Annotated in this window: 52 protein-coding genes, 2 tRNA genes and 5 pseudogenes (1 of these 59 only partly in view); 33 read left to right on the top strand and 26 right to left on the bottom strand. The window is 59.6% G+C overall.

What is annotated here, in order from left to right; all coding sequences use genetic code 11:
• From NKI88_RS25655 to NKI88_RS25585, 15 genes are all read left to right on the top strand, one after another.
• Positions 1 to 793: the 3' portion of a GTP pyrophosphokinase gene (locus NKI88_RS25655; RefSeq protein WP_352561944.1), read on the top strand. Its footprint begins 194 nt before the window's first position; the window shows 793 of its 987 coding nt (coding positions 195–987); its start codon lies beyond the left edge, outside the window; its stop codon occupies positions 791 to 793.
• A gap of 457 nt (positions 794 to 1250) precedes the next feature.
• Positions 1251 to 3281 (top strand): conjugal transfer protein TraG, encoded by a 2031-nt coding sequence (locus NKI88_RS25650; protein ID WP_352460408.1) that lies wholly within the window; start codon positions 1251 to 1253, stop codon positions 3279 to 3281.
• Positions 3282 to 3400: 119 nt separating this feature from the next.
• Entirely contained in the window at positions 3401 to 3814 is a 414-nt protein-coding gene (locus NKI88_RS25645; RefSeq protein ID WP_352658180.1) for a CopG family transcriptional regulator, read from the top strand.
• Positions 3811 to 4779 carry a P-type conjugative transfer ATPase TrbB gene (gene trbB / locus NKI88_RS25640; protein WP_352658177.1) on the top strand — a complete coding sequence of 323 codons (969 nt, stop codon included), beginning with the start codon at positions 3811 to 3813 and terminating at the stop codon, positions 4777 to 4779. The genes NKI88_RS25645 and trbB overlap by 4 nt, the downstream gene beginning before the upstream one ends.
• A gap of 12 nt (positions 4780 to 4791) precedes the next feature.
• The gene (locus tag NKI88_RS25635; protein WP_352561947.1) at positions 4792 to 5103 is read left to right on the top strand and encodes a TrbC/VirB2 family type IV secretion system protein; all 312 of its coding nucleotides are present in this window, start codon (positions 4792 to 4794) and stop codon (positions 5101 to 5103) included.
• Positions 5100 to 5372 (top strand): VirB3 family type IV secretion system protein, encoded by a 273-nt coding sequence (locus NKI88_RS25630; protein ID WP_023727918.1) that lies wholly within the window; start codon positions 5100 to 5102, stop codon positions 5370 to 5372. Before NKI88_RS25635 ends, NKI88_RS25630 begins: the two co-directional genes overlap by 4 nt.
• Positions 5366 to 7816: a conjugal transfer protein TrbE gene (trbE, locus tag NKI88_RS25625; protein ID WP_352658174.1), complete on the top strand. Its 2451-nt coding sequence runs from the start codon at positions 5366 to 5368 to the stop codon at positions 7814 to 7816. Before NKI88_RS25630 ends, trbE begins: the two co-directional genes overlap by 7 nt.
• Positions 7813 to 8538 (top strand): P-type conjugative transfer protein TrbJ, encoded by a 726-nt coding sequence (gene trbJ, locus NKI88_RS25620; protein ID WP_352561949.1) that lies wholly within the window; start codon positions 7813 to 7815, stop codon positions 8536 to 8538. Before trbE ends, trbJ begins: the two co-directional genes overlap by 4 nt.
• 36 nt (positions 8539 to 8574) lie before the next feature.
• A complete protein-coding gene (trbL, locus tag NKI88_RS25615) occupies positions 8575 to 9897 on the top strand; it encodes a P-type conjugative transfer protein TrbL (RefSeq protein ID WP_352658170.1) in 1323 nt (440 codons plus the stop codon).
• Positions 9898 to 10629, top strand: a complete 732-nt coding sequence (trbF, locus tag NKI88_RS25610; protein ID WP_352658167.1) for a conjugal transfer protein TrbF — start codon at positions 9898 to 9900, stop codon at positions 10627 to 10629.
• Positions 10619 to 11647 carry a P-type conjugative transfer protein TrbG gene (gene trbG / locus NKI88_RS25605; protein ID WP_352658164.1) on the top strand — a complete coding sequence of 343 codons (1029 nt, stop codon included), beginning with the start codon at positions 10619 to 10621 and terminating at the stop codon, positions 11645 to 11647. Before trbF ends, trbG begins: the two co-directional genes overlap by 11 nt.
• Positions 11648 to 11657: 10 nt before the next feature.
• Entirely contained in the window at positions 11658 to 12875 is a 1218-nt protein-coding gene (locus NKI88_RS25600) for a TraB/TrbI/VirB10 family type IV secretion system protein (protein ID WP_352658161.1), read from the top strand.
• Positions 12876 to 12888: 13 nt separating this feature from the next.
• Positions 12889 to 13137: a DUF2274 domain-containing protein gene (locus NKI88_RS25595; protein ID WP_023807838.1), complete on the top strand. Its 249-nt coding sequence runs from the start codon at positions 12889 to 12891 to the stop codon at positions 13135 to 13137.
• Positions 13138 to 13446: 309 nt separating this feature from the next.
• Entirely contained in the window at positions 13447 to 13863 is a 417-nt protein-coding gene (locus tag NKI88_RS25590) for an ASCH domain-containing protein (protein WP_352658158.1), read from the top strand.
• The gene (locus NKI88_RS25585) at positions 13860 to 14381 is read left to right on the top strand and encodes an AAA family ATPase (RefSeq protein WP_352658155.1); all 522 of its coding nucleotides are present in this window, start codon (positions 13860 to 13862) and stop codon (positions 14379 to 14381) included. Before NKI88_RS25590 ends, NKI88_RS25585 begins: the two co-directional genes overlap by 4 nt.
• Here NKI88_RS25585 and NKI88_RS25580 read toward each other — a convergent pair.
• From NKI88_RS25580 to NKI88_RS25520, 13 genes are all read right to left on the bottom strand, one after another.
• The gene (locus NKI88_RS25580; RefSeq protein WP_352658152.1) at positions 14341 to 14880 is read right to left on the bottom strand and encodes a GNAT family N-acetyltransferase; all 540 of its coding nucleotides are present in this window, start codon (positions 14878 to 14880) and stop codon (positions 14341 to 14343) included. The two genes, NKI88_RS25585 and NKI88_RS25580, sit on opposite strands and share 41 nt — an antisense overlap.
• A 29-nt stretch (positions 14881 to 14909) precedes the next feature.
• Positions 14910 to 16094 carry a hypothetical protein gene (locus NKI88_RS25575; protein WP_352658149.1) on the bottom strand — a complete coding sequence of 395 codons (1185 nt, stop codon included), beginning with the start codon at positions 16092 to 16094 and terminating at the stop codon, positions 14910 to 14912.
• A 343-nt stretch (positions 16095 to 16437) separates the two neighbouring features.
• Positions 16438 to 17748: a tyrosine-type recombinase/integrase gene (locus tag NKI88_RS25570; RefSeq protein WP_352658147.1), complete on the bottom strand. Its 1311-nt coding sequence runs from the start codon at positions 17746 to 17748 to the stop codon at positions 16438 to 16440.
• Positions 17749 to 17960: 212 nt separating this feature from the next.
• Positions 17961 to 18036, bottom strand: a tRNA-Phe gene (locus tag NKI88_RS25565).
• 215 nt (positions 18037 to 18251) lie between these two features.
• Positions 18252 to 18443: a DNA gyrase inhibitor YacG gene (yacG, locus tag NKI88_RS25560; RefSeq protein ID WP_023669280.1), complete on the bottom strand. Its 192-nt coding sequence runs from the start codon at positions 18441 to 18443 to the stop codon at positions 18252 to 18254.
• Entirely contained in the window at positions 18440 to 19066 is a 627-nt protein-coding gene (locus NKI88_RS25555) for a Maf-like protein (protein ID WP_023681911.1), read from the bottom strand. Before NKI88_RS25555 ends, yacG begins: the two co-directional genes overlap by 4 nt.
• A gap of 19 nt (positions 19067 to 19085) precedes the next feature.
• Positions 19086 to 19304 carry a translation initiation factor IF-1 gene (gene infA / locus NKI88_RS25550; RefSeq protein ID WP_006200926.1) on the bottom strand — a complete coding sequence of 73 codons (219 nt, stop codon included), beginning with the start codon at positions 19302 to 19304 and terminating at the stop codon, positions 19086 to 19088.
• Between the two features lie 185 nt (positions 19305 to 19489).
• On the bottom strand, positions 19490 to 19954 hold the full coding sequence (locus NKI88_RS25545; protein WP_081731224.1) for an arsenate-mycothiol transferase ArsC: 465 nt from the start codon (positions 19952 to 19954) through the stop codon (positions 19490 to 19492).
• Positions 19942 to 20427 carry a UPF0262 family protein gene (locus tag NKI88_RS25540; RefSeq protein WP_023669283.1) on the bottom strand — a complete coding sequence of 162 codons (486 nt, stop codon included), beginning with the start codon at positions 20425 to 20427 and terminating at the stop codon, positions 19942 to 19944. Before NKI88_RS25540 ends, NKI88_RS25545 begins: the two co-directional genes overlap by 13 nt.
• A 6-nt stretch (positions 20428 to 20433) precedes the next feature.
• Positions 20434 to 21726, bottom strand: coding sequence for a histidinol dehydrogenase (gene hisD / locus NKI88_RS25535; protein ID WP_352658144.1), 1293 nt, complete (start codon positions 21724 to 21726; stop codon positions 20434 to 20436).
• Between the two features lie 95 nt (positions 21727 to 21821).
• Positions 21822 to 22256, bottom strand: coding sequence for a DUF2948 family protein (locus NKI88_RS25530; protein WP_023669285.1), 435 nt, complete (start codon positions 22254 to 22256; stop codon positions 21822 to 21824).
• 167 nt (positions 22257 to 22423) lie between these two features.
• On the bottom strand, positions 22424 to 23716 hold the full coding sequence (murA, locus tag NKI88_RS25525) for a UDP-N-acetylglucosamine 1-carboxyvinyltransferase (protein ID WP_023697319.1): 1293 nt from the start codon (positions 23714 to 23716) through the stop codon (positions 22424 to 22426).
• Positions 23717 to 23858: 142 nt separating this feature from the next.
• Positions 23859 to 24053 carry a hypothetical protein gene (locus NKI88_RS25520; protein ID WP_023681907.1) on the bottom strand — a complete coding sequence of 65 codons (195 nt, stop codon included), beginning with the start codon at positions 24051 to 24053 and terminating at the stop codon, positions 23859 to 23861.
• 150 nt (positions 24054 to 24203) lie between these two features.
• Between NKI88_RS25520 and NKI88_RS25515 the strand changes: the two genes are divergently transcribed.
• The 4 genes from NKI88_RS25515 to NKI88_RS25500 all read left to right on the top strand — a co-directional run bounded on the left by NKI88_RS25515 (position 24204) and on the right by NKI88_RS25500 (position 32480).
• A tRNA-Thr gene (locus NKI88_RS25515) sits at positions 24204 to 24278 on the top strand.
• Between the two features lie 1245 nt (positions 24279 to 25523).
• The gene (locus NKI88_RS25510) at positions 25524 to 28928 is read left to right on the top strand and encodes an adenylate/guanylate cyclase domain-containing protein (protein ID WP_352658140.1); all 3405 of its coding nucleotides are present in this window, start codon (positions 25524 to 25526) and stop codon (positions 28926 to 28928) included.
• Positions 28929 to 29039: 111 nt separating this feature from the next.
• Positions 29040 to 30305: an ABC transporter substrate-binding protein gene (locus NKI88_RS25505; protein ID WP_352658192.1), complete on the top strand. Its 1266-nt coding sequence runs from the start codon at positions 29040 to 29042 to the stop codon at positions 30303 to 30305.
• A 435-nt stretch (positions 30306 to 30740) separates the two neighbouring features.
• Positions 30741 to 32480, top strand: a complete 1740-nt coding sequence (locus tag NKI88_RS25500; RefSeq protein ID WP_352658137.1) for an adenylate/guanylate cyclase domain-containing protein — start codon at positions 30741 to 30743, stop codon at positions 32478 to 32480.
• Between the two features lie 296 nt (positions 32481 to 32776).
• Here the strand turns inward: NKI88_RS25500 and NKI88_RS25495 are convergent, their stop codons facing one another.
• From NKI88_RS25495 to NKI88_RS25480, 4 genes and pseudogenes are all read right to left on the bottom strand, one after another.
• Positions 32777 to 33592, bottom strand: coding sequence for an aldo/keto reductase (locus NKI88_RS25495; protein ID WP_352658134.1), 816 nt, complete (start codon positions 33590 to 33592; stop codon positions 32777 to 32779).
• Between the two features lie 53 nt (positions 33593 to 33645).
• Positions 33646 to 34077: a flavodoxin gene (locus NKI88_RS25490; protein ID WP_352658189.1), complete on the bottom strand. Its 432-nt coding sequence runs from the start codon at positions 34075 to 34077 to the stop codon at positions 33646 to 33648.
• Between the two features lie 250 nt (positions 34078 to 34327).
• A pseudogene (locus NKI88_RS25485) lies at positions 34328 to 35472 on the bottom strand (aldo/keto reductase).
• Positions 35473 to 35499: 27 nt separating this feature from the next.
• A complete protein-coding gene (locus NKI88_RS25480; RefSeq protein WP_352658131.1) occupies positions 35500 to 36477 on the bottom strand; it encodes an aldo/keto reductase in 978 nt (325 codons plus the stop codon).
• Between the two features lie 136 nt (positions 36478 to 36613).
• Here NKI88_RS25480 and NKI88_RS25475 point away from each other — a divergent pair, with 136 nt between their 5' ends.
• Positions 36614 to 37552 (top strand): LysR family transcriptional regulator, encoded by a 939-nt coding sequence (locus NKI88_RS25475; protein WP_352658128.1) that lies wholly within the window; start codon positions 36614 to 36616, stop codon positions 37550 to 37552.
• A gap of 372 nt (positions 37553 to 37924) precedes the next feature.
• A pseudogene (locus NKI88_RS25470) lies at positions 37925 to 39667 on the top strand (adenylate/guanylate cyclase domain-containing protein).
• 436 nt (positions 39668 to 40103) lie between these two features.
• On the opposite strand, the gene NKI88_RS25465 reads toward NKI88_RS25470, so the two are convergent.
• Positions 40104 to 41831 carry an adenylate/guanylate cyclase domain-containing protein gene (locus tag NKI88_RS25465; protein ID WP_352658125.1) on the bottom strand — a complete coding sequence of 576 codons (1728 nt, stop codon included), beginning with the start codon at positions 41829 to 41831 and terminating at the stop codon, positions 40104 to 40106.
• A gap of 442 nt (positions 41832 to 42273) precedes the next feature.
• Entirely contained in the window at positions 42274 to 43017 is a 744-nt protein-coding gene (locus NKI88_RS25460) for a tetratricopeptide repeat protein (protein ID WP_352658122.1), read from the bottom strand.
• A 21-nt stretch (positions 43018 to 43038) separates the two neighbouring features.
• On the opposite strand from NKI88_RS25460, the pseudogene NKI88_RS25455 reads away from it, so the two are divergent.
• Together NKI88_RS25455 and NKI88_RS25450 are read left to right on the top strand one after the other, a co-directional pair.
• A pseudogene (locus tag NKI88_RS25455) lies at positions 43039 to 43692 on the top strand (alpha/beta fold hydrolase); the annotation flags it as partial.
• Between the two features lie 481 nt (positions 43693 to 44173).
• On the top strand, positions 44174 to 44389 hold the full coding sequence (locus NKI88_RS25450; protein ID WP_352658119.1) for a hypothetical protein: 216 nt from the start codon (positions 44174 to 44176) through the stop codon (positions 44387 to 44389).
• A gap of 388 nt (positions 44390 to 44777) precedes the next feature.
• Here the strand turns inward: NKI88_RS25450 and NKI88_RS25445 are convergent, their stop codons facing one another.
• Positions 44778 to 45029 carry a response regulator gene (locus NKI88_RS25445; RefSeq protein ID WP_352658116.1) on the bottom strand — a complete coding sequence of 84 codons (252 nt, stop codon included), beginning with the start codon at positions 45027 to 45029 and terminating at the stop codon, positions 44778 to 44780.
• Between the two features lie 644 nt (positions 45030 to 45673).
• On the opposite strand from NKI88_RS25445, the gene NKI88_RS25440 reads away from it, so the two are divergent.
• On the top strand, positions 45674 to 45943 hold the full coding sequence (locus tag NKI88_RS25440; RefSeq protein ID WP_352658113.1) for a nucleoside/nucleotide kinase family protein: 270 nt from the start codon (positions 45674 to 45676) through the stop codon (positions 45941 to 45943).
• 145 nt (positions 45944 to 46088) lie between these two features.
• Here NKI88_RS25440 and NKI88_RS25435 read toward each other — a convergent pair whose 3' ends face one another.
• On the bottom strand, positions 46089 to 46379 hold the full coding sequence (locus NKI88_RS25435; protein WP_352658110.1) for a hypothetical protein: 291 nt from the start codon (positions 46377 to 46379) through the stop codon (positions 46089 to 46091).
• 182 nt (positions 46380 to 46561) lie between these two features.
• On the opposite strand from NKI88_RS25435, the gene NKI88_RS25430 reads away from it, so the two are divergent.
• Together NKI88_RS25430 and NKI88_RS25425 are read left to right on the top strand one after the other, a co-directional pair.
• On the top strand, positions 46562 to 47338 hold the full coding sequence (locus tag NKI88_RS25430) for a class I SAM-dependent DNA methyltransferase (protein ID WP_352658107.1): 777 nt from the start codon (positions 46562 to 46564) through the stop codon (positions 47336 to 47338).
• 237 nt (positions 47339 to 47575) lie between these two features.
• Complete coding sequence (locus NKI88_RS25425) at positions 47576 to 47935, top strand: ArsR/SmtB family transcription factor (protein WP_352658104.1); 360 nt, start codon at positions 47576 to 47578, stop codon at positions 47933 to 47935.
• A 247-nt stretch (positions 47936 to 48182) separates the two neighbouring features.
• Here NKI88_RS25425 and NKI88_RS25420 read toward each other — a convergent pair whose 3' ends face one another.
• Positions 48183 to 48494, bottom strand: a complete 312-nt coding sequence (locus NKI88_RS25420; protein ID WP_023826678.1) for a hypothetical protein — start codon at positions 48492 to 48494, stop codon at positions 48183 to 48185.
• 89 nt (positions 48495 to 48583) lie between these two features.
• Here NKI88_RS25420 and NKI88_RS25415 point away from each other — a divergent pair, with 89 nt between their 5' ends.
• Both NKI88_RS25415 and NKI88_RS25410 read left to right on the top strand, forming a co-directional pair.
• A complete protein-coding gene (locus NKI88_RS25415; RefSeq protein WP_352658100.1) occupies positions 48584 to 48865 on the top strand; it encodes a hypothetical protein in 282 nt (93 codons plus the stop codon).
• 112 nt (positions 48866 to 48977) lie between these two features.
• Positions 48978 to 49667 (top strand): outer membrane protein, encoded by a 690-nt coding sequence (locus tag NKI88_RS25410; RefSeq protein WP_352658097.1) that lies wholly within the window; start codon positions 48978 to 48980, stop codon positions 49665 to 49667.
• Between the two features lie 880 nt (positions 49668 to 50547).
• Here NKI88_RS25410 and NKI88_RS25405 read toward each other — a convergent pair.
• The gene (locus NKI88_RS25405; RefSeq protein WP_352658094.1) at positions 50548 to 50817 is read right to left on the bottom strand and encodes a DUF982 domain-containing protein; all 270 of its coding nucleotides are present in this window, start codon (positions 50815 to 50817) and stop codon (positions 50548 to 50550) included.
• 513 nt (positions 50818 to 51330) lie between these two features.
• Positions 51331 to 51519, bottom strand: coding sequence for a DUF3606 domain-containing protein (locus tag NKI88_RS25400; RefSeq protein ID WP_023823908.1), 189 nt, complete (start codon positions 51517 to 51519; stop codon positions 51331 to 51333).
• A 123-nt stretch (positions 51520 to 51642) separates the two neighbouring features.
• Here NKI88_RS25400 and NKI88_RS25395 point away from each other — a divergent pair, with 123 nt between their 5' ends.
• From NKI88_RS25395 to NKI88_RS25380, 4 genes are all read left to right on the top strand, one after another.
• Entirely contained in the window at positions 51643 to 51999 is a 357-nt protein-coding gene (locus tag NKI88_RS25395; RefSeq protein WP_352658091.1) for an ATP-dependent DNA ligase, read from the top strand.
• Between the two features lie 140 nt (positions 52000 to 52139).
• On the top strand, positions 52140 to 52361 hold the full coding sequence (locus NKI88_RS25390) for a DUF768 domain-containing protein (RefSeq protein ID WP_352519240.1): 222 nt from the start codon (positions 52140 to 52142) through the stop codon (positions 52359 to 52361).
• Positions 52358 to 52594 (top strand): DUF768 domain-containing protein, encoded by a 237-nt coding sequence (locus tag NKI88_RS25385; protein WP_352519239.1) that lies wholly within the window; start codon positions 52358 to 52360, stop codon positions 52592 to 52594. Before NKI88_RS25390 ends, NKI88_RS25385 begins: the two co-directional genes overlap by 4 nt.
• A gap of 204 nt (positions 52595 to 52798) precedes the next feature.
• On the top strand, positions 52799 to 53461 hold the full coding sequence (locus tag NKI88_RS25380; protein ID WP_352658088.1) for an outer membrane protein: 663 nt from the start codon (positions 52799 to 52801) through the stop codon (positions 53459 to 53461).
• Positions 53462 to 53671: 210 nt separating this feature from the next.
• Here the strand turns inward: NKI88_RS25380 and NKI88_RS25375 are convergent.
• Together NKI88_RS25375 and NKI88_RS25370 are read right to left on the bottom strand one after the other, a co-directional pair.
• A pseudogene (locus NKI88_RS25375) lies at positions 53672 to 54108 on the bottom strand (Ros/MucR family transcriptional regulator).
• A 382-nt stretch (positions 54109 to 54490) separates the two neighbouring features.
• Positions 54491 to 55005 (bottom strand): annotated as a pseudogene (locus tag NKI88_RS25370) (SOS response-associated peptidase).
• Between the two features lie 499 nt (positions 55006 to 55504).
• On the opposite strand from NKI88_RS25370, the gene NKI88_RS25365 reads away from it, so the two are divergent.
• A partial coding sequence (locus NKI88_RS25365; protein ID WP_352658085.1) for a PAS domain-containing protein occupies positions 55505 to 56466 on the top strand: 962 nt, incomplete at its 3' end.

Here is a 56466-nt window from a genome sequence, read left to right as displayed (position 1 = left end):
CGGCAAGGGCTATGCAAGCCCGTATGACGACATCGAGGACAAGGTGGGCATCCGCTTCGTCGTGCTCACGTCCGACGAAATAACCATCGTCGAGAAGGCGATCACCGAATTCGGCGACAGATACTGGTTCTGGGAAAAGGCCCGGGACTTCGCTGAAGAGCGAGCTCGCAAGCCTTGGGAGTTCGGGTACCAGTCGGTCCACTACGTGGTTCGGGCAAAAGCGGGGATCGTCTTCGAGAGCGCCCCTATGCCGCTGGACATTCCGTGCGAGATACAGGTCCGTACGCTGCTGCAGCATGCCTTTAGCGAAGTCACCCACGACACAATCTACAAACCGAGCGTCAAATCGACGCCTGAGATGATGCGAGCTGCGGCAAAGGCGATGGCGTTGATCGAAGCGACTGACGACTACTTCCGCCAAGTCGGTAGCCTCATCGCCGCATCGGTCAAGAGCGTCAAGGCTCTGATCGACGCCTTGTCCGTGTACTACCGAGACAAGATCGGCGTGGACGCGACTGTCACCACTCTCGACGGTGAGTTGATCGACGCGTACCTCCCACTGGCCGGGGAGAGCTCAATTGAAGACATCCTCCTTTGGCTGAACACCAAGGATTTCATCAGGGAGCGCATCAAGGGTCGGCTAGAGGAGCAAACCCTGTTCGCCTTGCCTTCGATCCTGTTGCTCTACTTCGTGGTGGGCAATTTCCCGAGCATCGCCACCTCGCCAGGTTTACTGACCGATGAGGAACTCGGGCCGATATACTCCGACCTTGGCTTGGCCCTTCCGCAGTAAGCCACAAAGCAGTCCAACGCCTCGACGCTCAAGTCAAAGAGAAGTTGGCCTCGCGAAAAAATCGTCACTCAGAACCTGCGCTGGAGCAGGGGCTGATCAGTCGCCCATTTTCCTCTGAGAGAAGCTCGGCGAAGGAGTTGTGTCGACAGAGGTTCGCCAAGCGTGACGTTGACGGGCGGCCACTATCTTTGTTCTCCAATTTGACGTCGAGTAACCGCAATGAGGTCGCCTCCAGAACGGCAGCTTATCGCAAATCCTAGCCGAAGCCCGCCAGGCCGGTAACGGCCCAATACAAGTCATTCGCTTGTCGCCCTTCGCGATGACACTTCTTGGCGCCCCAGTCTTCCAAGCCTGCAACGTTCACTGCATCGCACGGGCGCGTATATTGGGTATCTTCGATATTCTGAAACGTCACGCCATGCTGCTTCCGTTTAACAATACCTCGGAGGCTGCGCCCATGACACCGACGAAGCTCCTTGTCGGTCAGATCGTAGTTGTATTCGCCATCGTCATCCTCGGCGTATGGACAGCGACTCAATGGTGCGCCCACATGCTGGATAATCAGCTGCAGCTTGGCGCGCCATGGTTTGTCGCGGCGGCCTGGCCGATCTACAAGCCGTGGAAACTGTTCGAATGGTGGTTTCAATTCGACGCCTACGCCCCTGAGGTCTTCGACAAGGCCGGCATGCTTGCCGGAGCCAGCGGGTTCCTGGGCTGTGCGGCCGCAATAGCTGGCTCCCTCTGGCGCGCGCGGCAGAGGGGGTTGGTCACCACCTATGGTTCCTCACGATGGGCCGCGGCTCGGGAAATCGAGAAAGCAGGCCTGTTTGAGCCGGCCGGCGTTTTCCTTGGCAAACTGAAGGATCACTATCTGCGACATGACGGGCCGGAACATGTCATGGCCTTTGCGCCGACACGTTCGGGCAAGGGCGTCGGATTGGTCGTTCCAACTCTTCTTTCCTGGACCGGCTCGGCCGTCATTCACGACATCAAAGGCGAGAACTGGCAGCTGACCTCCGGCTGGCGGTCGAAGTTCTCGTACTCCCTTTTGTTCAACCCGACCGATCCAAGGTCGGCGCGGTACAACCCGCTGCTGGAAGTGCGCAGGGGCTCAGATGAGGTCCGCGACGTTCAGAACATCGCCGACATTCTCGTCGATCCGGAAGGCGCGCTGGAGCGGCGGAATCATTGGGAGAAGACTAGTCATTCACTCTTGGTCGGGGCCATCTTGCACGTGCTCTACGCCGAAGAAGAAAAGACGCTCGCCCGCGTCGCCACTTTCCTGTCGGATCCGCAACGCTCGTTTGCCACGACACTCCTGCGGATGATGACCACCAACCACCTCGGCACGGCGGACAAACCTCGGGTCCATCCCGTCGTGGCCTCGGCGGCTCGCGAGGTGCTTAACAAATCAGAGAACGAGCGCTCAGGCGTTCTCTCGACCGCCATGTCGTTTCTCGGTCTCTATCGTGACCCGACCGTGGCCGCGGCAACATCGGCCTGCGACTGGCGCATTGCCGACCTCATGGATGCGGAACGACCGATGTCGCTCTATCTAGTGGTGCCGCCATCGGATATCTCGCGCACCAAGCCACTGGTGCGACTGGTGCTCAATCAGATCGGCAGGCGACTGACGGAGCGGCTGGAAGGTGACCCGAAGAAGAGCCGCAAGTACCAACTGCTCATGATGCTGGACGAATTTCCGGCTCTTGGCCGCCTCGACTTCTTCGAGACCGCGCTCGCCTTCATGGCGGGTTACGGCATCCGCGCCTATCTGATCGCGCAATCCTTGAACCAGATCTCCAAAGCCTATGGCGAGAACAACGCCATTCTCGACAATTGCCATGTGCGCATTGCCTTTTCCTCCAACGACGAGCGCACGGCCAAACGCATCTCGGATGCGCTCGGTACGGCGACGGAACTCAGGTCCATGCGCAACTACGCCGGCCACCGGCTGGCGCCCTGGCTCTCGCACGTCATGGTCAGTCGCCAGGAGACCGCTCGCCCGCTGCTGACGCCTGGCGAGGTAATGCAGTTGCCGCAAGCTGACGAATTAATCCTTGTTTCGGGGTTGCCGCCGATCCGCGCCCAAAAGTTGCGCTACTACCAGGATCCCAATTTCACCGAACGGGTGCTGCCGGCGCCGGTGTTGCGGGAGGGTGTGTACGCGGACTGTCCTGCGTCGCGCCCCGACGATTGGAGCGGACAAGTCCGCAATGTTGACCGCCGTCTCGCTGCCGATGACGAAAACGCCGGCGCGGCAATCGAAGAAGAGGGCGGCGTGCAACAGCAGCGTCATCCCGGCCTGCCTGAAGAACACGTCGTCGTCTCTCAGGAGCCTGATCAAGACGACCTCTTCAATCTGGCGGACGATGACGCCGAGGCACTCGCAGACAAGCGTGTCATGGACCGGGTTTCTACCGCGGCGAGCGCCTACGGTATCAACGAGGGAAGGGGCGACGACAAGGACATCATCCCCGGCTTCTAAGTGCTTCCGCGGCTCAGGCGTATCTCGGCGTAGATAACGCCCATAAGCGATTTTGCCGATCTCGACGATGTTCGTTCCCGCCGCCGGCGCATCAGCGCCGGCCAGTCGGAACGAGACATATGAAGTCCCACCGCATCCGCCACCAGTTTCTGCTCGAACCCGCGTTAAGCGGGAAGCTGGAAACCCTCAGCCGCAACCCGTCGACCACAAAATCGGCGATCGTCGCAAAAGCGGTCGAGGCCTTCATCGAGCGGCGTGGCGAGAACGAGCTCGACAATCGTTATGGCAGGCGGCTCGACCGTCTTTCCCGCGACCTCGACCATATCCGAGCCGATATCGAGGTGATCCTAGAGAGCCTGGCGCTCTTCATACGCTTTTCGATCACGCTTCATGCCCACACGCCAGTCCCGGATCGGGCGACACAGGCGATTGCCCAAGAGCGCTTTGACAAATTCGTCGAGCAGGTCGGTCGCCAGATCGCCTCCGGGAAGCGCTCGCTTGGCAACGGCAATGGCAACGGAGGCGAAGGATGAGCTCTCATCCAGAGGCCGACCATCGCCGCCGCGCCATGCTGCGCACAGCCATGGGCTCCGCGATCACCGAGGCCCTTGCCGATCCGACCGTCATCGAGGTGATGGTTAATCCCGACGGCGCGCTGCGGCTCGACAGGTTGGGAGACGGCCGGGTCGACACAGGTGTGCATATGCACCCTTCCGAGGCGGAACGCATCATCCGCCTCGTTGCCTCCCACGTGCGCGCCGAGGCACATGCTGACAATCCGATTATCAGCGCCGAACTGCCATCGGGCGAGCGGTTTGAGGGGCTGCTACCGCCTGTCGTTCTGGCGCCGTGTTTCGCAATCCGCAAGCCGGCGGCAAAACTCTACACGCTGGCCAACTATGTCGCCGACGGCATCATGCTGCCGCTTCAGGCCGAGGCGCTGAAGAAGGCAGTCCGCGAGCGGAGCAACATCCTGGTCGTCGGCGGCACGTCGTCGGGCAAAACCACACTTGCCAATGCGCTGCTGGCGGAAGTCGCCGAAGGTGATGAGCGGGTGATCCTGATCGAGGACACGCGCGAACTGCAATGCGCAGCCAAAGACTGCGTTGCGTTGAGGACGAGGCGAGGCTCGGTCACGCTCGCCGATCTTGTGCGCTCGACCCTGCGGCTGAGGCCCGACCGCATCATCGTCGGCGAAGTCAGAGGCGCGGAAGCCCTCGACATGTTGAAGGCGTGGAACACAGGTCACCCCGGTGGCATCGCCACGGTACACGCCAATTCGGCGCGCTCGGGCCTCTACCGCATCGAGCAGCTCGCCCAGGAAGCTGTTGTCACCGTCCCCCGCCGACTCATCGCCGAGGCGATAGATCTGATTGTCTTCATCGCTGGCCGGGGATCCTCGCGCCGAATCGACGCGATTGCCGAGGTCACGGGCCTCGACGGCAGTGGCGATTACGCCGTTATCCAGCTCACCCTTCCGCAACTCCAGCAGCTTTGAAAGGTTCACCTCATGCGCAAAAAACTTCGATTTCTTTCGTCTGCCGCCTTGGCGTTTCTTCTCACCACCCCAGCTCACGCTGCCGGCTCCGGAATGCCGTGGGAACAGCCGCTACAGCAGATCCTGGAATCGGTGCAGGGGCCGGTCGCTAAGATCGTCGCGGTGATCATCATCATCACCACTGGCCTCACCCTTGCCTTCGGCGACACGGCGGGCGGTTTCCGCCGGCTGATCCAGATCGTCTTCGGTCTGTCGATCGCCTTCGCGGCGTCGAGTTTCTTCCTCTCCTTTTTCTCCTTTGGTGGCGGGGCACTCGTCGGATGACCACTGGAGAGCAGCATATCGAAGGGTTCGAGGTTCCCGTTCACCGGGCGTTGACCGAGCCCATTCTGCTGGGCGGTGCGCCACGGGCGGTAGCGATTCTCAACGGCACGGTGGCTGCGGCCATCGGGCTTGGCCTGCAGCAGTGGATCGCTGGTCTCGGGCTCTGGATCGCTGGACACACGCTCGCGGTTTTTGCCGCGAGGCGCGATCCGGACTTTGCCAGCGTGCTTGTCCGCCATCTTCGCCAGAAGGGCTGGCTCGCATGCTGAAGCTCTCGGAATATCGCGGCAAAGCCGACCGGCTTGCCGACCATCTGCCTTGGGCAGCACTCGTTGCGCCTGGCATCGTGCTCAACAAGGACGGCAGCTTCCAGCGGACGTTGCGGTTTCGTGGCCCCGACCTTGAAAGCGCGACCGAAGCTGAGCTCATCGGCGTTTGCGCGCGAGCGAACAATGCGCTGAGGAGGCTTGGCTCTGGCTGGGCATTGTTCTTCGAGGCCGAGCGCGTTGAGGCGTTGGGCTATCCGACCTCGCGTTTTCCCGATGCCGCGTCATGGTTGGTTGAGGAAGAACGCGGCGCTGCCTTCGAGGGCAAGGTCGCGCATTTCGAGAGTTCTCACCATCTGACCCTGCTGTTCATGCCGCCACCAGATGGTCAGGCGCGGGCTGAAAGCGCCCTCGTCGAGTCGCATCATTCAGGAGCCGCGAGAGACTGGCGCGAGGAACTGGCGTGGTTTGGCGATGAGACTGACCGGGTTCTGGATCTTCTGTCGGGCTTCATGCCTGAAGTACGTGCGCTGGATGACGCCGAGACGCTGACTTATCTGCACCGCACGATCTCGACCCGCCGTCATCCGGTCGCCGTGCCTGAAACGCCAATGTATCTCGACGGCGTCCTGGTTGACGCGCCCCTGACCGGCGGCCTAGAGCCGATGCTGGGCGACCAGCATCTGCGCACGCTCACCGTTCTCGGCTTTCCGAACGTCACCCGGCCAGGAATCCTTGATGCGCTCAATCACCAGGATTTCGCCTATCGGTGGGTGACGCGCTTCATTCCACTCGACAAGACGGAAGCCACGAAGACGCTGACGCGCTTGCGCCGGCAGTGGTTTGCTAAGCGCAAATCGATCGCGGCTATTCTGCGCGAGGTGGTGACCAACGAGCCGGTGCCTCTCGTCGACAGCGATGCCGACAACAAGGCGCTCGATGCCGACGCAGCACTGCAGTCGTTGGGCGGCGATCATGTCGGCTTCGGCTATCTCACCACAACGGTGACGGTGTGGGACCAGAACCGTGAAGCCGCCGCGGAAAAGCTTCGCGCCGTCGAGCGCATCGTCAACGGGCTCGGCTTCACCACCATTCGCGAAAGCATCAATGCCGTCGAAGCGTGGCTTGGTTCATTGCCGGGTCATGTCTACGCCAACGTTCGCCAGCCGCTCGTTCACACGCTTAACCTTGCCCATCTCATGCCGCTGTCGTCTGTGTGGGCAGGTCCAGCGGACAACGAGCATCTTGCCGAGGTCACCGGCGATCACGCTCCGCCGCTTCTTTTCGCTGAGACCAGCGGGTCGACGCCGTTTCGGCTTTCCACCCACATCGGCGATGTCGGCCACATGCTGATTGTCGGGCCGACCGGCGCGGGCAAGTCGGTTCTGCTTGCCCTGATCGCCTTGCAGTTCCGGCGCTACGCTGGCGCGCAAATCTATGTCTTCGACAAAGGCAATTCGGCCCGCGCCGCCACGCTTGCCATGGGCGGCGACCACCATCCGCTGGGTGCGGATGGTGCGCTTGCCTTTCAGCCGCTGCGCAACATCGACGACCAGGCAACCCGTGGCTGGGCAGCCGAATGGATCGCCGGCCTTATTGCTCACGAGAATGTCACCGTCACCCCGGAGGTGAAGGAGGCAATCTGGTCGGCGCTCACCAGCCTCGCCACCGCGCCAACGCAGGAACGCACGCTCACTGGCCTGTCGGTCCTGCTTCAGTCCAATGCGCTCAAATCGGCGTTGATGCCCTACACGCTCGACGGCCCCTTCGGCCGGCTGCTCGACGCCGATGATGATCGGCTCGCCATCTCGGATGTGCAGTGCTTCGAGACCGAGGAGCTGATGCACAGCCAAGGCGCTGTGCTGCCCGTGCTCACTTATCTGTTCCACCGCCTCGAGGAGAGGTTCGACGGGCGGCCGACGCTGCTGATGCTCGACGAGGCCTGGGTTTATCTCGACAATCCGCTGTTTGCCGCCCGCGTCCGGGAATGGCTGAAGGTGCTGCGAAAGAAGAATGTGTCGGTGATCTTCGCTACGCAGTCGCTTGCCGACATCGCCGGCTCTTCTATTGCAGCCGCAATCATCGAGAGCTGCCCGCAGCGCATCTTTCTTCCCAATGATCGTGCCGTCGAACCGCAGGCGAGGACGGCTTACGAGCGCTTCGGTTTGAACGAGCGACAGGTCGAATTGGTCGCCCGCGCCACGCCGAAGCGCCACTACTATCTTCAGTCGCGCCGCGGCAACCGGCTTTTCGAGCTCGGACTCGGCCCGATCGCTCTTGCGCTTTGCGGCGCCTCCGACCCGGCCGCGCAGACCCTGATCGACAATGTTCTTTCCGAAGAAGGGCAGGGCAGCTTTGCCGCCCGTTTCTTCAATGCGCGCGGCCTTCAGTGGGCTGCCGAGCTTCTCCAGCAATTTCCTCAACCTAACAAGGAGCAATCGTCATGATCGGACGCCGCCTTTTTACTAGCCTGGTCACCGTTTCCCTGATCGCCAAACCGATGGCTGACTACGTCCAGCCGGCCTATGCGCTCATCGTGTTTGACCCGTCCAACTATACGCAAAATGTGCTGTCGGCAGCACGCGCATTGGAGCAGATCAACAACCAAATCCAGTCGCTTCAGAATCAGGCGACCATGCTGCAGAACATGGCGCGCAACCTTCAGCGCCTGGATTTCTCTTCCGTGGGCCAGCTTACCGGCTCGCTCCAACGGATTGACGGTCTGATGACCCAGGCGAGCGGCCTGAGCTTCGATCTCGACAAGCTGCAGGACCAGTGGCGCCAGCAATATCCGGAAAGCTACGACGCCACCATCAAGGTCAGCGATGTGGCGAGCGCCGCGCGCGATCGCTGGCAGAGCGCCATGCAGGCGTTCCGCCAGACCATGAGCGCGCAGTCGCAGATCGTCGAGAACGTGCAGGCCGATGGCGACCTGCTTACCGATCTCGTCAATCGCAGTCAGGGCGCGGCAGGTGCCCTCGAGGCAAGCCAGGCTACCAATCAGCTGATCGCGCTTTCGACCAAGCAGCAGATGCAGATCCAGACGCTGCTTGCGACCCAGTTCCGGGCCGAGGCCGAGGATGCGGCGCGCAAGGCGCAGTCTGAGGAAGCCGCTCGCGAGACGACGAAGCGTTTCCTGGGCACCGGCACGGCTTATCCCGGCAACTGATCGGCAGTTCTTTAAGACAACGAGGAAGGCGGCTACATGAACGACCTCGGAGTCATCGATCGCTTCATGGAGACCTTTACCCGCTATATCGATAGCGGGTTCGGTCTGCTTTCGGGCGACGTCGCCTTTCTCACCACAATTCTGATCGGCATTGACATCACGCTCGCGGGCTTGGTCTGGGCTTTCGGCGGCGAACCCAACGTTTTTGGCCGGCTTGTCCGCAAAGTGCTCTATGTCGGCGCCTTCGCCTTCATGCTCAACAACTTCAAGAACCTCGCCGACATCATCTACCGTTCCTTTGCCGGGCTCGGCATCAATGCGTCCGCCGGCAATCTGTCCGCCGAAAGTCTCCTGCGGCCAGGCCGGATTGCCGCAGCCGGCTTCGAGGGCGCCTGGCCGCTCCTCAATCAAGCGAGCCAGCTAGTAGGCTTCCCCGAGATTTTCGGTAACGCGCTCACCATCTTCGTGCTGCTTCTGGCCTGGTTCTTGGTCCTCATCGCCTTCTTCATTCTTTCCATCCAGCTCTTCATCACCATCCTCGAGTTCAAGCTCACCACGCTGGCCGGCTTCGTCCTGGTGCCCTTCGCGCTCTGGAACCGCTCGGCGTTCCTGGCCGAGCGCGTGCTCGGCAATGTGATTTCGTCGGGCATCAAGGTGATGGTGCTTGCCGTCATCGTCGGCATCGGCTCCACGCTCTTTGGCGAGTTCGCTTCCGCCCTGCAGGGCCAGGAGCCGGACCTGGCCGCGGCGATGTCGCAGGTGTTGGGTGCACTTGCGCTGCTTGGGCTCGGCATTTTCGGCCCCGGGATTGCGTCGGGTCTTGTTTCCGGCGCGCCGCAGCTCGGTGCTGGCGCAGCACTTGGAACAACGGGGGCCGCAGCCGGATCAACGCTCGTTGCCGGAGGCGCCGCGTTTGCCGGCACGCGCATGGCGGCCGGCGGTAGTCTTGGTGCAATCCGTGCCGGCACAGCTATGGGATCGGCTGCTTCCACGGCCTGGCATATGGGCCGTGCAACAGCGCCTGACTCCGTCCTCTCCGGGGTAGCTGCTGGGCTGCAGGGTGTTGCGAATGCCGCTGGCGGCGCCGCGATGCAGGGAATGCGATCTGCTTCAGAGCCTTTCCGACGCAGCGCCGACGCCGGCCGCGATGCCGGCTGGACAGCGACCGGTGGCACGCCGATCAGGTCGATGAGCGGAAGTTCGCCCGCTGCGGATCCAACCGCGGCGCCTCCATGGGCAAGGCGTCTGCGCTCCGAACAGGCCGCGCGCGCCCATCGCCATGCTGCCACGCAGGTGGTGCGCGATGGCGATCGGGGCGGAAGCGGCGCCAACCCCTCTCTCAACGACAAGGAAGATTAGATGCTCTTCAAGCGACCCGTTCAGCGTTACGGAAAGACGTCCGAGCCTGAAACACCTTATCAAAAGGCCGGTCAGCTCTGGGACGAACGCATCGGCACAGCGCGCGTGCAGGCGAGGAACTGGCGCCTGATGGCCTTTGGCTGCCTGGCCTTGGCCGGGGGGCTTTCTGGCGGGCTTCTATGGCAGTCGGCGCAGGGCCGCTTTGTGCCTTACGTCGTTGAGGTCGACCGTTTTGGTGAGGCGCGCGCCGTCGCGCCGGCAATTCAGGACTACCAGCCTGACGATGCCCAGATCGCCTGGCATCTCGGCCGCTTCATCCAGAATGTCCGCTCCATCTCCACCGATCCGGTGCTGGTGCGGCAGAACTGGCTGTCGGCCTACGATTTCGCCACCGACCGCGCGGCGCTTTTCCTCAACGAGCATGCCAAGGCGAACGACCCGTTCAGTCAGATCGGCACGCGCAGCGTGTCGGTGCAGGTGACCAGCGTCGTCAGGGCTTCCGACAGTTCATTCCAGGTCAAATGGACCGAGCAGATTTTTGAGCGTGGTAGCCTTGCGAGCACGACGCGCTGGACAGGTATCCTCACCATAGTGATCCGCTCGCCGACGAACACTGACCAGCTGCGCAAGAACCCGCTCGGCGTATTCATCAACGCCATCGACTGGTCGCGCGAGCTCGACAGCGCCGCGCCAACCCCCGTTTCCCCTAAGGAGCCCGCCAATGACAAATAGAGCCCCATCGTTTCGTGCTGCCTTCATGCTGTCGGCGTCTGCTGCGGTTCTTTCGGCCTGTGCCTCGAAGCCAGTGCCGCCGCCTCAGATTTCCTATGACCACGAGGACTTCAAACCAGCCGCGATCGAGAAGGCGCCGGAGAAGCCGGTCAAGGTCGTGGAAGTGCCGAAGCGGTTGCCGTTGCCTGGTCAGTTGATGCCCGCACCCGGCAAGCCCGCTTCAGATAAGCGCTCGCCGGAAGAACAGGTCGCCGATGCCAACAAGGCGGCGACGCAACAACCCACCAAGTTTGGCTATGTCAATGCGGTGCAGGTTTACCCCTTTGCCGACGGCGCGCTCTACCAGCTCTACGCCGCGCCGGAGCGCGTCACCGATATCTCATTGCAGCGGGGCGAGAAGCTGACCTCGGTCTCAGCCGGGGACACGGTCCGTTGGGTGATCGGTGACACCGTTAGTGGCTCAGGCGATGACCAGCGCACTCATGTGCTGGTGAAGCCATTCGCGCCGGGGCTTGCCACCAATCTGGTCATCACGACGGACAGGCGATCCTATCACCTGCAGCTTCAAAGCACTGAGAAAACTGCCATGGCGGCGCTCTCCTGGATTTACAGCGAAGACCAACTCGTGGCGCTTCGGCGGCGCAACGCTCAGGCCGAGGCTGAAATGCCCGCGGCCTCGAACGTAGCACTCGAAAACATCCGCTTCCGCTATTCGATCGCCGGCGACACGCCACCGTGGAGACCGACGCGCGCCTTTGATGATGGCAGCAGGGTCTATATCGAATTCCCGCGCCGTATCGACCAAGGTGAGGCGCCGCCGCTCTTCATCGTCGGAGCCGACGGGGACAACCAGCTCGTCAACTATCGCATGCGCGGCAACTACTACATCGTCGATCGCCTCTTTGCTGCGGCCGAGCTAAGGCTGGGCACCAAACAGCAGCAGGTGGTGCGCATTACGAGAACCGACGGTCGGCAACCGCCGCGGCGGGTTTCGCTGTTTTCGCGTTTTGGCAGGTAAGGGGAGGCTCATGACCGATACTTCCCGTCCGAATGCTCTGCCGAAGCTCAATCCCGAACAGCTGCAGCTGCGAGCCTCGCCCCGCCGAGCGGTGCGGTTCAGGCGCGGCATAATCGTCGCGATCGCTGCTGTTGGTTCCGGCGCTGTTTTTGGCGTCACGATGATGGCGCTGCGGGGACCCGCATTGCGCCTGAAACAGCAGACCGAAGAGCTCTACAGCACGGACCGCAAGCCGACCGCCGAGGGACTTGAAACGCTGCCCAAGGACTATTCCGGGAGCAAGCCGAAGGCTCCGGTGCTTGGACCGCCGCTGCCTGGGGATCTCGGCCGTCCTATTGTCGAGCACCAGCGCCAGCTTGGCATCGCACCAGGGCAAGACGTTTCCGCCGAGGCCCAGCGGCTTGCACAACAAGCGATTGAGGCGCGCGAGTCGCAAGTCCTCTTCCGCATCGAAAACCGGCCCCAGCAGACGGAAGCTTTTAGCAATGGGCAGGGCGGACGTTCACCTTTCGAGACGGCGTCTCCGCAGCCAGACACCGAAGGCCAGCGAGCTTCCGTCGCGCCGGCCGAGGGCGACCAGAACAATCAACAGCGCAAGCTCGATTTCATCGGTCAACGGAACACCGACGGGATCTACAACCCGCATGCACTGCAGACGCCGGCTTCGCCCTATCAGATCATGGCCGGCAGCGTGATCGCTGCAAGCCTGATCACCGGCATCAATTCCGATCTGCCCGGCCTTGTCGTCGCCCAGATCACCGAGAATGTGCACGACAGCGTCACCGGCAGCATCCTGCTCATCCCGCAGGGCTCACGGCTGATCGGCACCTACGACAGCGTTGTAGCCTTTGGGCAAAGGCGCGCTCTGTTGGTGTGGCAACGCATCGTGATGCCGGATGGCTCATCTACCGAAATCGACAATCTGCCCGCGACCGACGCGTCCGGCTATGCCGGGCTCGAGGACAAGGTGGATTTCCATACTTGGCAGTTGATCAAGGGCGTCGCGGTGGCCACATTGCTGGGGGTTGGTACCGAGTTGAGGTTTGGGGAAAATGAAAGCGACTTGGTCAAGGCAATTCGTGAATCCACCCAGCAGAACGTCAGTCAAGCGGGCCAACGGATCACTGAAAAGAACCTGAACGTCCAACCCACGATCACCGTCCGCCCTGGTTGGCCGTTGCGCGTCATCGTGCACAAGGACCTCGTGTTGCGGCCATACACGGGGTGAACAGGAGGACTTCATGGCTAACCTGAAACTCGGAAAACTTCCGGACCGGACACCTTCGAAGATCACCATCACCGTTGGCGCCGACTTGAGCCAAGCACTCAACGACTATGCCGCACTTTACCGTCAGATCTATGGCGAGTCCGAAACCGTGGCTGAACTGATCCCCTTTATGCTGGTCGGGTTCCTGGAAGGCGACCGGGCGTTTGCCAAGGCCAGAAAGGAAGGTCTGCCGGCCGTCGACATGCCAGAGAAAAAGCGGTAGCACCCAGGTTCACAATCCAAGTAAAGCACACCGATTGTTCAAGTTCGGTTGCTCTGCCGACACGGCACTCAGGAGGCAATCTCAAGTTCTGCGTGAGTTGACATTTTAGCGCTGCCACAGACACGGCTTGCAAGCGGGATCCGCTCTGCAGGATCTCGGTGACGAGCAACCGTTGCCATGTCTGCCGTTGAGGAATGGTCAATCTGCACCCAACACATCATTCATTTTGCTTAGTAGCTGCCGAGCGCGTTGCGCACTAGCGACTACCACGCCTATGTGCAATTAAGGATTCGGTTCAGGAAAGCTCACATGCGAACGGTCGTTTTGAGCATTCAGCCCAAATGGGCTGCACTAATTCGCTCTGGCGAAAAAACGATCGAGCTAAGGCGGCGCTTCCCTCGCTACCTTGCCGGTTCTGCCGCGTACCTCTACGAATCCTCGCCGAATTGCAGGCTTACCGCAATCCTACAAATGGGCGCGATTCATGAACTTCCGGTCGAGGAACTTTGGCGCGTGCATGGCAAGGCATCATGCGTTGATGAGCGCCACTTCGCAACATACTTCCAAGACCGAGACGCCGGTTTTGGTATCGAAATTCTTCGACACCTGCCTCTAGTCAAAGATTGGCGCCTGGACCGTTTACGCCACGACTTCAGCTTCACGGCCCCCCAGTCTTGGGGCTATGCATCACCTCGATTGGTCAATGCGATTGGAACACGCCCATGAGAGTTTTCGTCGCGGGGCTTTCAAAATCGGGTAAGACGACCCGCTCTCTGCACGCTGCCGAGCATATCCCGGAGCTAGAGTATGCCAGCATCAGTCAGCTCTTGAGGGCGGTTAACGGCATCCTGCCAGTCGCTACACTCGCAGATGGGCTCACCAACCAACGCATGGCGGCAGAAGCTCTATCGGCGTATCCCCGATCAAAGAGGCATCAGATTGTTGATGGCCATGCATTGGTCGAGACGCTAGAGGGGCCACTGCTTGTTCCGGACTCGTTCTTCGACGAAATCGCGCCGGACCTTTTGATCCATATCCTGGATGGTCCAGAACAGATCTTAGCGCGGAGGGTGCCCGGCGCGAACTTTGCGACCACAGCCGAGATCGCTGCGCTTACCGCGTTAGAGCAAGCTGCCTGCGAACGGCTCGCAATTCGGCTTGGCACCCCACTGGTAGCACTGGAGGCTCCGACGCTCGATGAGTTTAGGTGGACGCTCGAAAGCCGGTTGTCGTTCGATCATTGACAGAAATCCCGACAGGTCCGTTGAAGACATACTCGACTCGATTTGATCGATACAGGCTCGGATAAGTTCTGGGTGCCGAAAAACTCCACACGCGGAGCAGCCCGGCAAACTCTGCGATCCGCTCTTCGGGCACGGTGAAAAGCGGGCGGTCGGAATCGAGCCAGTCAAATGCATAGCGAGCCAACGATTTCGCAACTCCACGCTCGCGCAAGGCAGGCTCGACCCAAAGCGTGCAGAGCTTGTGCTCCGCCTCTGAGCGCTTGCAAATGGCTATGCCAGCAAGCGCGCCTTCAACATATGTGGTTACGATATGGCGCTCCCCGCTGTGGAGCCCTGGAATGACCCTGCCGAAAAACCACGGCCGAAAATTCGGGTAAAACCCGTGAACGCCAGCCCGCACCAGCCAATCATAAATCGTGCATGGATCGCTGGGCATGTTCGGCTGAGCAACGGGCCCAGAAAGGATGTTTGCGAAGCCTGGCTCGTTTATCATAGGCATGCTCCCCTCCTGATTCGTGAACCCCCACCTTAACGGCGGGCGCTGAAAAATCCGATAACCCATTCGAGTGGATTTGACCACCGTCGGCCAAATCGGACGATAAAAAAGAGCAAAAAGACCAGGAAGAAAAAGATCGCAGCGTTGACGGCAGCAGCCTGCCACGGGTCCTTAATCTCCCACAGCATTCCAACCAGGGCCGCCAAGCCTGCTTGCGATGCACTTCCCATTGCACCCAGTGCAACAACAACCAGTCCGTAAATCCAGAGGCGGCCAGTGTAGTAAGCACGAAAAGTCGCGAGCGCGGTGAAGCTGTCGACCGTAGATTGAGGCGGGGCGAGCGAGCTCCAATGATAGATTATCATGTTCTGTGCGTTGAATTGCGGTTCATCTCGGAGATACCGTTCCCAGATTTCGGGTTCCAGCCGACGCATTTTTTTGAAGCCAGTATGGGATTGTGTCATTTCCACGGTCATATCCCTGATCAGAAAATAATGAACAGCAGACACATCGATCAGATCTGCCCCGCCGCTCAATCGTTCCAGGATTGCGGCCGAAAAATTGCGCCGCTCGTTTAGACGGAATTCGACGATTTCGCTGGTGGAGATCGTGCTCAGGAAAGCAGAGTCCTTGGCGTCGACTTCAGAAACGAATCCGTTCATGAGGTGGAAGGGGACTCTTATTCGGAGACGAATATACTGATCGCCGATTTTGGCCCGCATTCGGTCAAAAAATTGATCGCGGAGCATGATTACAGAGCCGGCGTCACCTCCTTTCCCGATTGTGGTCAGACTTCGGTCATCTCTTGAGCAGCGCGAAACATAGAATTGCACCTTCTTCGGTTCGTTGAGCGCCGCGAACGTTTTGCCGTTCTCTTGGACCTCCCCTGCCGACAGCGTTTCATTGAAGATTGCGGATAACGTCGATGAGTCGTGCATCACATCGAACAGGTCGAAAATATGGTCGGACTGAATCTCGAAAGGGAGGCTGATCGACAGCGTCCGGAGCGATCTCATTTCCTGGAAGCGAAAGCCGATATCCAAGAGATGAAAGCGCCTCTTGGCCGAGCGCCTCTCGCCCTTCCATATGTTAATGTGGACCTCGACGCGTGGCGCATAGCCGTTGGCGTCGTCTGCAAGCGTGTCATGCCAAATCGCGATACTGCCCCGCATTTCAGTCCCTATAGCCCGTTTTTGTTGTGTGACGCGCACCGCCAACTCTGCAAAACAAATCACAAGTTCACTAACTTTTCCGCCATGTACTTATCCATTTGCCTCGACCGCCAGCAAAAGGGACAAAGCGGCCATAAAACGTGACGCGGCGGTCTCCAATCAGCACGCGCGGACTGGCAACCACGGGTGGCCTACCGTTGGCGAACACGACGGCCCTGCCCGATGCCAAGGGCGTTTTGAAATCTATCATCATTACGTTTTAGGCCGTGCGGTTCGCGGCCCAAGTGAGAACGTCGAGAAACACGAACTGGCGAACCAACTGCCATCGTATAGCCTTCTAATAAGAAAAAATTGTCCCTCCCGTACAGTTCTGGCTTTTTTTCGAGCGTCAGAATGATTTTCGTCGGTTGGGGATTCGTATCGGCGTTTGATGAACGGTCGCTGTTGGGTTCAAAGTGGACGGTCGCGACGGTGTATAGACAGCAGGCTTGCCGCGTCTCCCGATTGAGATCACCCGCGGCGTTTTGCTCTCGAGTTCATCCAGATAATCGGCCCACCATTGCATCATCCTCACGCGCTCTTCCCAGTACTCTGCTCGGGCGTATGCGCGCCGAACGTCGTTGTTCTCAATGTGGGCCAGCTGTCGCTCTATGGCGTCCGGATGCCACTTGCCGCATTCGTTCAGCAGAGTTGATGCCGTTGCTCGAAAACCATGCGCGGTTGCTTCTTCCTTGCCGTAACCCATACGGCGCAGCGCGGCGTTAAGCGTGTTATCGGAAATCGGACGCGAAGCCGATCGAACACTAGGAAACAGCAGCGATCCACCACCAGAGATTTCTCTCAGTGAAGTAAGGACGCTGATCGCCTGCTTTGATAGGGGTATGCGGTGCGGCCGTCGCATTTTCATGCGTGCTTCAGGGATGGTCCACACCGAGTTTTCAAAATCGAACTCTTCCCATTCACCGGCGCGAAGCTCGCCGGGGCGGGGAAACAGCAGCGCTATCAGCTTCAGACCGGCTCGGGTTGTAGGCTGTCCGTCAAATGCATTGATCGCCCTCAGCAAACCGCCCAAGGCTTTCGGATCGGTAATCGCGGCGCGAGACGTTACCGTCGGACTGATGAGTGCGCCTCTGAGGGCGAAGGTCGGATCTGTCTCGGCGCGTGCGGTCGCGATTGCGTATCGAAACACGCTGCCGATGGTGGAGCGCAGTCGCCTGGCCGACTCGTATCGACCGCGAACCTCCACGCGACGGAGGGCGGCAAGGATGGTGGCCGGATCGATCTCCCGAACGCACTTGTCGCCGATTATCGGATAGGCAAAGTCGAGCAGCCATTTGACCTTGCTGATCGTCCGGTCGGCACGTCCCTCCTTCTTTAGCTTGTCAACATATTCGCCCGCGATTGAGCGAAAGGAGTCCTTTGCCGAATCAGCCTTTTGCAAGCTGCGTTCCTTTCCAGGGTCGACGCCAGCTAGCAGGAGCCTTTTAGCATCATCGCGCGCCTCCCGTGCCTCGGCGAGAGAGATAAGGGGATAGCTGCCCAGCGCGAGCAGTTTCTGCTTGCCGTCAAAGCGGTAGGCGAGCCGCCAGAGGCGAGAGCCCGTGGGCTGTACCCATAGCTGCAGCCCGCCCCCGTCAGATAATTTCACGAGCTTGGAAGCAGGGCGGGCGTTTCGACATTTCACGTCGGAGAGGGGCATTCGTCAGGTCTCCCTTGGCTGTTTCGATACCATCAGGATGTCGAATACCAACGGAAATACCATCCCCTCGCCTCGTTGGACCAAATGCGCCCGAAGCGCTCCCTGTCCCGCTTAGTTGCGCAATGCGGCTGCAAAAGACCAACAATTCCAGCCAGTTGCAGAAACTGCAGCGTAGAAGGTTCGGCGAAAGGGAGTGTCGGGAGAAGCGGGGATGGTGCCCAGAGGCGGATTCGAACCACCGACACGCGGATTTTCAGTCCGCTGCTCTACCAACTGAGCTATCTGGGCCTCGCCGACAAACGAGACATCGCCTGACCGGACTTTCAGGAAAGCGCCGTGGAGCACCCCTTGAAAGCGCGTGGGTTATAGCACGGGAATCCGGCCTGTCCAGCGCCTAAGCGCTGATTTTCCGGGGCAATTGTCGCAGACAATACCGACGCCGGCAAAGCAGCAATTGCGTAAGGTCGGCGAAGTGGAATTGCGCGGCCGGCACCGCCCAAACCCTACTTCGGCTCGTCGCTCTCGTCCTCGTCATCGCGCGCGGTGATGACATAGGCGCCCTTCAGCCAGCGGTTGAGGTCGATGTCCTTGCAGCGCTTCGAGCAGAACGGATAGGTCTCGCGCGCCGACGGCTTGCCGCATTCGGGGCAGGGGCGCTTCGGGCGCAGTGGTGTGACCTTATCGTCCAGGCTCATGGCCGCGCGGTATGCCAGCTGGTGTGGACCTTGAAGCCTTCGCCCGAAAGCAGCGCCACCGTCTCGTAGAGCGGCAGGCCGACAATGTTGGTATAGGAGCCGACCAGCTTGACGACGAACGAACCGGCGAGACCCTGGACGGCATAGCCGCCGGCCTTGCCGCGCCATTCGCCGGAGGCGACATAGGCGTCGATCTCCTCGCGTGGAAGCCGCTTGAAGCGTACCCTGGATTCAACCAGCCTTTGGCGCAGCTTGCCGCCCGGCGTAATCAGGCAGATGCCGGAATAGACCCGGTGCGAACGGCCCGAAAGCAGTCCAAGGCAATTGGCGGCGTCGTCCAGCGTCTCGGCCTTGGGCAGGATGCGGCGTCCGACCGCGACCACCGTATCGGCGGCCAGCACGAAACTTGGCGCATAGTCTTCCTCGCTTTTCAGCGAGGCCAGCGCCTTCTCGGCCTTTTCCTTCGACAGCCGCTTGGCCAGCGAGCGCGGATGTTCGGCGCGCAGCGGCGTTTCGTCGACATCGGCTGGCAGCACGCGGTCCGGCTCGATGCCGGCCTGTTGCAACAGTTCGATCCGGCGCGGCGAACCAGAGGCAAGCACGAGCTTCTGCAGGATGCTCATCGCGGTTCGCGCCGGACTGTTACTTGAAACGGTAGGTGATGCGGCCCTTGGTCAGGTCATAGGGCGTCATCTCGACCAGGACCTTGTCGCCGGTCAGCACACGGATGCGGTTCTTGCGCATGCGGCCGGCCGTATGGGCGATGATCTCGTGTTCGTTTTCGAGCTTCACCCGGAACATCGCGTTGGGCAACAATTCCGTCACGACACCCGGAAACTCGAGGACTTCTTCCTTCGGCATTCGATACCTTTGCTTGGATTGCAGTTCCGGCGCCCTGGAGCGCCCAGGCCGGAATTTCGGCGGAACCTATATGATAATCGTGCGCTTGTGAACACGCTTAGATCGCGTCATATGCGACGCGCTCCAAGCTTTCGTTTTATGCATGTCGTTGTCTCAAAACCGGGACCGCTTTTGAGCGACATGCATCAATCCGCCGCGTTTTTTACCTCCGGAAGCAGAAAACGTCGGCTGATGCGCGCTTTCAGCCGTTCTCTCACGTCGCGATAGCTGGCCATGATCTGCTCGCGCCTGCCGCCGACATCGGTCGGATCCGGCATCGGCCAGTATTCGACGTCGACGGCAAGCGAGCGGGTGAGTTCGAGCGCGGCGTGGTGGGCTTCCGGCGCCAGGGTGACGATCAGGTCGAAATAATCGTCCTCGAGATCGTCCATCGAGCGCGGCTGGCGCTCGCCCAGCGTCAGGCCCTCTTCGGCCAGCACCGCGTCGACGAACGGATCGCGCTCGCCCCTGTGCACGCCGGCAGAGGCGACGAAAGTGGCCGGCGGCAGCATGCGCCGCGCCAGCTGCTCGGCCATCGGTGAGCGCACGGCGTTCATGCCGCACAAAAACAGGATCGAGCGGGGCGCCGCAGTCAGGTCTAACCCCGCCAGTGCAGCACGCAGACCAGCGTGAACAGCCGCCGCGCCGTGTCGAAGTCGATGTCGATCTTGCCGGCAAGCCGGTCCATCAACGTCTGCGAGCCTTCATTGTGCAGGCCGCGCCGGCCCATGTCGATCGCCTCGATATGGCTTGGCGTCGAGGAGCGGATGGCGTCGTAATAGCTTTCGCAGATCAGGTAATAGTCCTTGACGATGCGCCTGAGCGGCGTCAGCGACAGGATATGGGTGACGACATCAGCACCATCCTCGCGGGCGACCGCAAACACCAGCCGGGATTCGGCCAGCGAGAGTTTCAGCCGATAAGGCCCGGCGCCGTCATCATTGACCGGCTGAAAGCTGTTTTCTTCGATCAGGTCGAAGATCGCCACCGCGCGCTCATGTTCGACATCGGGCGTCGAACGGCCGATCGACTCGTCGAGCTCGACATCGATCAGCCTTGCGCGGGTTTGATCGCCGTCCGCCATCGCCGCCTACATGTTCAGCCGGATGGCGACGGAGCGGCCATGCGCGTCGAGGCCTTCCGCCTTGGCCAGCGCAATCGCCGCCGGCGCAAGTGCTCTCAGCTGCTCCGGCCCGAGCTTCAGGATCGAGGTGCGCTTGACGAAATCGAGCACCGACAGGCCCGAAGAGAAGCGCGCCGAACGCGCCGTCGGCAGCACGTGGTTGGAGCCGCCGACATAGTCGCCGATGACTTCGGGCGTATGGCGTCCCAGAAACACAGCACCCGCATTGCGCATCCTGGCCAGGAAGCCCTCGGCATCGTCGATGGCGAGTTCCACATGTTCGGCGGCGATGCGGTCGACCAGCGGCAGCGCGGCTTCGATGGTCTCCACCAGGATCACCGCGCCGAAATCGCGCCAGCTGGCAGCCGCCGTCTCGGCGCGCGGCAGGCTCAGCAATTGGCGCTCGACCGCCTGTTCGACTGCTTTTCCGAACGCAGGATCGTTGGTGATCAGGATCGATTGCGCCGACACGTCGTGCTCGGCCTGCGCCAGAAGATCGGCGGCGATCCAGTCGGGATCGTTGATGCCGTCGGCCACCACCAGCACTTCAGACGGTCCGGCAATCATGTCGATGCCGACCGTGCCGAACACCTGGCGCTTGGCGGCGGCGACATAGGCATTGCCGGGTCCGACGATCTTGGCGACCGGCCGGATCGTCTGCGTGCCATAGGCAAGGGCGGCAATCGCCTGCGCGCCGCCGACGCGGTAAATCTCCGAAACGCCTGATATATCGGCTGCCACCAGCACCAGCGGATTGATGATGCCGCCCGGCGCCGGCACGACGATGACGATGCGCTCGACGCCCGCCACCCTGGCCGGCACGGCGTTCATCAGCACCGAGCTTGGATAGCTTGCCGTGCCGCCCGGCACATAGAGCCCGACCGCCTCGATCGCCGTCCAGCGCGAACCCAACTCGACCCCGGCGGCATCGGTATAGCGATCGTCCTTGGGCATTTGTCGCTCGTGATGGGATCGGATGCGGTCACGGGCAAATTTCAGCGCCTCGACCGTCTGCGGATCGGCGTCTTTGTAGGCCTGCGCGATGTCGTCCTTCGACACGGCAATGCCGAGGCTATTGAGGTCGGCCTTGTCGAATTTCAGCGTGTAGTCGACCAGGGCAGCGTCGCCCTCGGCACGAATCCGCGCAATGATGGCACGCACGGCAGTGTCGACGTCCTCCGATACTTCCCGCTTGGTGGTCAGGAAGGCGGCGAAACGCTGCGCGAAACCGGCATCGGATTGGATAAGCGTAATGGCCATCGGCTGCGTCTAGCCCTTTGTTGGAGCATGATCTCTGGACAAACGATTCCCGTTTTGTCCAACAAAAACCGGCACCCACTTTTTGAGATCATGCTCTAGACCCTGTGCACCGGACGCGAGGTGGCTTCCCAAGCGCCGCCTATGTCGGCAAGCCGTGCCTCGATGCATTCGACGTCGAGCATGATCGCGCCGCCGCCGGAAAAGACCAATTCGACGATGCCGGCCGGCTTGCTGATTTCGATAAAGCTGATTGCCAGAAGCGACAGCACCTCGGCCGGCCGATCGCGGGCAATGCCGCTGGTCTTGGCGCCGAGCACGCGGTCGAAATGCAACACCGCCTGGCGCCGCTCATTGTGCGGGCTGAACAATCCGGATTTCGCCTCCCAGACGAAGCGGTTCATGGTCAATATGAAACGCTTGGCCGAAGGCAGGTATTCGAGATCCGAGACCTTCATCACGGCGTCCTGGACGTGAGCCGAGACGATGCTCAGATCCTGATCGTCGAGCGCAATGAGTTTGAGGGCTGCCATGCCGAATGCACACCTGAAAGTTGGTTTCAGCCTTCTGTTAGGCGGTCTTTCCGGTCCGTGCAACCGCGACACAAATTCAACCCGAGGCTAGCGCCTCGGGTTTGAAGTGTTGGCGGTGAATGAAGGCAGCACCAGACGCCTGTCTGTCTGAAGCAACTGCCGTGCGGTCAAGCCGAAATCCGCTCGATCACCGCGCCGCAATTGGAGAGCTTTTCTTCCAGCCGCTCAAAACCGCGGTCGAGGTGGTAGACGCGGTTGACCGTCGTTTCGCCTTCGGCCGCCAGACCGGCGATGACCAGCGACACCGAGGCGCGCAGATCGGTCGCCATCACGGGCGCGCCCTTCAGCTTGGAGACGCCGTCGACGATCGCCGTTTGGCCGGACAGCGTGATGTGGGCGCCGAGCCGGGCCAGTTCCTGCACATGCATGAAGCGGTTTTCAAAGATGGTCTCGGTGATGCGCGACTTGCCCTTGGCCATGGTCATCAGGCCCATGAACTGCGCCTGCAGATCGGTCGGGAAGGCCGGGAACGGCGCCGTCGTTACGTCGACCGGCGAAATGCCGGCGCCGTTGCGCCGGACGCGAATGCCGGAATTGGTCGGCGTGATCTCGGTACCGGTCTGGGCAATCACATCCAACGCGGTCTGTAGCAGCTCGGGGCGGGCGCCTTCGAGCACGACATCGCCGCCGGTCATGGCCACAGCCATTGCATAGGTCCCGGTCTCGATGCGGTCGGGGATGACGCGCACGCGCGCGCCTGACAGCGACTCGACGCCATCGATGGTGATAACAGGCGTGCCGGCGCCGGAAATTTTTGCGCCCATGGCGTTGAGGCATTCGGCGAGGTTGACGATTTCGGGCTCGCAGGCGGCGTTTTCCAGCACCGTCTCGCCCTTGGCGAGCGCCGCCGCCATCATCAGCACATGGGTGGCGCCGACGGAGACTTTCGGGAACACATAGCGATTGCCGACGAGGCGGCCGTTCCTGGTCTTGGCCAGCACATAACCAGTGTCGACATCGATGTCGGCGCCCAGCGCCTGCAAGCCTTCAAGGAACAGATCGACCGGCCGCGTGCCGATGGCGCAACCGCCGGGGAGCGACACTTTCGCCTCGCCCATGCGGGCCAGCAGCGGGCCGATCACCCAGAACGACGCCCGCATCTTCGACACCAGCTCGTAAGGCGCGGTCGTATCGACGATGTTGCGGGCCGAGAAATTGATGGTGCGCGAATAGCCCTCATTCTGCTTCTCGCGGCGGCCGTTGACCGAATAGTCGACGCCGTGATTGCCGAGAATGCGGATCAGCTGCTCGACATCGGCCAGATGCGGCACGTTTTCCAGCGTCAGCGTGTCGTCGGTGAGCAGCGAGGCGATCATCAGCGGCAAAGCAGCGTTTTTCGCGCCCGAAATCGGAATGCTTCCGGCGAGCTTGTTGCCGCCGACAATTCTGATGCGATCCATGAGAGAATGTCCCCTCGGCCCGATAGGCCGGTTTTCGTCAGTTTGAGTATCGGCCCGTCTAGACCATTGGCCGGCTTGGTTCAAGAAATAGGATTTCTGAGCCCCTTTGGCCAAGGTGACCGGCCAGTGTGGCTGATATCGGTCAGTCCTTGTGCATTTTTTCAGCAGCCGGCAGTCCTTCGGGCCGCTGGTCAGGATCACCGGTGCGCCGCGAGCGCGCTTGCGTCTTGCGCTTCGTGAGATTGGCGCGCAGCTGCTCGGCCAGACGGTCCTTGCGGTCAGTCCCGTCCTTTTTTTCCGGATCAGCCTTTTTCGGTGGAATTGTCTTGTCGTCCATCGTTCCGTCCCGCCCGCAACTGGCAGGGCCTGCTGTTCAAGGGATAGCTAGCATTGTGGCGCCGCCGTGTCAGCGAAACTTGTCTGGCAAAGCCTTTCACAGACGCCTTGCGCTTGCCGGTTCTATATGGCAGAAGCCCCGCCATCAGCGGCTGCGGTAGCTCAGTGGTAGAGCACTCCCTTGGTAAGGGAGAGGTCGAGAGTTCAATCCTCTCTCGCAGCACCAGTCAAACCCTTGCTCACAAAGGGTTTGCTGAATAACGAACTCCCTTGTCCCCCACCCCTCAGACGCGAACAACGTGTGAACGGCGACCATGTCGCGGGGGAAAATTCGGGGACTCTGTTCCCTTCGCGTTCTCTGAAGCTTGCGATTGCCGCGCTGGTGCGAGGCCACTTTCGAGCTAAGAGCGATGCGGCTCTGACAACTTTCGAGCCAGCAGCCGCGAAGCGCATACAAACCAGTGACGTGCAATGAACGGCCTTTTTGCTGGCAAGCTAGGGGGCCTATTCGATCACGTCGTCGTCGCACTATCTTCCGCACGAGAGTGGCAGATCGACAATCATCTTCGTTTCGTATCTCGGATGCAACTGGATGGAGCGATTGATGATGCGCAGGCAGAGGCGCTGTGGAACATCGCCGGTTGCCGGCGCCAAACGTTCAGATCTCGCCGAGGGGTGCGGCAAGGCCCCGGCATTCCGACGCAGCAGCTAACCTCTCCTGGCGACAGGAGATCAAATGCGCGTTCCAAGCGTCGCAAATGGAGTGGTTGTGGCGCGCTTCCACCTGAATTCCGTTGTCACTTTACACCCGGTGAGAACGCCGTTGCGGCCGTCATCCGCGCTGAGATCAGGTCTAAAGGCAAATGCACCCTCTCTCTCGGCAGAATTGCGAAATCGGCCGGCCTACTGGGCGATACGGTCGTGAAGCGTTTCTTGCGTAAGGCTAAAAGCGAAGGCTTGATAGACGTTGAGCTGCGACCGGTGACAGGTGGGCGCAGCGATACCAACGCGATCACAATAATCTCTAGTCGGTGGCTAAAGTGGAATGAGATAGGCGAAGCCAGGGGAGTAGGGGGCACGACGGTGCCCCCGATTCAGAGTCTCATTAAACAAGAGCCGGATACTGGGTCCTTACACCGCCGCTTTAGTCGGGGAACGGCTTTAGAAACTATTCAAGCGTCCGAAACATTTGCGGGAGAGCGTGGTCGACTACGGTCCAGTGCTACTCTCTCGCGAGGTCGCATCTCAAACTCGGACGGATAGCTCCGTTGGCCTAGATTGAATGTCGGCATCGCGCCGCATGTCCGCCGTTGATGTCTACTTGGTCGTTCCCCGAAAGCAGACGCTCGGGTCAGGCGGCATGATGTCCGGGTTTGACCCGTAACTGCCGTTCCCCTCGTTCCCGAGGGTATGACGACTCCCCTTCCAATTTGCGATATGGTTCCAGACAGCACCCTTAGGGGAGAAGGACGTGGACATCCCGGGATGGCTAAGTAGCCTTGGACTGGAGCGATACGCTCCGGCCTTTCGCGACAATGACATTGAACCCGAGATGCTTCCTCAGCTAACGGCGGAGGATCTGATAGCACTCGGGGTCACATCGGTCGGTCATCGGCGCCGGTTGCTTACCGCTGTGGCTTCCTTCGGAGACACGTCCAGCCCGTTGCCGATCAAAGCATCCTCGCGTGACCGCGGGAGCTCGCCGGCAAGGCCGCCCGAGCAGGGTGACGCACGGCCACCGCACGCCGAACGGCGCCAGTTAACAGTCATGTTCGTGGACCTCGTCGGCTCGACCGAGTTGTCGCAGCGCCTCGACCCTGAGGACATGCGGGAGGTTATTCGCGCTTATCAGATCGCAGTGTCAGGAGAGATCACCCACTACGAAGGGCGAGTCGCCAAGCTCATGGGTGATGGGGTGCTGGCCTATTTCGGTTGGCCGCAGGCGCACGAAGACGATGCCGAACGAGCGGTTCGCTCGGGCATGGCCGCCGCTGCAGCAACAGCCCGACTTACAGCGCCGGGAGGCCAACCGCTGGCTGCCCGCATTGGCATCGCGACGGGACTGGTCGTTGTCGGTGATCTCGTTGGCGAAGGATCAGCACAGGAAGAGGCCGTTGTAGGCGACACGCCTAACCTGGCTGCGAGGCTGCAAGCGCTCGCCGAGCCGGGCAGCGTTGTTGTAGCTGACGGCACGCAACGACTGGTGGCCGGTCTATTCGATATGGTCGATCTCGGCCACCGGGAGCTCAAGGGTTTCGCAAAGCCGTTCCGCAGCTGGCGCATTGTCGGCGAGACGGCGGCAGAGAGTCGTTTCGAGGCGCGGCAGGACATTGTGACGCCGATTGTTGGGCGGGACCAGGAACTCGAGTTTTTGGTTGACCAGTGGCACCGGGCCTGTGCCGGGGATGGCCGAGTGGTGCTGCTGTCTGGAGAGCCGGGTATTGGCAAGTCCCGGATTATCGCGGCGATGGTCGATCGATTGAGCGCCGGGCCCCCTGCGCGACTACGCTATTTTTGCTCGCCCTATCATATCAACAGCGCGCTTCACCCCGTGGCCGCGCAGGTCGAGCGGGCGGCTGGACTGGATCGCAACGACAGCACCGACACCAAGCTCGACAAGCTGGAGGCCCTGCTCCGCGGGATCGTTCCGGACGTGGTGGAAGCAATTCCGCTGTTGGCGACACTGCTGTCGATCGACACGACCGGCCGATACTCGTCGACCAGGCTGCCACCGCCAGCCCAAAAGGCCCGTACTTTGGCCGCCCTCGTCCAACAAATTGAATCGCTGGCCGCGCGCGAGCCCATCGTCGTCCTTGTCGAGGATGCGCACTGGATCGATCCGACGACCGGCGAGTGGCTGGATATGCTGATTGAACGCCTGCGGAACATGCGGGCACTCCTGATTGTAACCTTTCGACCTGAGTTTCAGCCGCGTTGGATTCAGTTTTCGCATGTAACCGCGCTCTCGCTCGATCGCCTCGGACTCGGTCAAGGAGCAGCGATCATGGATCGCGTGGCGGGTGGAAAGACGTTGCCGCCGGAGGTAGCCAGCCAGATCTTGGCCAAAACCGAAGGCGTTCCGTTGTTCGTTGAAGAGCTGACCAAGACCGTGCTCGAATCCGGTCTCCTTATCGACGCGGGCGACCACTACGTGCTCTCAGGTCCTCTGCTTCCTTTTGCCATTCCGTCGACCCTTCAGGATTCTTTGATGTCTCGCCTCGACCGACTGGGTGCGGTCAAGGAGGTAGCTCAAATCGGCGCTTGCATTGGCCGCGTCTTCCATCACCGGTTGCTGGCAGCCGTGATGGGTGCCAACGAAGTCCATTTACAAGAGGTGATGCCGCAGTTGGAACAATCCGAGCTCGTTTTTCGGCGAGGCGTTCCTCCAGAGTCGACCTATACGTTCAAGCATGCGCTCGTGCGGGATGCAGCCTATCAGAGCCTGCTGAAAAGCCGTCGGCAACAAATCCATGCCAAGATCGCCTCGACGCTGGAGGCGCAATTCCAGGATATTGTCGCGGCAGAGCCCGAGACACTGGCCCACCATTATACGGTGGCCGGCGTAAATGATCTGGCTGTCGCCTATTGGCTGAAGGCAGGGCAACTCGCGCTGAAGCGATCTGCCAATCTCGAGGCAGCGTCCCACCTCCGGAAAGGGCTAGTGCTGGTTGGATCATTGCCCGGATCTGAGGAGCGCCTCTGGCTGGAGCTTTCCCTAGAGAGCGCGACCGGCACCGCAATGATTGCGGCCAAGGGCTGGGGGGCTCCAGAAGTCCTTCAAGCCTTTTCGAATGCGCGAAGGCTCGCCGACACGCTGAACGACAAGCCTCAAATATTCGCTGCGATGCGCGGGGAGAGCTCGTATCAGACCATTTCAGGCAACCTACGAGCGGCCGAGGCCCTGGGCCACCAATGCCAAACTCTAGGTTTGGAGCTTGCGCAAGCTTCCGATGATTCAGGGTACATCCTCGAAGCACATCACCAACTTTGGGGGATCTACTATTACCTCGGCGACTACGGCGCGAGCGAACGTCATGCAAGCCATGGCCTGGCCACTTATGATTATGAGCGACATCATCACCTTGCCTGGGGCTATGCCGGACACGACCCGGGCGTATGCTGTAGGGCGTTTTCTGCACAGATGCTCTTCATGCGCGGCCATTCGGTCCAGGCTCTCGCACGCTCACGCGATGCAATAGCGCTAGCCGAGCGAGACTTGCATCCGGTCAGCACAGCACAAGCGCAGCTAAGTTTCTGCTTGGTCCACCTGATGCGGCGCGAGCCTGCCGAAGCCCTTCAATGGGCGAAGAAAGCTGTCACTTTATGTGATGAATTCGTCATGCCATTGCTGCTTGGCCAGGCTCGTGTGTATTTCGGCTGGGCACTCGCCGGTCTGGGGCAGTTGGAGGAAGGCATTCGGCAAATGCGCCTGGGAATTGCGGGTATCGCCGCAACTGGCGCGGATATGGGCATGGCCTACTACCTTTGCATTCTCGCGCGCAACTGCGGCGAGCGCGGCGATGCAAGCGAAGGCCTTGCCCTCCTGGCGCAGGCTTTCGACACTCTGGACAAATCGACCTCGAAGTATCAGCTACCAGAGTTATTGTGCACAAGGGGTGAGTTGGTTTCAGCGCTGGACCCCACCGATGAAGCCGCCGAAAGCTGGTTCCAGCAATCGCTCTCGGCAGCCCGCGATCAAGGCGCGAAATCCTCTGAACTGAGGGCCGCGCTTCGGCTCACCCGCCTCTATGCCGGCCAAGGCCGCAACGATAAGGCGCGGCATATTCTTGCGCCAGTCCACGCCAGCTTCACCGAGGGGTTTGACACACCTGATCTCGTAGAGGCCAAAGGGCTGCTCCAAATGCTTTCGCATTAGACGGAACGTGGGTGAAGCACTGCATCCAATACGCAAATTCCTAGTTGGACGACGCTGCTGTGAAGGAGAAGCGATATGCAAACGTGGGCTGGTCTGTTGCTAGGCGCCGCCATGACATTTGCGAGTGGACCTGTTTCGGCCAAGGAACTCACTATCCTTTGGGCGGAGTGGGATCCGGCGAATTACCTTCAGGAACTCGGCAACGAGTACGAGAAGGAAACCGGCGTCAAGGTAACTGTTGAAACGACTGCCTGGCCGGGATTCGAAACCAAGGCCTTCGCCGAGTTCAACGCCAGGGGCGACGCCTATGATATGGTCGTCGGCGACTCGCAGTGGCTCGGCGCCGGCTCGACCGGCGGCCACTATGTCGACCTGACCGACTTCTTCGCCAAGAACGACGTGGCCAAGCTCATGGCCCCTGCCACGGTAAAATTCTACGCCGAATATCCTGGCAACAGCGGCAAATACTGGGCGATCCCGCTCGAAGGCGACGCCGTCGGCTGGTCCTATCGCAAGGACTGGTTCGAAGACCCCAAGGAGATGGAAGCCTTCAAGGCGAAGTATGGCTACGACCTCGGCGTGCCGAAGGATTTGAAGGCGCTGCGCGACATCGCCGAGTTCTTCTACCGTCCGGACCAGAAGAAGTACGGCGTCGCGATCTATACCGACAATACCCACGACGGGCTGGCGGCGGGCTTCGAAAGCATGCTGTTCTCGTACGGCGGCGAGCTTGGCGACTACTCGACCTACAAGGTCGACGGCTTCATCAACTCCGACAAGGCGATTGCCGCGCTCGATGCCTACAAGGAGCTGTACGAATTCACGCCTCCGGGGTGGGCCAACGCCATTTTCACCGAGGACAACCAGGCGATCACTGAGAACCTGGCGGCGATGAGCATGAACTTCTTCGCGTTCTTCCCGTCGCTGATCAACGAGGCGAGCAATCCCAACGCCAAGAACACCGGCTTCTTCGCCAACCCTGCAGGACCGAACGGCGACCAGTTCGCCGCGCTTGGCGGGCAGGGCATCTCGATCGTCTCCTACTCCTCGAAGCAGGCCGAATCCCTGAAGTTCCTGGAATGGTTCATCAAGGACGAGACCCAGAAGAAGTGGGCGGCGCTCGGCGGCTACACCTGCAGCGCAGCCATACTGAAGTCGGACGAGTTCCAGAACGCCACGCCCTACAACAAGGCCTTCCACGAGACCATGTTCAAGGTGAAGGATTTCTGGGCGGTTCCGGAGAATGCCGAACTGCTGCTACAATTCAACCAGCGCGTACATCCTTATGTAACCGGCGATTCCGGCACGGCCGAGGAAACGCTTGACGCGCTGGCAGCCGACTGGAATGCGACTTTCAAGAAATACGGCCGCCAGTAGGCCGTCTATTCTGGTGACCTCAATCGCCGTTCTGGCGCAAGGCGGTAGCCACTTTGCCGGACGCAAGCGTCGGTTTTCTCGATCAATTGTCGCGAAGGGGACGGTCCGCTCCCGGCCCCAACGCTGCCGGTCAGCAATGCGCCTCATCTTGGTCATTCGGAGCCAATTCGCTGTTGCCCGATAGCGGACACGACTTGCGGGGAGCTTTTGGTCATGGGTGCGCTATGCAAGTGGCGCGCCTTCCCAAGATTAGAGAGCGAGCGACTGGCCATCAGTGGTTGGAGCACGGGGACGCTGTATGCGATCCGGCTGCGCGAACACGACTGATGAAGAGCCTCCAGTGCCGAAACCGAGATGCAAACTGAAAGCGCGTTCGCTCGCAAGGCAGTATTCGTGTAAGGATTTGGTATTAGCTCCCTCTCTCGGAAAGGGTCCATGGAACGTCGCCTCGCCGCCCTGCTAATGGCTGACGTCGTCGGTTACAGCAGGCTCATGGAAGAAGATGAATCTGGGACGCTTGCTGCATTGACAGAACGGCGTGCTTCTATTCTCGTGCCAACCGTCATCGCTCATGGCGGGCGTGTCGTGAAACTTATGGGCGATGGAATGCTGATCGAGTTCGGCAGTGCCATAAACGCCGTAGCAGCGGCAGTAGACGTGCAGCGAAAAATGGCGGCCGCGAATGCATTGGCGTCGGAGAAACAACGCATCGATTTGCGGATCGGCATCAATCTTGGTGACGTGATTGGCCAGGGAACTGACGTCTTTGGCGAAGGTGTCAACATAGCTGCGCGGCTAGAGGCCTTAGCCGACCCCGGCGGTATCTGCGTTTCCGGCAAAATTCACGACGAGGTGCGCAATAAGGTCGCCTGTCAATTCGAGGACATGGGCGAGCAGAAACTGAAGAACATCTCGACGCCCGTACGAGCCTTCCGCTTAATGGACGCGGATCCTCCACAGTCATCACCTGCGCAGCAACCGCGAACGCTTCGATCGTCGCACACGCCCCCCTCGCTCGCAGTTCTTCCGTTCACAAACATGAGCAGCGATCTCGAACAGCGATATTTCAGTGATGGGCTTACTGAAGACATCATTACAGAATTGGCGCGGTTCCGTGACCTGCATGTGATCGCACGCAACTCGTCCTTCCGTTATCGGGGAGGTGACATCGACATAGTCCGGGTCGGCCGAGAACTTGGCGTGCAGTACATTCTCGAGGGTAGTGTCCGCCGGCTGGGTGACCGCATACGGATTACCGCTCAGCTTGTTGAAACAAGCTCCGGCAATCATCTCTGGGCTGAGCGTTTTGATCGAAATCAGGACGAAATCTTCGCTGTGCAGGACCAAGTCATAAGGACCATAGTCGGGACGCTGATTGGCCGGCTCAAAGCCGTTGGCGTTGAGCGGGCACTTCGAAAGCCGCCAGCGAGCTTAGAGGCTTATGAATGTGTTCTTCGCGCAGATGCACTGCCATTCGACAATTTGGAACCCGAGACAGAGGCCGTAAAGCTCTATGAACGAGCCATAGAACTCGACCCACACTACGGCCGAGCATACGGACTTCTCGCAAACCTGTATTTGAACCGTTGGTCGCGGGACTTAGAGGGTGATGATGAAAAACTCTCTGAAGCTTTTGAACTGAGCAGGACGGCCGTGGCCCTCGATCCGACTGATCCCATCTGCCAGCTGGCTTTGGGGTGGGCACATCTGTATCGCCAGTCTTTCGATTTGTCAGGACATCACTTCCGAAAGGCGCACGAACTAGCCCCAAATAAGCCCGTTGCCTTGACCGGCCTTGGGTTCTTGCACCACGCGCTAGGGAAGCCGGCAGAAGCGATTGGTTTCTTCATTGAAGCACGAGTGGTGGATCCGTACTTTGAACCGACATGGTATTGGCCACAGCTCGGATGTTTTTACTTCTCCGATCATAAGTTCGACGAAGCCATCGCAAATCTCAGCAGATCACCCCAAATGCCATATTGGGTGGAAGCCTATCGATCTGCTTGCTACGCCCTTATGGGCAAACCTGAACTCGCCCGAGAGTGCGCATCAAATGTGCTACGCAAAGCCCCAAATTTTTCATCCATTCGGTTTGTCGCCAAAGAAGGTTTCCAGAGCCAGACCGACGAGCAGCTTTTACTCGAAGGACTCTCCAAGGCTGGATTACCGGAGTAGCTGCTCTGTTCCCGGGCGGATTTATGACGTCGCAGCTGTCGGGCCAACTCCCGCCTTTAGGCAGACATCCGTATCATTGGCCCTATTCGACTGGCTTGGCCGGAAGGATGGCAACGTCGGCCTTTGTGCCAGTCATGCGGAAAGTGGACTTTCCGCTTCCGGCCCCAAGGCTGCCGGACCGCAATGCGCCTAATTGTGGACGGACGTGCAGACTTCGCTGCCACACGAAAGCGGACGCTCAGCCGATCTGGTGGTTGGACTCGCCTGAAAGCCGGCCGTTTAGAGGCGGTCGAAGCTTAGAGCTTTCGGGTCCCCAGCCGCTTTACCATAGCAGGGTCGCGGTGATCGAAGAAGCTGCTGGCCTTCTGGTCGAGCGTCGCCATCTTGGTTAGATCGTCGCCGTCCAGCTCGAAATCGAAGATCGCGAAGTTCTCCGTCATGCGCTCCTTCCGCACCGATTTTGGGATGGCGACGATGCCCCGCTGATTAAGCCAGCGCAGCACCACCTGGGCGATGCTCTTGCCGTGCTTCTGGCCGATCGACTGGAGCACATCGTTCGAGAACAGGCCGTTCTTGCCCTCGGCGAACGGCCCCCATGCTTCGGGCTGAATCCTGTATTCGTCCAGAACCTTCTGCGCATCGTCCTGTTGGTGGAAAGGATGAATCTCGATCTGGTTCACTGCCGGAGTAATCTCGTTGTGAAGCACGAAATCCACCAGACGATCGGGATAGAAGTTGCTTACGCCAATGGCGCGGATGCGGCCGGCGCGGTGCAGTTCCTCCATTGCCCGCCACGCCCCGTACACATCGCCATAGGGCTGGTGGATCAGCCAGAGATCGAGATATTCGAGCTGCAGCTTGTTCATCGACCACCAGAGCTTGGTTGTGACGAACAGTTCGCTTCGGTCGATCCCGTGGTTCCTGATTGCGGAGCCAACCGCCTCCTCGTTCCCGTAGGAGGTCGCGGTGTCGAGTAGCCGATATCCGACATCGATCGCGTCGCGGACACTCCGTTCGCACTCGGCTGGATCGGGCACCTGGAAGACGCCGAACCCCAGGCTCGGCATCCGTACGCCATTGTTCAGGGTCACTGTAGGAATGTTAGTCGTCATTCTCATGTCCTTTCGATAAATGAAGGCTGTGACGCAGGCTCTACGCACTTCCGCTATTGGTCGACGCTCACTTTTGTGAGCCATTTCCGAACATTCTCCGTCGTGCGTCGTTCCTGGAGCCCTTCCATCACGAAGCCTTCAGCGAAACGCGCCTGTGGCGCGGCGCGGGTGATCACCTCGAGACTGTCTCCCAGGCCGTAGCCGCCGTGTAGATTAAACGGGGCGACTGCCATACCGGCGAAGTCATGAGCCGCTAGGAAGGAGCGGATGACTGGGGGGGCGGAGCCGCCCCACGCCGGGAAGCCGAGATAGACCGCATCATAGGTGGCGAGGTCGCGAACAATGGCCTTCAGCGGTGGCAGATAATCCCGCTCGCGCTCTTTCTTCGCTTGCTCCACGGTCGCGAAGTAGTCAGCCGGATATGGCGTAGCCGGTTCGATCTCGAACAGATCGGCGCCGAGGTCGCGGCTGAGGAGACTGGCGATGGTGCGCGTGTTGCCGCTGCGGGAGAAGTAGGCGACCAGAGTTCTACTCCCCCACCAGATGCGGCTGTGGCCTGCGAGATCGAGGCTCCAGCCCCCGCCGCAAGCGGCAGGAGCAGAGATGACACGAGGAGTTTTCTTCGGGTCGGACTGTCGATATTGGTCATGAGCGTAACCTAGGCTGGACGCCGACGTTTAGTGCGATGACACCAGCGTCCTGGTTCCATGAATGGTTTTTGCGGCTGGCGTGCACTCAGCTCTTCGCGGGCGCCTCAACGCCAGAGTAGGCCAGGACAGCATCCGGCAGACGCGCACCTTGGACTTGTATTGCTCGAACCGCCGCGTTGAGTTCCGCGATTTCCTCGGAGGTGAACCGCAAGCCGCCCGCACCGATGTTATCAAGCAGGTGAGTGAGTTGAGTGGTTCCGGGGATCGGTACGATCCAAGGTTTCTGAGCCATCAGCCAGGCCAGCGCGATTTGCGCGGGGGAGCTCTGCTTGCGCTCCGCCCAGCTTTTAAGGAGATCGACGAGCGCCAGATTATGCGGCAGGTTCTCCGGCGCGAAACGGCCCTCGATGCCGCGAATATCCCCCTCGGCGAACCGCGTCCGGCTATCGATGGCGCCAGTCAGAAAGCCGACGCCCAGCGGGCTCCATGGTACGAAACCGATGCCGAGTTCTTCGCAAAGCTGCAGAACATCCTGCTCGGGACCGCGCCACAGCATGGAATACTCGCTCTGCACCGCAGTTACCGGTACGGCCGCGTGGGCGCCCCGGAGCGTGTTGAGCCCCATTTCGGACAAGCCCCAATGCAGGATCTTGCCCTGGTCCATCAAATCCTTGACCGCGCCGGCCACATCCTCGATCGGCACCTGTGGATCGACGCGGTGCTGGTACAGCAGGTCAATGTGGTCCGTCCGCAGGCGCTTCAGCGAGCCCTCGACAGCGAGCTTGATGTGCTCGGGCTGGCTGTTCAGTCCCGGTCGGCGCTCACCAGTCTCCAGATCGATGTTCCAGCCGAATTTCGAGGTAATTGCGACTTTGTCCCGAAAAGGCGTAATGGCCTCGCCGAGGATCCGCTCGCATTCGTGTGGGCCATAGGCTTCGGCAGTGTCGAAGAAGGTGACGCCCCTGTCAAAGGCGGTGCGGATCAGGTCGATCATCTCCGGACGATGGGGAATGGTCGTTTCATAGGTCCGATGCATATTCTGGACACCCAGGCCGATACTGGAGACATCGAGCGTGCCAAGCTTGCGCGATCGGTTAGCGCCACCGTGCTGGCGTGAGTAGAGGCCTGTTGTCCTGTCGCCTTGGTAATTGTAGCTGCGAGCAGCGGCGCCGCCGCGGCGACGCCAAGGAAGCTGCGGCGGCCCATTTTCGGTGCGTGATCGGAGGTCATGTTGGCAAATCCTTTTGATCGGTCGGTTCAACGGTTTACGAAGCGCTGGTGGGACGCCGGGTAGCGGTCGCCCTGAACGGTGATGCCGGCGAGCGACGTTTCAATTCGGGCGAGATCATCTAGCGAAAGCTCAACCTTGGCGCCTCCCAGGTTTTCTTCCAGACGGTTGAGCTTGGTCGTGCCAGGAATGGGCACAATTGTCGGCCGCTGGGCGAGCAACCAGGCAAGGGCAATCTGCGCGGGGGTCGCGTTCTTCTCTGCCGCTATTCCAATGACGAGGTCGACCAGAACCTGGTTGGCTTTCCGGGCTTCCGGAGAGAAGCGCGGCACGGTGGCACGGAAGTCGTCCTTCGCAAACGTGGTATTCTGATCTAGTTTGCCGGTGAGGAACCCTTTGCCCAACGGCGCGAAGGGGACGAAGCCGATGCCCAACTCATCGAGCAGCGGCAGGATTTCCTGTTCGGGTTCGCGCCACCATAGTGAATACTCGCTTTGCACCGCCGCGACCGGCTGCACTGCATGGGCGCGGCGAATGGTTTCGGAACCGGCCTCGGAAAGTCCGAAGTGGCTCACCTTGCCCGCCTGGATAAGATCGCGGACTACCCCTGCGACCTCTTCGATCGGCACGTTAGGGTCGACGCGGTGCTGATAGAAAAGGTCGATGGTGTCGACGCGAAGGCGTTTGAGCGACTGCTCGGCCACCTCGCGAATGCGCGCCGGGCGGCTGTCGAGCCCGTTGGCGGGCGCCCCATCCTTGAATCCGAACTTGGTAGCGATCACGACGTCCCCGCGGACCGGCTCGAGGGCTTCACCGACGATTTCCTCGTTCAGCCCAGGGCCGTAGGCCTCTGCCGTGTCAAAAAAGGTGACGCCACCTGCGTGCGCCGCGCGTATCAAATGAATGGCTTCGCTGCGATCGGTGGCCGGGCCATATCCATAGCTCAGGCCCATGCAGCCAAGTCCGAGAGCGGACACCTCCAAAGTTCCGAGTTTGCGCGTTTGCATTGTCATGGTTCCTTATCGCTTGTCCGGGCGGCCGGTGTCCGGACCAACGCTGCAGCACATAAGATAGGGCAGAGCGGACCGGCGATAACCTGCTACAATCGGGATTAGCCTTTAAGCAGAGCTAAGCAATCCAACTATGCAGAACTTTAATGACCTTGCCGCCTTCGCCGCAGTCGCCCGAGAGCGCAGCTTCACGCGCGCCGCAGCCAAACTGGGCGTGTCGCCCTCCGCTCTGAGCCAGACGATCCGCAATCTTGAGGAGCGGCTCGGCCTCAGGCTTTTGACCCGTACGACGCGCAGCGTTGCGCCCACGGATGCAGGGGAGCGGTTGTTGCGTACGGTGGCGCCACGCTTCGAGGAAATCGAGACCGAACTCGCAAGCTTGAACGACTTACGCTCTACGCCCGCGGGCACGGTACGAATTACAGCCGGCGAGCATCCTGCGATTTCCGTGCTCCAGCCAGCGCTGAAGCAGTTCTTGCCAGATTACCCGGACATCCAAGTCGAGATCATTGTGGACTATGGCTTGACCGACATTGTGGCTGAAGGGTACGACGCCGGCGTGCGCATGGGGGAACAGGTGGCCAAAGACATGGTCGCTGTCCGCATCGGACCGGATCTGCGCATGGCCGTCGTAGCTTCGCCAAGCTATTTTGAGCGCTTCCCAATTCCGAAAACCCCGCAGGATCTGACTGGGCACAGGTGCATCAACATGCGTCTGCCGACTTATGGCGGGCTCTTTCCCTGGGGCCTAGAGAAAGACGGCCGGGAGGTGAAGGTCCGCCCCCAAGGGCAACTGGTGTTCAACAACCTCGGTATGCGCCTAAGCTCGGCCCTGGACGGGCTAGGTGTCGCCTACATGCCGGAAGATCAGGTGCTGCCACACATTCAGGCAGGGCGCCTGGTGCAGGTCCTGGGTGACTGGTGCCCGTATTTTCCAGGCTACCACCTCTACTATCCGGGCCGGCGTCATACGTCGCCGGCCCTGTCGGTGCTCGTGGACGTCTTGCGCTATCGGGGCAATGACAGGCTCCGCTCGGGGCGCGGTAGAGCCGGCTCCATACGTCCTGTGTGATCCGTAGGTGGCGGAGTGCTCAACCATTTGGCGGCTTGCTGCCTTGCAAAAGTGAGCCGCCCCTTACTGCGTGCCTGAGTTGCTTAGGGTCCGAGCCTGAACGGCAGCAATCCGCGGAACGCTGCCCGATAGCGGACTGACGGCTCGCGGCCCCAAAGCTGCCTGTCCGAAAAGCGCCTCATGGCAGTCATTCCTGCGGTCCTGTCCATTCACCAAAAGCGGACATTCCAATGGGCAGGTCTCAGGGTGTTATCTTCCCAACACGGGTCTCGGACGACTGGAATCGATCCGATGCGGATCATGCGACCAATGGCTCGGAGCTATCTTCCTTTGGCTCGGCAGTAGTGCCAGACTGGATGGAGGGAGCACGACATGAGTGAGGCCCGTAAGATAGCTGCGATCCTGGTCTCGGATGTGGTCGGCTACAGCCGGCTAGCCGCCGCTGACGAAGATAGCATCCTGGCACGGCTACGGGTGCTGCGCAGCGATCTCATCGACCCCACTGTCGCGACACATCGTGGTCGCGTCGTTAAGCGCACTGGCGACGGGAGCCTCATAGAGTTTAGTAGCGTCGTGGAGGCTGTGCGCTGCGCGATCGAAGTGCAGAACGCCATGCTTGAGCGCAATGCCGGGGTGCCGGATGATCGCCGCATCGAGTTCCGGATCGGCATTCACCTGGGCGACGTTGTGCAAGAGAACGACGGCGACCTGATGGGCGACGGCGTCAATATCGCCGCACGCCTAGAAGGCATCTGCGAACCAGGGAATATCTGTCTTTCCTAACAGGCCTATTGGCAGGTAAAGTCAAGGCTCGATATCGCAATCTACGATCGCGGCGCGGTTAAGCTGAAGAACATCGCCGATCCGGTCCGGGTTTATTCGCTGCAGGTCGGAATTCCCGCGAAGGCCGGACGCGCGCCACCGGAGGAGGCCCTCGTTCCGGAGAAGCCTTCGCCGCAGCTCGCGCTGCCCGACAAGCCGTCAATAATCGTCCTCCCCTTTGTGAATATGAGCGCTGACGCCGAGCAGGCGTATTTCGTCGATGGATTGACGGAGGATCTGATTACCGACCTCTCCAAAGTGCCCGAGCTCTTCGTCATCGCCCGGAACTCATCCTTTGCCTATAAGGGCAGATCGGTAGACACCCGCCAGATCGCTCGCGAACTGGGCGTGAAATATGTACTGGAGGGTAGCGCCCGACGGGTGGCGGATCGCGTGCGGATCAATGCACAGCTCATCGATGCACCCGCCGGTGGGCACATCTGGGCGGATCGCTTCGACCGGGACCTTGCCGATATCTTCGCGGCTCAAGACGAAGTCGTCGGCAAGATTGTTGAGGCGCTCGCCGGCAAGTTGGCCACGGCAAACCTGAAGGAGCGCTATCGGCCAATCTATCTACGGGGGCGGGCTGAATGGGCACACTCCACAGAGGCGGGCGTTGCGGCCATACCCTTGTTCGAGCGGGCCATCGCGCTCGATCCTAACTACGCGGATGCTTATCGGTGGTTGGCGATCAGTCAGTGCGAGGCCTGGGTCTTCAGAAACTATCCGATGAATCCCCTTCGTCAACAGTCTATGGCGTCGGCAAGAAAGGCGATTGAACTCGATCCCGAAAACTCTGGCACGCATTGGGTGCTCGCGTTCATACTCCTCATCGAGCGCCAATGGGATGAGTCTGCCAAGGAGTGCGAGATTTCGCTCCGCCTCAATCCGAACGATGCCGATGCTTGGGCAAACTTCGGGAATCTGAAAATCTATGAAGGTCGCGGAGTAGAGGCCATCGCCTGCATGGAGAAGGCATTGCGCCTAAATCCGCGCCCGCCGAGCTGGTATTTCTGGTTACTCGGAGGTGCCCAATCCGCGGCCGGTAAGTATGAGGAAGCAGTGAAGACTCTGAGGAATGATGCAACATATCGAACCGAATCCAGGGTTAAATTGGCGTCGATCCTGGCGCTGCTCGGCCGGTTAGAAGAAGCGCGTGAAGAGGCCACGCTATATCTGGCAACAAACCCCCATTTCAGGATGAGCCATTGGGTCGAATCCCAGCCCTATCGCGACCTGGCCTTGCGAGACATGTACCTCGAAGGCCTTCGTAAGGCTGGCTTTCCGGAATGACCAACTTTTTACTCGACGGAGCCACCCTGCTGGAGTCGCGTTTGGGTCTTCTTCCATAAGGTAGCGGCAACCGATAATGGCCGCTCAGCTTGGGCAACGCCAGATAGTGCCAAGAAAAACGCTGTCGTGATCAGGTGTTTTAGCATCGTCCCTATCATGGCGGTCAGGAGCGCGGGTCGGCGGGAACGCCTGTGCCTCGCCGATAAGTTTGAGTTGGTCCTCGCGATGTCATAGCAGAAGCGGGTTCGATGGTTGGAACGTCGGTTAAATAAGGTCGAATCCTCGGAGCGGACACTTCTCTTTCGGCCCAATCTGCCGATCAGCAAGGGATGCCGTAGAAGCCAAAAAGAGACACCCATACGCAGACCTTTTCCCGAGGCCAGAGCATCGGTAAACTTGACCCCTGGACGACGTCGCGAGCGCTAATCTGGCATCGCTACTCGGGCAGCCCAGCCAGCCGAAGGCTCTCTACGATGAAGTCGCGATCCTGCTGATTTCTATATGGGTCGATTTCGACATACCGGCTGATCGTTATATCGGGCATTGCCGATATGAGATTCCCAATCTCCGCCTTCGCCTCACCTAGGTGACCAAGGCGCGCATGGCACATCGCTAGGTCGCCGTGAACGTACCAAAATGGATGGATCTGCCGAGAAAATGCCAAGATCGCTTCTTGATATCGTCGCAGCATTAGCAGAGCCATGCCCCTGATTTCCCAATGCCATGTAGCCGGAATTGGATCGCGCTCAAGCAACTCATCCATCGTCTTGAGCGCTATGGCGAAGTCACCGTTTCGCAAGAGCAACTCTGCCTGATACGCGACGGCGACAGAATTGGCCGGATTTAGGCTGATGGCCCGTTCCAGATGAGACGCTGCCAACTCGTATTGCCCTTTGAGAATCAGGGCCATTCCGAGTAGCGCATGCCCTATGGAATCACCTTCATCGAAAGCGATGGCGGTTCGGGAGGCCGCCGCCATTTCGTCGAGCGTATTCGCTTGCGCGTTTTCGAGGTACTGCACGTACAACGTCGCGGCTCGCATAGCATAAGCAACGGCGTATTCAGCATCTAGCTGGAGAGCCCTCTCTACAAATGGCATTGCTCGTGCAGCATCATGCAGGGCAACATACTTTTTTGCCAATTGAACGCATTCATAGGCCGCCAGGCTCGGGAGGTTCCGCTTGCTCGCATCATTGGCCATCGCCAATTGAAGGCGCGATTCGAGCGTCACAACGATGGTCCGGACAACTTCGTCTTGGACGACGAAGATATCTTCAAGTTCACGATCATAGCGTTCGGCCCAGAGTTCCTGACCAGTAGTGCTGTGGATAAGTTGTGCCGCCACACGGACGCGTTTGCCGATGCGCCTCACGCCACCGGCTACGATATATTCGACATTCAGTGCCTTTGCGATTTCCTGAGTACCAAGGCCCTTCCCCTTGAACGAGAAAGATGAATTCCGGGCAATCACGAACAGGTTTCGGAAGCGCGAGAGCTCAGTCAGAATGTCTTCCGCGATGCCTTCGGCGAAGTAATCTTGCTCTGGATCTCCTCCCATATTGGAGAAGGGCAGCACGGCTACGCTGCCTTTGGTCCGCGTCCCCGAAGCGTGCGCCATGGCGGCGGCCTTGGGCAAAGCAGCGTCCAAAACGACATCATACACGCGTATTGGCCGCTCAATGTTCTTAAGGCTGTGCTCGCCGGTATCGTCGAAAGCCAGTTCGAGCTTGTTGCCGACATTTTCACGAACAGAAGCGGACACCGACACGCCACCGGGCTTGGCGATGGCCTCGATCCGGGCGGCGATGTTCACGCCCTCACCGAAAATGTCATCGCCCTCAACGATGATGTCGCCAAGATTGATGCCGATGCGGAACTGAATTGAGGCGCCAGCGAGGAGATTGCGCTGCGCCATCGCACGTTGGATCGCTGCTGCGCATTCCACAGGGCCCACCACACTTGGAAATTCGACCAGCGCTCCGTCGCCCATCATCTTTACGATGCGGCCGTAACGCGCGGTGACAGCGGGATTGAAGGTATCCTGCCAAACCTCCCGCAGCGCCGCAACGGTACCTGCCTCGTCGATTCCCATCATGCTGGAGTAACCGACAACGTCGGCTGCAAGGATGGCCGAAAGCCGGCGCGTCGTCTGCTGTTCCACCATACCGGTCCCAGAGTCGATGGGCTGAGGAATGTTAGACTGTACGAGCTATTCTTGGTGTCCGGAAGTTGCGCACGTGGTTACCGGCGCGATTTGGCTCCCGATGAGACGGTCGAATTAAGGCGCGCGGGCAGCGACCGAGCGAAGACAGAAATCGCAAAGCGGAAGGGCGGATGCATGAAATTGCTCTGCATGCTGAGCCGAGCAGCATGCCGAACTAGATCAGGTCGATGCCGAGCTTGTCGGCCACAGCACCGGCAGCGGCACGCTGATGTGGGCAACCTCAAGGTCCGAAAGGAAGGCCGGCGCAAAACAATGATTGACCCGATGGAGAGTCGGACCGACGCTCAACGTTGGGCCGCAAAAGCATCCATAGCCAGATGGGCCAGTTCGCGCTCGTGCTCCCTATATTCTTCTTTTGTGTACTGATAGCCAGCGAAAGACTTTATCGCCTCCTCGTACTGTCCGTCATCATGAATGCCATGCCCATAGTCTTACGGAGAGAGGCGGGAAGGAACAGTGGACTGGCGCGGATAGTTTTGAGCGATCTCTCGATAGCCTCGCTCGCCTGTCCCGCGCAAAGCAGGTAGTACGCCATCATGTCATTGAGATCAGCGTCATCAGGTGTCAACTGGAGGCCGCGCTGGAACGTTTCCGACGCCGCGTCGAACTTCTTGTCGAGCATAAGGCACATACCACGAACACCCAAGCACCTGCTGTCCTCGCCGTCGAGCCGCACGGCGAGTTCTGTTTCTGTGTTTGCGTTTTGCAGCGCAAGTGGGGCGAGCGTTTGCCAATAGACGCGAACGTGCATATGGCCCACCGCCGCATGAGCGCGGGCAAAGTTTGGATCAAGCTTCACCGCACTTTCGAATTCCGCCATGGCTTGCGGAATATCATCGTTGCGCCAGCGATTGACGATCGCCATACCGCGCAAATAATGGTCATAGGCGCCCAAGCTCTCAGTCGGTTTGCGCCGCGATGCTTTCACGACGTCGGATTCAACATATCCCGGAACGGCGGCCACGATGCTTCGAGTCACTTCGTCCTGAACTGCGAAGATGTCTTCTAGGTCACGATCATAGCGTTCCGCCCAGACGTGACTACCGGTCGCTGCCTCAATCAGCTGGGCAGTGATGCGCACGCGCTTGCCGACCTTGCGAACGCTGCCCTCCACCAAGTAGCGCACGCCAAGCTTTCGCCCCGCTAGGACTGGGGCTCGGGCCAACCGATCGTTTTCAGCCACGGCTGGCCGTTGTCGGCGGACGACTGGGATGCCCAGATGACATTCTTCCTTCATCACGGGTATCGGGTGATCGCCCACGACCGGCGCGGCCACGGCCGGTCCGACCAGCCCAGCAGCGGAAACGACATGGACCACTGGGTTGCCGATCTCGCCGCCCTGACTGAACACCTCAACCTGCGCGAGGCGATACATGTCGGGCACTCGACAGGTGGCGGTGAGGTGGCTCGCTATGTCGCACGCCACCGCAACCGGTCGGAATTTTTCCGTTACGTCCCTGAGCATCCGTTCTACGGGTACACCCTCGATGGGGCCAAGCCTTCGGAGGCAATCATTGCGAACTGGTGGCGCCAAGGCATGGCCGGCGGTGCCCTCGCTCACTACGCGACTGTCGACTCTTGGCTCGAAGATTACACTGAGGACCTCAAGAAGATCGCCGTGCCGGTGCTGGTGATGCATGGCGAGGCTGACCAAGTCGTCCCGTTCGCAAGTTCCGTGCCGCGCGCGGTTGAATTGCTCAAGATCGGGTTGCTGAAGACTTATCCCGGCTCCCCTCACGGCATGCTAACCACACATGCTGACGTCCTCAATCCCGACCTGCTTTCGTTCATAAGGTCTTGACGACATCTCTCATCCATCATCGTCTAGAGAATGCTGACGGCGGTCTCTTCGCATTGGTCTTCACAAGCCCATGCAATTACCTGACATAATTTCCGTACAGTATTCTATGTCAGGTTTCCGGTCGATTGCAGTACACGATATTGGCTAGCTTATCGCTGAGCGGTTCTGGCTCTTATGACAAGGACCTCCGGGAGCTCTGCCTGCTGATCTCGCGGCGTTAAGAGAACCGTCGCAGCTTTGCGATGTGGTCGGAGTTGCGTAGAAGCCCGCCGGCGTGAGCCAGCGGGCTTTTCAATTGTCCTGGGAACCACGCGCAACCTGCCAAGTTGGTTCGGTGCAGCGATCTGGTGCGGATACCCGGTTCCGCTGCCAGCCGGTCGGCAAAACGGTCGGGCCCGCGCCATCAATCAGCGCTCTGCATCCCGAGCCTCCGTGGACCAAATATTCCCAACCACTAATGGTCGATCTATATGATGCCCTCATGGCAACTCTGCGGTACGACGTCAGGCGGGAACCGGATGGGACGTGGACGGTGTTCGACGTGTTCACCGGGCTGCCGGCTATTGTAGCGGGCCACCCATCTGTCGACCTTCCAGACATGGAGTACGCCGAAGAGCTGGCAGCCATCCTGAATGCCGACGACCTGAAGCAGAGGCTATCTCACGGAAGGTTCCACCCGGAGGGTTCGCCTGACTGAGGTGGCATGACAAGTTGGCCATCCGCCCGCCTTCGTGCCCCATTAGGGCGCCGAGTGTCGGCCTCTGTTGTAGGGAACGGGGTTTTTCATCACGCGCAATTGCATCTGGTCAATGCTTGCGAGGCGGCAAGGCTTCCGCATCGTTCATTAGGCCAGCTTGTGCCCCGTTACAAATGTTTGCTAAAGCCCGGTTTGCGTCGTGTTTGCCGGCGATTATGTCATTGACAAACGAAGCTCAAATAGGAGCTAAACCGATCCAACATCCGCAAGCGGAGCCGGACGTTGGTGATTAAGCAGCGTTGACAAGGCCGTGATGATCTGAGGCAGGGCGAACGGCTTCGAGATCATGATGCTTTCCGGAACACCCTCAACGCCCCAGTGAACCGCGCTATCCCCGCTGATATAAACCACAGTTGGTGCCTCTAAGATACTTGGCTAGCTCCCATCCGGTTTTCCCCGATCCTAGTCGCACGTCTGTAACCAGGCTGCTGAAGCTTTCCGGCTTCTCGTTAAACACCTCAATGGCCGCTTCGGCCGTGGGAACGGCTACAACCCGAAAGCCAGCCTCTTCCAAGGTCGTTTCAAGGTCGAGCAAAATCAGTGGCTCGTCTTCTGCGACCAGAACCAAACTGTTTTCCATCCCGGAATGCACCCCTAAATCCAGCGTCGAACGCACAACGCGCGCGTTAGTTCCACAGATGGTTGTGGTACGCCGCTGCAATCCTCGCTCAATGCGGGCGTGCGCTACCCTGCCGTAGGGAATGGCCGGTGCAGTTGGGCAAGGTTGTGGGGGCTTAACCGCACCGGCCACTGCGGGAAGATATGAGGCCCCCCGCGCCGCCTAAGATATAGGCGTATCAGCAACCGAGCAAATTATCTCGCAATGCCATCTTGAAGGCTCAAACGCGAAGCCAACTTAGTTCCGAGAGAATGGGCGGAATTGGTAACCCGATGTCCAACCCCGGTAGCATTGAGCATCTTTGGGCTTTGGACCTTGCCGACCTGCGCAAGGAGTTTGAAAAGTTTGTTCAAGAGCGCGGGACAACGCCTCTTGAGTGGGACGAGCACACCAAGCTTTCCTTGAAGAACGAAGGGAGCGCTGCCAGGAACCGGACACTACCAGGCAGTAGGGGATTCACTCAGACCGTCAACGACGGAAGCCAAGGTCGACGAAGCCGACGAATAGCCATTGCCGTATGAATCCGTACGGTCGTTTTTGATTGGAGAAAGTGTTCGGCGGGCCTATAAAGATGGCGTTTACCATTGCCTTATTGGGAGGATGCGATGGTTGCAACGCCCAAAGATATCGCTCAAGCGGCCACTGCGACTGCGGCCACCTTGCTGATGTGGCAGATGTCCATGGCGGAACCCGCCACATTTCGCCGTGACATGGATCAGTCGCGCCGGGCCATCCGAGCCTCTCGCGAACTGCTGGAGCGCCTCCGTCAACGTCATCGCAACGACATGGCGCAAAGTTGGGAAGATGCCAATCCGGCTACCGTTGCCGTCTCCGCGCTCCAAGCCGACGTTCTCCGCTCAGCATCCGATGCCTAGTCAGGGAAACCGGAGCGCCTCAGTGTCAATGGCGGGAACTGGCTACGAGCTTGGTGCGCGATTTCACCGGGTGCGAGCGGATCGAGGCTGCGTTGGTGGATTGGATCGTCGGCAAGTAGCCGCAGCCCCCAGCGGCCCAGCAGCCTTAGGGGTTTGGGAAAAGCAGCAGCAGGATCAGCAGAGCCTGCGCGACGAGACAAAACGATAGATAAATCGACATGATGATCATGGCCGGATCACCAAGGTGACGAGGTGCAACCATGTTCTCGGTTTCGGGCATCTCGACGATCGGCCAGAAGCATCTAGGCTCGAACGTGTTATCATTATCTGGAGCCACCTGGCGCCGGCGCGGTTCTGCGATATCGGTGGCAAGTAGAGGGGAGTCCACTAGTTTTGCCTCCGCCCATCTTGCAACCTCGGCAATTTCATTTTTCACGGCGGAATCCTCAGCAACGGCCGCCCTAACTTTGAACGCCACATTAGGTTCCGCTAAATATTTGGCGGCTCGCTCGTCGTACTGAAAACTTCGCCTTCGCGCTTTTGGGTCATGCGAACGCACGAAGCTTGTTTAGGAAAATTGAAATCTATTTCGCGCGCACATCCAGAAAGGAGGCCGCGATGGGCGATCCTCACGGTCATGTTTTGGCCGAGCAGTCTTTTGAAAGAAGCGCTTATACCGATTACCGATCGAGCCATCAGACCACAGGCTACGGGACCGACTACGTCAAAACTTTCCGCTCCGGCTATTATGCCGCGTTGTGGTTGCGCGTCGAACGCCCCCTCATCGAAAGCATTCTCAAGCCTCTTGGCGGGCCGGACCTTAGCTGCCTCGACTTCGCATGCGGCACAGGCCGCGTCACAAATGCAGCAGCCACACTGTTTGGCGAGGTCGTCGGCGTCGATGTCTCTCAATCCATGCTCGCTTGCGCGCAGGTTCCAGGCAACGTCAAGCTGATTAAAGCCGATCTGACCGTTCACCCCCTGGCCAGACGATTCGACGTGGTGACGGCTTTCCGATTCTTCTTAAACGCAGAAGACTCTCTTAGGCAGGCCGCACTGTCGGCCATTCATGAGCATTTGAAGGACGGCGGGTTGCTGGTCTCGAACATCCACATGAACGCAACCTCGCCGATGGGGCTGGTCTGCCGCTTTCTCAACCGATGTAGTGGGCGCGTCGTGCGTAGTACGTTGAGCATCCACGCATATCGCCAGTTGCTGGTTGCCAACGGCTTTGCAGTCGAGCGGGTCATCGGCTACGGCTTCTTACCGCGACCCGGGTGGCTGCTACCAAAGCTTTGCGAAAAGTTGGTCGGACCTGTTGAGACGCTAAGCAGGAGAGCTGGTGTCCCGGCGCGCTTTGCTCAAAATTTCTTGGTGGTCGCCAGAAAGCAATAGTCGCTGATCCCGCTTGCCTGCACCAGGATCGCGGCCCCGCGGATGCGGTGCCAGACGATCTCGCCGGCGATTGGCCGCGCACTTGCGCGGCGAGGATGACCTGCGGCATGCATCGCTGCAGGATTTCCGCGAGGGCGAGGATCAATAGGCATTGCTTCTTTTTGGCGGAACCGAGGGTTTGATTCCGCGTTGCTGCAGACTTAAGTTCTATCTTGGGTAGGACCTTAGTCTGATTCGATGATTTCAAGAAAACTTGCCGCCAGTGCCAAAACCGTCTCCGCCTTTCTCAACTTGATGGGAAATGAGAAGCGGCTTTTGATCATGAACCACCTGGCCGAGGGCGAACTTTCGGTCGGTGTCCTCGCCGAGAAAGTTCAACTCAGCCAGTCGGCTTTGTCGCAGCATCTTGCCAAGCTCCGCGCCTTCGGCCTTGTCGACACCCGACGCGAGGGTCAAGTAATCTACTACTACTGCTCATCCGGCGCAGCGCGCGATTTGCTAGCTACGCTGGACGGCTTCCTGACGACCGGACGACCGCTCGCGGGGCCAGGTCCGCACTACGTTGCCCAAAGACTTCGCAGGGTGCGAATGGCCTGAGAAGGCAAATCTACGACCTAAACGGGGCGACCCGAACCAAGTGGATCGCTAAGGTTCGATGGGCCTCACGGGACACGGGCGGCCCGCGTCAGCCTGTAAAGCGGAGCGGGCCTCAACCGTCGACATCGGTTGGCAGCGGGACACGCTGCAACCACCCAACTCACGCGCCCGAGGCCTGTTCCCCGGACAGACAAAAAGCCCGCCGCCTATGCTTTTGCGCGCAAATAGTTCGCGCAGTTCACTGGCGCTAGTCGACCATGTCGCGCAGCGGCTTCTTGCGCTTCGGCGGCACATAGGCCTGCACCAGCCTGACCTTGTCGATGTCGACCGTGACCGGCGGTCCTAGGATAATTGTCACCTTGCCGCCTTCCTCGTCGACATAGGTGACGTTGCCGACGAGTTCGATCTGCTGCCCGCGCTTCACCTTCGTCGTGCGATCGACGATCGAATGCGGGAAGTTGTAGCTGGGTATGCTGACGCTGACGTGGTCCTCGTCGACCCGCCTGCGCACCGTGGCCGTTATCGCCACCTCGTCGCCAATGCCTATTCCCCGAGCCATAAGAGGGATTCTGGAGCTGGCGGCCTGTTAGTCAAGAGATTGCTAATATGCAACCGGAGGCGCAAAGTGTCAGATAGATGAAGCTCTTCTTGATCGCGCTCGCCGTCGCTCATAACTGGTATACCGGCTACCATGATCCGGTCACCCGTTATGAATGCTGCGACAAGAAGGATTGTAGGGTCATCAGCTCGCGCTATGTCGAGCCTTTGCCGGGCGGCGATTTCAACATCCGCACTGGGTCCAAGAGCCGATATTTCATCTCTAAGAAGCGCGTTTTAGAGAGCGAAGACAGCCAGTATCACATCTGCACGTCGCCCCCGAATACGACTATCCGCTGCTTCTTTGCGCCCCACGTGGAGGCGAGCCGATAGCGGCCGATTTCGGTTTCGGGAACCGCAACGAACCAAGGCTCAAGTGTTGCACGAATGAGACAGTAAATTTGTCGAACTCTGGTACATATTAGATCCGGTTAATGTGGGGACGATGATGCGCAGCCTTTCAATTGCAATTGCAGGTATTTTGACGATGCTGGCCGGAGCGGCATTTGCCGCAGACCCGATGGCCATCGTTCCATCTGAAAGCAGCGCCATCAACTGGTCAGGAGCCTATATTGGCGCCGTAGCCGGATATGGTTGGAACAGCGATCACTACGATTTCGGCCCCCCCGGTGTCGATGTTGATTCGGATGGCTTCATTGGCGGCCTGACCACAGGGTACAATTGGCAGCGGGGCCAGATCGTGTTCGGCGTTGAGGGCGACGTGTCATACGCCAATATTCACGGCAGCGCCCTTGAGGTTCCGTTTGTGCCGCCATGCGGCAATGAAGGCTGTACAGCCGATGTCGACTGGTACGGGACTGGCCGCGTGCGCGTTGGCTATGCGTTCGAGAATTTCCTCCCATATCTCACGGGCGGCTTTGCTGTCGGTAAGGTCAAGGGCACAGCTGACCTGGGAGCCTGCGGCTTTACGCCAACATGCGGCTATGACGAGACCAGGTGGGGCTGGGCGGCCGGCGCAGGACTTGAATGGGCGCTGAACCAGCAGCTGTCGTTCAAGGCTGAGTATATGCACGTCGACCTGGGCACTCCCGAGTTCAACACGCCTTCTTCTGTCCCATCGACCGACAATATCGATTTCGACACGGTCCGCGTAGGCATCAACTATCATTTCTGAGTCTCTATGCCTTTCTGTCGTCGGTTTATTTTTAAGGAGAAAACCTTGGTGAAGAAAATCTATTTGAAGCCGACGTTGGCGAAGCGCGGTAAACTGTCGGCTGTGATCGCTGGCGGTCTATCCTCCCCGGGCCCCGTGGCAACATAAGTTCTGTTACCGCCACATTCCGGGCCCCTTGCGTCCAGCTTGGCGGAATGACTGCTTTACCCCAGCGTGCCAGGAGCTTGAACTGGTGAAGCTCCGCGACCGTTTCGGCCCAGAGGCGCCGGCCATGAGCCGATGACCTCATTCCCAAGCTGAAATGCGCCTAGTGCGGCAGCAAGAAAGTCGGGCTGATCTACTCGCCGGAGTCGCGGCCGAACGCCTATGGCAAGGCGAAGGGCAGCTAACGAGCCAGCGCCATCCCAGGGCCAACACCCATGGCCTATGGCGAGGCCAAGGAACAGCTTTGCCGACGAGGGGCGCGGACAGGGCGCCACACGTCCTGGCGGGGAGCTTTGAGTGCTTCGGAGAGATCGTCAAACATCGTTTCATCGGTCGAGTCTAGATCGAGACAGCGAATCTATGAATCCCCTTGGAACATCGTCGCCTCGAAACACTTCGGGCGGTCGCACTGTTCCCTTTTCAGTGTCTCCCAAAACTGCCCACTACCTGAACGGTCGTGGGCTTTTTTGTACGTTAGCGGAACCTGAAATTTGGGGGCTTGTTGATAGAACGGCAGCGAGTGGGTGTTCGCTGCTGGTCGAGGTCCCGCAAGACTCGGCCGGGCTCGCATCACCTGCCCCGGTCGGTGCGAGCCCACCGTCGCGCGACCAAGCGAGACTCCCCTGTGTCGGTCCCTATTTGATACTAGGGGACGGCGGTTAATCATCACGATGGTTTATGGCACGTTGTGTCGAACATGCCGAGCGCCGGGCTCGGGCTGCAGCAAGTGCTGGTCGATAGCGGCGGCCTTGAACGCCGCAAATGCTACGGCCGGACTGCAGCTTCCATCCTTGGCCTCCGCGATCAATCGGCACGCATCCCTATAGGCCGCCGCACCCTTGTTTGGCCACTGCCCCTGGAGCGCTTCCTCGGCCTCACTGATAGAGGAAACCGTCATTGATTTACGGTCTACCAGCTTAACGAACAGCGGTAAAAAGGTGCCCATGGGCACAACCTCCCGACCTTTTAGTGCGCCGAACGCAACAAGAGCTTTTTGGTTTCCATGCCTATTTGATTTTTTGACCCATTTCCGCGCAAGCCAATTTGAATCGGCGGGTTGGGATGACCCAGTCATGGTGAACGGCTTTCTAAATTGCCAACTGGAATCCCTACAATCGAGCATCCAAGAGACACGCCGCGTACTAGAGGCTTCACGGAAGCTGTTGGAAAAGATTGCCGAGCACGAACACCCTACCCAGCCGTAGGAATGGGCGGTGCAGCCCCGCCACGTTTCGCCAAACATGGATTAAACTCGATTCAGCAGTCGAGCTTTTTGCGTCCTACGCGTCCAGTTCGAGCGGCTCGTGCTCCGGATCGGCATGATAAGTGACCTGGCGAAAATTGCGCATGTCGATCTGTTGCCCGCAAACAGGGCAAGGGAGGAAATGCGCGAGTTCGCTCGCGGGCGGGCCTTCATGTCGGTGCCCGATCAGTGGCCTGCCGAGATCAGATAGCCTGGTCATTGTTTCCGCAGCGCCTTGGCTTCCCGCTCCAACGTCTCGCGTTGGTTGCCGTGCTTCGCGATCAGCTCTTTGACCTGCTGGGGTGTGATGCCGGTCTTTGTTGCGAAATATTCAACTTCATAATCCTCGTCGGCTGAGACACGGTCCCGATCGCGAAAATCCCGCTTGCTCTTGTCATCGGCCATATCTTTCCTCCTTCGCTCATCCCGCAACGTCGAATTGACGTGTTTTGTTGCACCAAAAGCCGTTTTCCGGTTTCGGAACCATTTTAGCTTAAGCTTATTGAATGGCGGGGTGTGGGTGTGTTCATGCGTTTAAAATTCATCCGGCCAATGGAGCCCGAGCTTTTCGATGTGCCGCCGGCCGGCGACGATTGGAGCCACGAAATCAAGTTTGATGGCTACCGCACTCAGGTCATCAAGGATGAAGACGGCATCTCCTTCTTCACAAAGAAAGGCTTCGACTGGACGGCTCGATATCGCTATCTCGCCGAAGAGGCGGCGGCGATCGACGCCGAAAACTTTATCCTCGAAGGTGAAGCGATCAGTGATCAACGATGCCGGCCTGTCGGACTTTCACGCGATGCAGGCGGTGATTGGGCTGCGTCGGCCTTCACCGGATATCTATCTGGTCGCGTTCGATCTTCTGTTCCTGAACGGCCATGATCTGCGCGGGGCTTTGACGGTGAGCCGGTGGCCGCCTTCGGCAAGACCAAGACTGTCAACGACGAAATGGAAGCCGAGGTCGACGAAGCCGCCGTCGAGCGCCCTACTGGAACCTAAGCGCTGGATCGAGCTTAGGCTTCATGAGCACACGCGGCGTCAACTTTCTCGATCGCTGGATCGGCAACAATCTCCCCGAAACGGCTAAGACCGACGCCGTTTCGGTAAGTGAGTACATGCACAAATTGTATGCCGACGCTAAAGCCTTGACGATCAAGCGCGAAGAGATCGACGAAGAGGTTGATAGCCTATATCGGACGCTGGTCGATGCCGTCGTGCACTTTGCCCCAGGTGTTCCCGAATGAGCAAGCCGGCCGTCCTATTCTTGAACCAATGGATAAAAAAACACGATCTATCCGACGCCGGTGCGCCGAAAGAGCGAGCGGAGATCGAGCAGCTCGCAAAGCGGCTAATCGCCGACGCGGAGGCTGAGGGGATTGCGGAAAGCGAGCTGACCGAGGCGTTCGACGACAAGGAGGTCGACAGCCTTTATCGTACCCTCCTCGATGTTAATTCTGGTTCTGGGCAACCAGAATGAGTGTTCGCGGCCTGAACCTTTTGGACAAGGGATAGCCGAGCAGCTGCCCATCGTGGGGGAGGGGCGATCCGATCGCCGCCGGTGGCAGATAAGGGCCTCATGCGAGTGCAGGCGGCGCTTTGAATTGCGCCAACTGTGGCAGAAAAACAACTGCATGAATCGGCGCGCTCTGCTACCAAAAAAGGCAGTTATGGGAGATCACATATGAAGAAGCTGCTTTTCGCTTTGTCATTGTCGTTGCTGACGTCGTCAGCCTTTGCTGCCGATACCATCGTTGCAGAAGCCGCGCCGGTCTTTAGCTGGACAGGGGGGTATGTCGGCCTTCAGGCAGGCTATGCTTGGGGTGATGGTCGCGTTGACCAAATCGGTGGACCGGGCTTTGTAGACACAGACCCTGATGGGTTCCTTGGAGGCGTCTACGCCGGTTACAACTATCAGATGTCGAACAACATCGTGATTGGTGCGGAACTGGACGTCGTCTATGCGAATGTTGATGGCAGCGGCCAAGTATTCGCCGCTCCTGGTTTTCCAATTCTGGGCGCCAGCGTCACCGAAGAACTCAATTGGAGTGGGGCGGCAAGACTTCGCCTAGGATATGCAGCTGATCGCTTTCTTCCTTATATCGCGGGTGGCGTTGCGTTTGGCGACATCGACATAAACAATAATAACGGTCCAGGTTCGTTCGGAGATACGTTCACAGGATGGACGATAGGCGCGGGCTTGGATTATGCCATGACTGACAATCTGCTGCTGCGCGCCGAGTACCGCTATACTGATTTCGGTTCAAAATCGTTTGGTGCGCCGTCCGATTCGTCTGTTGATCTAAAGACCAACGAAGTTCGCCTCGGCATCGCCTACAAATTCTAGTCCTCGCAATTCCCAATAAAAAAGCCTGCCGCTTGCCGCGACGGGCTTTTCTTTGTGCACCGTTAATTCGGGGGACCGTGGCATCTGCATGAAGATGGCCGGCGCCGCAATGGGAGCATTGCCTGATCAGCGCCGGCCGGGCGGTAAAATCAGGTCCGCCGCAACTCAATCGATAGCTGATTCTTGACGTTGCGTCAGGTGGGGTTCTGACTACGCCTTCTTCGCCCGATTCACCGGCGCCTTAACCTCAGCCTTCCGACCTAGACCAGACGCCTTCGCAAGGGCCGATCGCTTCGCGGCGTAGTTCGGCGCGACCATCGGGTAATCGCGAGACAAGCCCCACTTCTCACGGTATTCGTCGGGAGTCACGCCAAGTAGGCCAAGGTGGCGTTTCATAGACTGGAATTTCCGGCCGTCTTCCAGGCTGATGATGTAATCCGGGAATACAGACTTTTTTGGATTTGCTGCAGGCACAAGCTCTTTCGAAGCCGGTGCGATCTGGCTGCTCAAAGCTGACAATGAAGCGTGCACAGATGCAATCAGGTCGGCAAGTTGGCAACCGGTAGTGGGTTCTTGGCTACGTATGCGGAAACGACGTCCGCTGTAAGTTCCGCCAGTTCGACAGCATGGTTGTCTTCGTCAGTCATGTGTTGGTCCCTTGTCTTTGAGGCCTCTCTAATGAACCAACTCTACGTGCGCAAGCTCACATGTGCCTGCGGTGAAGTGGCCACATTCCACGCTTGGTCACCGTATGAAATAGCGATATTGATGCGCTTATAGGTATCGCTCGCCCTCGTCGCGGTGCTTCAGGCAGAACCAGTGCGATAGCTGCCTCGGTCGGGCGAAGCCGAAGCCTCCATCCTCACCGCAGCCCGGGTGCTCGCACGCATGATTGTCGACCCGCCGTCGATCGCGCGGAGCCGCTGTCATGTGCCTTCGGCAAGCCGGCTCGGTTCGTCGCTCATAGGGGGTTGATCGGCCCGACCAGGCCGGGATGGTCGTTGGGCAACTTGTTGACGGCGCTGGTGTTCACCTCACGCGAATGAGAGGCTGTCGATCATGCAATTGCTTCATCGGGTCTGCGGCAGGCTCCGTGATGATGGTGCAACTGGTTATGTCGAGATTAGAATTGTAAGCCCAAAGGCCGGCGAACGAGAAAGGCGCGTGGCCTGGCTGGTAGATTTGCCAAGGATCCTTCTTGCCGTCGGCTGGCGATATCGTCCACTCATAGAAGCCATCGACAGGGATCAGACATCGCTTTGACCTGAAGGCATCGCGGAAGGCGGGCGCCGTATCGATGCCCTCAATCCTCGCATTGAACATCGCGCCTTGGGCATCTCCTTCGCCCAGAAAGGAACCAGCCACCAGCGCCCTTCACGGAGCCGGTGGTTGCCATCCTCACCGGCAGTGACGAACGGCACATCCTGTGTCGGCGCAATGTTGTAGCGCGGCTCGTCGTTGCGGCCTGTCTCCGCAGGCGCCGTCAGTCTGTAGAGCCGGTGAATTTCCGACCACGACAGATTTTTGGTGTAGCGTCCGCACATGGCTCTGCCTCAGTTGCGCAGGAGTTCAGGCACGCTGAGCGGGCCAACGTCGAGAATTCTCCTATACTCGACGCTGCGGCGCCAGACGCCGCGGATTTTGCCCTTTTCGCGATTCCGCTTCGCGCCCCCAGGCGACGTAACTTATCCGGCGCGGCCAGCGTAACATTTGGGCACGACACCGCCCGTTGTGACATGATGGGGCCAAGCCTAAACCTCGATGTACAATGGCGATAAGCTGATACCTATGTTCGGCCTTACGCGAACGTCCGCTATGCGCGCGTCATGTCGGCCATAATGGAACTTCGCCTCTGTCCGGGAGCAGTTAGAGCAGAACAATGCAGTAGGGGCGTCGGCGCAGGTCATCGCCCTTAACGGCTTCTGACTGACTGCTGAGAAGCGCGAGCAATCAAGGCGCTACCACCGTGCCACCGACCGTCTGTATTTTCTTTAGATCTCGGATAGGTTTTGCCGGTATTTGTCGGGAAAAGGAGCCGAAGTGATGACCGACATCTGGCATTCACTCCTCGCCAACCTTGCCCTGGTCTCCATTCTCGTGGTCGCCTGGGACCTTGTGGCGGATTTCACCGGGCGTTTCTCGCGGCGGATGCAGTCGCTGCTTCTCGGCTTGGTCATGTGCGTTGGCGCCGTCATCTCCATGGCGACGGCCCTGTCCGTCTCCGGCTTCGTCGTCGATCTGCGCGCCGCCTTCATTGCTGCGGCCGCGTTCTTCGGCGGATGGCCGGCAATGCTCATCGCCACGGCCGGCTCCATTGCCTATCGCGCCCATCTGGGCGGGCAGGGTGCAGGTGCTGGTGTCATGGGTATCCTCATTACCGCAATTGTCGGCATCGCGTGGCACCACATCGTCGCGGCCCGATCGCGCACCATGTACGACATATTCGGTCTTAGCGTAACGGTCGCTCTCGCCGGGCTTATCACGCTCCTGGTCATCCCAGCGCAAGCCCTTACCGGTCTTGTGCAGCAGAGCATGTTCCCGGCCCTCGTGTTCCGCTTCCTAAGCACAATCATCATCGGCGTCCTGCTCGACCGGCAGCAGCGTCGGCGGGAGCTCTTGATGTCCAACATGACCTACCGGGCCATGGTTCGCGAACTGCCGGATTGCCTGAATATAAAGGATGTCGACGGCCGCTTCATCGCCGCCAACCCCGCCACCGCCGAAATGGTTCGCGCCGCTTCGGTCGACGATCTGATCGGCAAGACGGATTTCGATTTCTACCCCAGGGATGTAGCCGAGCGCTTCCGGCAGGATGAGATGGGCGCGCTGGAGGCCGGGCAGACGTTGCGGATCGACCAGCCGGCGCTTTTCCCGGACGGCCGGCAAGGTTGGCTTTACACGCTCAAGGCCCCCTTCCGCGACGAGTCGGGCAACATCGTTGGCGTCATCACCTACAATCGCGACATCACCGAGCAGAAGCGCACCGCCCAGCTCAAGAACGATTT

The sequence above is a fragment of the Mesorhizobium sp. M0317 genome (genome assembly GCF_040321555.1).
Taxonomy (GTDB): domain Bacteria; phylum Pseudomonadota; class Alphaproteobacteria; order Rhizobiales; family Rhizobiaceae; genus Mesorhizobium.
This window is presented reverse-complemented; position numbering and strand designations above follow the sequence as displayed.

What these genes read in the sequence shown, in the direction of transcription:
- NKI88_RS25445 (WP_352658116.1), bottom strand. Translation starts at nt 45,029, where the DNA reads ATGGAAAACAGTTTGGTTCTGGTCGCAGAAGACGAGCCACTGATTTTG.
- NKI88_RS25580 (WP_352658152.1), bottom strand. Translation starts at nt 14,880, where the DNA reads ATGCCTATGATAAACGAGCCAGGCTTCGCAAACATCCTTTCTGGGCCC.
- trbL (WP_352658170.1), top strand. Translation starts at nt 8,575, where the DNA reads ATGAACGACCTCGGAGTCATCGATCGCTTCATGGAGACCTTTACCCGC.
- NKI88_RS25395 (WP_352658091.1), top strand. Translation starts at nt 51,643, where the DNA reads ATGCGTTTAAAATTCATCCGGCCAATGGAGCCCGAGCTTTTCGATGTG.
- trbJ (WP_352561949.1), top strand. Translation starts at nt 7,813, where the DNA reads ATGATCGGACGCCGCCTTTTTACTAGCCTGGTCACCGTTTCCCTGATC.
- trbG (WP_352658164.1), top strand. Translation starts at nt 10,619, where the DNA reads ATGACAAATAGAGCCCCATCGTTTCGTGCTGCCTTCATGCTGTCGGCG.
- trbE (WP_352658174.1), top strand. Translation starts at nt 5,366, where the DNA reads ATGCTGAAGCTCTCGGAATATCGCGGCAAAGCCGACCGGCTTGCCGAC.
- trbF (WP_352658167.1), top strand. Translation starts at nt 9,898, where the DNA reads ATGCTCTTCAAGCGACCCGTTCAGCGTTACGGAAAGACGTCCGAGCCT.
- NKI88_RS25390 (WP_352519240.1), top strand. Translation starts at nt 52,140, where the DNA reads ATGAGCACACGCGGCGTCAACTTTCTCGATCGCTGGATCGGCAACAAT.
- NKI88_RS25430 (WP_352658107.1), top strand. Translation starts at nt 46,562, where the DNA reads ATGGGCGATCCTCACGGTCATGTTTTGGCCGAGCAGTCTTTTGAAAGA.
- NKI88_RS25405 (WP_352658094.1), bottom strand. Translation starts at nt 50,817, where the DNA reads ATGGGCACCTTTTTACCGCTGTTCGTTAAGCTGGTAGACCGTAAATCA.
- NKI88_RS25465 (WP_352658125.1), bottom strand. Translation starts at nt 41,831, where the DNA reads ATGGTGGAACAGCAGACGACGCGCCGGCTTTCGGCCATCCTTGCAGCC.
- NKI88_RS25630 (WP_023727918.1), top strand. Translation starts at nt 5,100, where the DNA reads ATGACCACTGGAGAGCAGCATATCGAAGGGTTCGAGGTTCCCGTTCAC.
- NKI88_RS25425 (WP_352658104.1), top strand. Translation starts at nt 47,576, where the DNA reads ATGATTTCAAGAAAACTTGCCGCCAGTGCCAAAACCGTCTCCGCCTTT.
- NKI88_RS25495 (WP_352658134.1), bottom strand. Translation starts at nt 33,592, where the DNA reads ATGACGACTAACATTCCTACAGTGACCCTGAACAATGGCGTACGGATG.
- NKI88_RS25570 (WP_352658147.1), bottom strand. Translation starts at nt 17,748, where the DNA reads ATGCCCCTCTCCGACGTGAAATGTCGAAACGCCCGCCCTGCTTCCAAG.
- NKI88_RS25520 (WP_023681907.1), bottom strand. Translation starts at nt 24,053, where the DNA reads ATGGACGACAAGACAATTCCACCGAAAAAGGCTGATCCGGAAAAAAAG.
- NKI88_RS25645 (WP_352658180.1), top strand. Translation starts at nt 3,401, where the DNA reads ATGAAGTCCCACCGCATCCGCCACCAGTTTCTGCTCGAACCCGCGTTA.
- NKI88_RS25530 (WP_023669285.1), bottom strand. Translation starts at nt 22,256, where the DNA reads ATGGCAGCCCTCAAACTCATTGCGCTCGACGATCAGGATCTGAGCATC.
- NKI88_RS25450 (WP_352658119.1), top strand. Translation starts at nt 44,174, where the DNA reads ATGGCAACTCTGCGGTACGACGTCAGGCGGGAACCGGATGGGACGTGG.
- NKI88_RS25385 (WP_352519239.1), top strand. Translation starts at nt 52,358, where the DNA reads ATGAGCAAGCCGGCCGTCCTATTCTTGAACCAATGGATAAAAAAACAC.
- NKI88_RS25380 (WP_352658088.1), top strand. Translation starts at nt 52,799, where the DNA reads ATGAAGAAGCTGCTTTTCGCTTTGTCATTGTCGTTGCTGACGTCGTCA.
- NKI88_RS25500 (WP_352658137.1), top strand. Translation starts at nt 30,741, where the DNA reads ATGGAACGTCGCCTCGCCGCCCTGCTAATGGCTGACGTCGTCGGTTAC.
- murA (WP_023697319.1), bottom strand. Translation starts at nt 23,716, where the DNA reads ATGGATCGCATCAGAATTGTCGGCGGCAACAAGCTCGCCGGAAGCATT.
- infA (WP_006200926.1), bottom strand. Translation starts at nt 19,304, where the DNA reads ATGCCGAAGGAAGAAGTCCTCGAGTTTCCGGGTGTCGTGACGGAATTG.
- yacG (WP_023669280.1), bottom strand. Translation starts at nt 18,443, where the DNA reads ATGAGCCTGGACGATAAGGTCACACCACTGCGCCCGAAGCGCCCCTGC.
- NKI88_RS25480 (WP_352658131.1), bottom strand. Translation starts at nt 36,477, where the DNA reads ATGCAAACGCGCAAACTCGGAACTTTGGAGGTGTCCGCTCTCGGACTT.
- NKI88_RS25650 (WP_352460408.1), top strand. Translation starts at nt 1,251, where the DNA reads ATGACACCGACGAAGCTCCTTGTCGGTCAGATCGTAGTTGTATTCGCC.
- hisD (WP_352658144.1), bottom strand. Translation starts at nt 21,726, where the DNA reads ATGGCCATTACGCTTATCCAATCCGATGCCGGTTTCGCGCAGCGTTTC.
- NKI88_RS25555 (WP_023681911.1), bottom strand. Translation starts at nt 19,066, where the DNA reads ATGAGCATCCTGCAGAAGCTCGTGCTTGCCTCTGGTTCGCCGCGCCGG.
- NKI88_RS25590 (WP_352658158.1), top strand. Translation starts at nt 13,447, where the DNA reads ATGCGAACGGTCGTTTTGAGCATTCAGCCCAAATGGGCTGCACTAATT.
- NKI88_RS25540 (WP_023669283.1), bottom strand. Translation starts at nt 20,427, where the DNA reads ATGGCGGACGGCGATCAAACCCGCGCAAGGCTGATCGATGTCGAGCTC.
- NKI88_RS25420 (WP_023826678.1), bottom strand. Translation starts at nt 48,494, where the DNA reads ATGGCTCGGGGAATAGGCATTGGCGACGAGGTGGCGATAACGGCCACG.
- NKI88_RS25475 (WP_352658128.1), top strand. Translation starts at nt 36,614, where the DNA reads ATGCAGAACTTTAATGACCTTGCCGCCTTCGCCGCAGTCGCCCGAGAG.
- NKI88_RS25505 (WP_352658192.1), top strand. Translation starts at nt 29,040, where the DNA reads ATGACATTTGCGAGTGGACCTGTTTCGGCCAAGGAACTCACTATCCTT.
- NKI88_RS25585 (WP_352658155.1), top strand. Translation starts at nt 13,860, where the DNA reads ATGAGAGTTTTCGTCGCGGGGCTTTCAAAATCGGGTAAGACGACCCGC.
- NKI88_RS25410 (WP_352658097.1), top strand. Translation starts at nt 48,978, where the DNA reads ATGATGCGCAGCCTTTCAATTGCAATTGCAGGTATTTTGACGATGCTG.
- NKI88_RS25635 (WP_352561947.1), top strand. Translation starts at nt 4,792, where the DNA reads ATGCGCAAAAAACTTCGATTTCTTTCGTCTGCCGCCTTGGCGTTTCTT.
- trbB (WP_352658177.1), top strand. Translation starts at nt 3,811, where the DNA reads ATGAGCTCTCATCCAGAGGCCGACCATCGCCGCCGCGCCATGCTGCGC.
- NKI88_RS25400 (WP_023823908.1), bottom strand. Translation starts at nt 51,519, where the DNA reads ATGGCCGATGACAAGAGCAAGCGGGATTTTCGCGATCGGGACCGTGTC.
- NKI88_RS25440 (WP_352658113.1), top strand. Translation starts at nt 45,674, where the DNA reads ATGGTTGCAACGCCCAAAGATATCGCTCAAGCGGCCACTGCGACTGCG.
- NKI88_RS25600 (WP_352658161.1), top strand. Translation starts at nt 11,658, where the DNA reads ATGACCGATACTTCCCGTCCGAATGCTCTGCCGAAGCTCAATCCCGAA.
- NKI88_RS25595 (WP_023807838.1), top strand. Translation starts at nt 12,889, where the DNA reads ATGGCTAACCTGAAACTCGGAAAACTTCCGGACCGGACACCTTCGAAG.